General features: G+C 34.9%; 48 protein-coding genes, 1 pseudogene and 1 riboswitch. Of the genes and pseudogenes, 4 read left to right on the top strand and 45 right to left on the bottom strand.

What is annotated here, in order from left to right:
• Window positions 1-5 precede the first annotated feature (5 nt).
• The 8 genes from BMX09_RS00245 to BMX09_RS00210 form a co-directional block, all read right to left on the bottom strand.
• Complete coding sequence (locus BMX09_RS00245) at window positions 6-896, bottom strand: deoxyribonuclease IV (protein ID WP_089745448.1); 891 nt, start codon at window positions 894-896, stop codon at window positions 6-8.
• 136 nt (window positions 897-1,032) lie between these two features.
• Window positions 1,033-2,580, bottom strand: a complete 1,548-nt coding sequence (locus BMX09_RS00240; protein WP_089745446.1) for an N-acetylmuramoyl-L-alanine amidase — start codon at window positions 2,578-2,580, stop codon at window positions 1,033-1,035.
• A 76-nt stretch (window positions 2,581-2,656) separates the two neighbouring features.
• The gene (locus tag BMX09_RS00235; protein WP_177159469.1) at window positions 2,657-3,400 is read right to left on the bottom strand and encodes an HAD family hydrolase; all 744 of its coding nucleotides are present in this window, start codon (window positions 3,398-3,400) and stop codon (window positions 2,657-2,659) included.
• 80 nt (window positions 3,401-3,480) lie between these two features.
• On the bottom strand, window positions 3,481-4,524 hold the full coding sequence (recA, locus tag BMX09_RS00230) for a recombinase RecA (protein ID WP_089745442.1): 1,044 nt from the start codon (window positions 4,522-4,524) through the stop codon (window positions 3,481-3,483).
• Window positions 4,525-4,629: 105 nt separating this feature from the next.
• Entirely contained in the window at window positions 4,630-5,868 is a 1,239-nt protein-coding gene (locus BMX09_RS00225; protein WP_089745440.1) for a competence/damage-inducible protein A, read from the bottom strand.
• Window positions 5,869-6,017: 149 nt separating this feature from the next.
• A complete protein-coding gene (locus BMX09_RS00220) occupies window positions 6,018-7,520 on the bottom strand; it encodes a L,D-transpeptidase family protein (RefSeq protein ID WP_177159468.1) in 1,503 nt (500 codons plus the stop codon).
• A gap of 92 nt (window positions 7,521-7,612) precedes the next feature.
• Window positions 7,613-9,280, bottom strand: a complete 1,668-nt coding sequence (locus BMX09_RS00215; RefSeq protein WP_089745544.1) for a formate--tetrahydrofolate ligase — start codon at window positions 9,278-9,280, stop codon at window positions 7,613-7,615.
• 164 nt (window positions 9,281-9,444) lie between these two features.
• Window positions 9,445-11,643 carry a hypothetical protein gene (locus BMX09_RS00210; protein ID WP_089745437.1) on the bottom strand — a complete coding sequence of 733 codons (2,199 nt, stop codon included), beginning with the start codon at window positions 11,641-11,643 and terminating at the stop codon, window positions 9,445-9,447.
• A gap of 203 nt (window positions 11,644-11,846) precedes the next feature.
• A riboswitch (THF riboswitch) is annotated at window positions 11,847-11,958 on the top strand.
• A gap of 66 nt (window positions 11,959-12,024) precedes the next feature.
• Here BMX09_RS00210 and BMX09_RS00205 point away from each other — a divergent pair.
• Complete coding sequence (locus BMX09_RS00205; RefSeq protein WP_089745436.1) at window positions 12,025-12,537, top strand: folate family ECF transporter S component; 513 nt, start codon at window positions 12,025-12,027, stop codon at window positions 12,535-12,537.
• A gap of 211 nt (window positions 12,538-12,748) precedes the next feature.
• Complete coding sequence (locus BMX09_RS00200; RefSeq protein WP_089745434.1) at window positions 12,749-13,051, top strand: dTDP-glucose 4,6-dehydratase; 303 nt, start codon at window positions 12,749-12,751, stop codon at window positions 13,049-13,051.
• Between the two features lie 146 nt (window positions 13,052-13,197).
• On the opposite strand, the gene uvrC is transcribed toward BMX09_RS00200, so the two are convergent.
• From uvrC to BMX09_RS00170, 6 genes are all read right to left on the bottom strand, one after another.
• Window positions 13,198-14,985 (bottom strand): excinuclease ABC subunit UvrC, encoded by a 1,788-nt coding sequence (gene uvrC, locus BMX09_RS00195; RefSeq protein WP_089745431.1) that lies wholly within the window; start codon window positions 14,983-14,985, stop codon window positions 13,198-13,200.
• Window positions 14,986-15,000: 15 nt separating this feature from the next.
• Window positions 15,001-16,179, bottom strand: coding sequence for an iron-containing alcohol dehydrogenase (locus tag BMX09_RS00190; RefSeq protein ID WP_089745429.1), 1,179 nt, complete (start codon window positions 16,177-16,179; stop codon window positions 15,001-15,003).
• Between the two features lie 338 nt (window positions 16,180-16,517).
• Window positions 16,518-17,645 (bottom strand): N-acetylmuramoyl-L-alanine amidase family protein, encoded by a 1,128-nt coding sequence (locus tag BMX09_RS00185; RefSeq protein WP_089745427.1) that lies wholly within the window; start codon window positions 17,643-17,645, stop codon window positions 16,518-16,520.
• A 768-nt stretch (window positions 17,646-18,413) separates the two neighbouring features.
• Entirely contained in the window at window positions 18,414-19,664 is a 1,251-nt protein-coding gene (locus BMX09_RS00180; RefSeq protein WP_177159467.1) for an N-acetylmuramoyl-L-alanine amidase family protein, read from the bottom strand.
• 754 nt (window positions 19,665-20,418) lie between these two features.
• Window positions 20,419-21,369 carry a hypothetical protein gene (locus tag BMX09_RS00175; protein WP_089745424.1) on the bottom strand — a complete coding sequence of 317 codons (951 nt, stop codon included), beginning with the start codon at window positions 21,367-21,369 and terminating at the stop codon, window positions 20,419-20,421.
• Window positions 21,370-21,383: 14 nt separating this feature from the next.
• On the bottom strand, window positions 21,384-21,971 hold the full coding sequence (locus BMX09_RS00170; protein WP_089745422.1) for an immunity protein Imm33 domain-containing protein: 588 nt from the start codon (window positions 21,969-21,971) through the stop codon (window positions 21,384-21,386).
• A gap of 94 nt (window positions 21,972-22,065) precedes the next feature.
• Between BMX09_RS00170 and BMX09_RS00165 the strand changes: the two genes are divergently transcribed.
• Window positions 22,066-23,391 carry a hydroxymethylglutaryl-CoA reductase, degradative gene (locus BMX09_RS00165; protein WP_089745420.1) on the top strand — a complete coding sequence of 442 codons (1,326 nt, stop codon included), beginning with the start codon at window positions 22,066-22,068 and terminating at the stop codon, window positions 23,389-23,391.
• 53 nt (window positions 23,392-23,444) lie between these two features.
• Here BMX09_RS00165 and BMX09_RS00160 read toward each other — a convergent pair whose 3' ends face one another.
• From BMX09_RS00160 to BMX09_RS00010, 31 genes and pseudogenes are all read right to left on the bottom strand, one after another.
• Window positions 23,445-24,122: a class I SAM-dependent methyltransferase gene (locus BMX09_RS00160; RefSeq protein ID WP_089745418.1), complete on the bottom strand. Its 678-nt coding sequence runs from the start codon at window positions 24,120-24,122 to the stop codon at window positions 23,445-23,447.
• Between the two features lie 140 nt (window positions 24,123-24,262).
• Entirely contained in the window at window positions 24,263-24,790 is a 528-nt protein-coding gene (locus tag BMX09_RS00155) for an adenine phosphoribosyltransferase (RefSeq protein ID WP_089745416.1), read from the bottom strand.
• Window positions 24,791-24,803: 13 nt separating this feature from the next.
• Window positions 24,804-27,116: a single-stranded-DNA-specific exonuclease RecJ gene (recJ, locus tag BMX09_RS00150; protein WP_089745415.1), complete on the bottom strand. Its 2,313-nt coding sequence runs from the start codon at window positions 27,114-27,116 to the stop codon at window positions 24,804-24,806.
• A 15-nt stretch (window positions 27,117-27,131) separates the two neighbouring features.
• Window positions 27,132-27,500, bottom strand: a complete 369-nt coding sequence (locus BMX09_RS00145) for a lipopolysaccharide assembly protein LapA domain-containing protein (protein ID WP_089745413.1) — start codon at window positions 27,498-27,500, stop codon at window positions 27,132-27,134.
• A gap of 14 nt (window positions 27,501-27,514) precedes the next feature.
• Entirely contained in the window at window positions 27,515-28,306 is a 792-nt protein-coding gene (locus BMX09_RS00140) for an SDR family NAD(P)-dependent oxidoreductase (RefSeq protein WP_089745411.1), read from the bottom strand.
• Between the two features lie 16 nt (window positions 28,307-28,322).
• Entirely contained in the window at window positions 28,323-29,249 is a 927-nt protein-coding gene (rnz, locus tag BMX09_RS00135) for a ribonuclease Z (RefSeq protein WP_089745409.1), read from the bottom strand.
• A 13-nt stretch (window positions 29,250-29,262) separates the two neighbouring features.
• Window positions 29,263-31,128: an acyltransferase family protein gene (locus BMX09_RS00130; protein ID WP_089745407.1), complete on the bottom strand. Its 1,866-nt coding sequence runs from the start codon at window positions 31,126-31,128 to the stop codon at window positions 29,263-29,265.
• A 12-nt stretch (window positions 31,129-31,140) separates the two neighbouring features.
• Window positions 31,141-32,451, bottom strand: a complete 1,311-nt coding sequence (obgE, locus tag BMX09_RS00125; RefSeq protein WP_089745405.1) for a GTPase ObgE — start codon at window positions 32,449-32,451, stop codon at window positions 31,141-31,143.
• A gap of 87 nt (window positions 32,452-32,538) precedes the next feature.
• Window positions 32,539-34,626 carry a glycine--tRNA ligase subunit beta gene (glyS, locus tag BMX09_RS00120; RefSeq protein ID WP_089745403.1) on the bottom strand — a complete coding sequence of 696 codons (2,088 nt, stop codon included), beginning with the start codon at window positions 34,624-34,626 and terminating at the stop codon, window positions 32,539-32,541.
• Between the two features lie 12 nt (window positions 34,627-34,638).
• Window positions 34,639-35,529 carry a glycine--tRNA ligase subunit alpha gene (gene glyQ / locus BMX09_RS00115; RefSeq protein WP_089745401.1) on the bottom strand — a complete coding sequence of 297 codons (891 nt, stop codon included), beginning with the start codon at window positions 35,527-35,529 and terminating at the stop codon, window positions 34,639-34,641.
• Window positions 35,530-35,563: 34 nt separating this feature from the next.
• Window positions 35,564-35,806 (bottom strand): hypothetical protein, encoded by a 243-nt coding sequence (locus tag BMX09_RS00110; RefSeq protein ID WP_089745399.1) that lies wholly within the window; start codon window positions 35,804-35,806, stop codon window positions 35,564-35,566.
• Between the two features lie 328 nt (window positions 35,807-36,134).
• Window positions 36,135-37,355 carry a GTPase HflX gene (gene hflX / locus BMX09_RS00105; protein ID WP_089745393.1) on the bottom strand — a complete coding sequence of 407 codons (1,221 nt, stop codon included), beginning with the start codon at window positions 37,353-37,355 and terminating at the stop codon, window positions 36,135-36,137.
• 9 nt (window positions 37,356-37,364) lie between these two features.
• Window positions 37,365-38,288: a tRNA (adenosine(37)-N6)-dimethylallyltransferase MiaA gene (gene miaA, locus BMX09_RS00100; protein ID WP_089745392.1), complete on the bottom strand. Its 924-nt coding sequence runs from the start codon at window positions 38,286-38,288 to the stop codon at window positions 37,365-37,367.
• An 11-nt stretch (window positions 38,289-38,299) separates the two neighbouring features.
• On the bottom strand, window positions 38,300-39,025 hold the full coding sequence (locus tag BMX09_RS00095; protein ID WP_089745391.1) for a glycerophosphodiester phosphodiesterase: 726 nt from the start codon (window positions 39,023-39,025) through the stop codon (window positions 38,300-38,302).
• Window positions 39,022-40,737 carry a DNA repair protein RecN gene (gene recN, locus BMX09_RS00090; protein ID WP_089745390.1) on the bottom strand — a complete coding sequence of 572 codons (1,716 nt, stop codon included), beginning with the start codon at window positions 40,735-40,737 and terminating at the stop codon, window positions 39,022-39,024. Before recN ends, BMX09_RS00095 begins: the two co-directional genes overlap by 4 nt.
• A 23-nt stretch (window positions 40,738-40,760) precedes the next feature.
• A complete protein-coding gene (locus BMX09_RS00085) occupies window positions 40,761-41,603 on the bottom strand; it encodes a TlyA family RNA methyltransferase (RefSeq protein WP_089745388.1) in 843 nt (280 codons plus the stop codon).
• 9 nt (window positions 41,604-41,612) lie between these two features.
• Entirely contained in the window at window positions 41,613-42,506 is an 894-nt protein-coding gene (locus BMX09_RS00080) for a polyprenyl synthetase family protein (RefSeq protein ID WP_089745387.1), read from the bottom strand.
• Between the two features lie 4 nt (window positions 42,507-42,510).
• A complete protein-coding gene (locus tag BMX09_RS00075; RefSeq protein WP_089745386.1) occupies window positions 42,511-42,720 on the bottom strand; it encodes an exodeoxyribonuclease VII small subunit in 210 nt (69 codons plus the stop codon).
• Between the two features lie 2 nt (window positions 42,721-42,722).
• The gene (xseA, locus tag BMX09_RS00070) at window positions 42,723-44,075 is read right to left on the bottom strand and encodes an exodeoxyribonuclease VII large subunit (RefSeq protein ID WP_177159466.1); all 1,353 of its coding nucleotides are present in this window, start codon (window positions 44,073-44,075) and stop codon (window positions 42,723-42,725) included.
• A 20-nt stretch (window positions 44,076-44,095) separates the two neighbouring features.
• Window positions 44,096-44,956 carry a bifunctional methylenetetrahydrofolate dehydrogenase/methenyltetrahydrofolate cyclohydrolase FolD gene (folD, locus tag BMX09_RS00065; protein WP_089745384.1) on the bottom strand — a complete coding sequence of 287 codons (861 nt, stop codon included), beginning with the start codon at window positions 44,954-44,956 and terminating at the stop codon, window positions 44,096-44,098.
• A 68-nt stretch (window positions 44,957-45,024) separates the two neighbouring features.
• Window positions 45,025-45,480: a transcription antitermination factor NusB gene (gene nusB / locus BMX09_RS00060; RefSeq protein WP_089745383.1), complete on the bottom strand. Its 456-nt coding sequence runs from the start codon at window positions 45,478-45,480 to the stop codon at window positions 45,025-45,027.
• Window positions 45,477-45,872 carry an Asp23/Gls24 family envelope stress response protein gene (locus BMX09_RS00055; protein ID WP_089745382.1) on the bottom strand — a complete coding sequence of 132 codons (396 nt, stop codon included), beginning with the start codon at window positions 45,870-45,872 and terminating at the stop codon, window positions 45,477-45,479. Before BMX09_RS00055 ends, nusB begins: the two co-directional genes overlap by 4 nt.
• A gap of 238 nt (window positions 45,873-46,110) precedes the next feature.
• Window positions 46,111-46,527, bottom strand: coding sequence for a gamma-glutamylcyclotransferase family protein (locus BMX09_RS00050; RefSeq protein ID WP_089745381.1), 417 nt, complete (start codon window positions 46,525-46,527; stop codon window positions 46,111-46,113).
• 221 nt (window positions 46,528-46,748) lie between these two features.
• Window positions 46,749-47,492 (bottom strand): hypothetical protein, encoded by a 744-nt coding sequence (locus tag BMX09_RS00045; RefSeq protein WP_089745379.1) that lies wholly within the window; start codon window positions 47,490-47,492, stop codon window positions 46,749-46,751.
• A 9-nt stretch (window positions 47,493-47,501) separates the two neighbouring features.
• Window positions 47,502-47,705 carry a helix-turn-helix transcriptional regulator gene (locus tag BMX09_RS00040; RefSeq protein ID WP_089745377.1) on the bottom strand — a complete coding sequence of 68 codons (204 nt, stop codon included), beginning with the start codon at window positions 47,703-47,705 and terminating at the stop codon, window positions 47,502-47,504.
• 527 nt (window positions 47,706-48,232) lie between these two features.
• Window positions 48,233-51,364: a type I restriction endonuclease subunit R gene (locus tag BMX09_RS00035; protein WP_089745374.1), complete on the bottom strand. Its 3,132-nt coding sequence runs from the start codon at window positions 51,362-51,364 to the stop codon at window positions 48,233-48,235.
• A gap of 35 nt (window positions 51,365-51,399) precedes the next feature.
• Window positions 51,400-52,005 carry a protein adenylyltransferase Fic gene (fic, locus tag BMX09_RS00030; protein ID WP_089745372.1) on the bottom strand — a complete coding sequence of 202 codons (606 nt, stop codon included), beginning with the start codon at window positions 52,003-52,005 and terminating at the stop codon, window positions 51,400-51,402.
• A gap of 21 nt (window positions 52,006-52,026) precedes the next feature.
• Window positions 52,027-53,253: a restriction endonuclease subunit S gene (locus tag BMX09_RS00025; protein ID WP_089745369.1), complete on the bottom strand. Its 1,227-nt coding sequence runs from the start codon at window positions 53,251-53,253 to the stop codon at window positions 52,027-52,029.
• Between the two features lies 1 nt (window position 53,254).
• Window positions 53,255-55,888, bottom strand: coding sequence for a type I restriction-modification system subunit M (locus BMX09_RS00020; RefSeq protein ID WP_245711092.1), 2,634 nt, complete (start codon window positions 55,886-55,888; stop codon window positions 53,255-53,257).
• Window positions 55,889-56,043: 155 nt separating this feature from the next.
• Complete coding sequence (locus tag BMX09_RS00015) at window positions 56,044-56,613, bottom strand: restriction endonuclease subunit S (protein ID WP_245711095.1); 570 nt, start codon at window positions 56,611-56,613, stop codon at window positions 56,044-56,046.
• A gap of 66 nt (window positions 56,614-56,679) precedes the next feature.
• Window positions 56,680-57,174, bottom strand: a pseudogene (locus BMX09_RS00010) (restriction endonuclease subunit S); the annotation flags it as partial.
• 189 nt (window positions 57,175-57,363) lie between these two features.
• Between BMX09_RS00010 and BMX09_RS00005 the strand changes: the two are divergent.
• Window positions 57,364-57,671 (top strand): phage integrase SAM-like domain-containing protein (locus BMX09_RS00005; RefSeq protein ID WP_177159465.1); only part of this gene is annotated, 308 nt, incomplete at its 3' end.

The raw sequence follows: 57,671 nt of genomic DNA, 5'->3' as shown, positions 1-57,671 counted from the left end.
TAACATTATTGAGCCATTAGTTTTTCTAGCATCATTGGATCAAATTGATTTTTTCTAATCATGTCAATTTCACGTTGGTATGGAGCTACTTGATTCTTTTTATCTTCTCCTACCCAAGGTGTTTCTAAGATTTTTGGAATATCTTTAAATATCGGTTCATTAACCACTTGCATTAACGCTTCAAAACCAATTTCACCAAAGCCAAAGTTAGCATGGCGGTCTTTTTTAGCTCCACAAATATTTTTAGAATCATTGACATGCAATACTTGTAAACGATCCAAACCGATAATCTTATCGAATTTTGTTAGTACTCCTGATAAATCTTCTTTGATATTATAACCTGCATCATGCACATGGCAAGTATCGAATGTGATTGATAACTTTTCATTATAGTGAACCCCATCAATAATCGTTGCTAATTCTTCGAAAGTACGACCTAATTCAGTTCCTTTACCAGCCATAGTCTCTAAAGCAATAGAAAGCTTTTGTTCACGATCAATCACTTCATTCAATCCTTTAATAATTTGCGCTAAACCGGCTTCTGTCCCAGCTTTAACATGTGCTCCTGGATGTAAGACTAGTTGCTTAGCTCCAACTGCTTCAGCACGCTTAATCTCTTCTCGTAAAAAATCAATCGCAAAATCCAAGTAGCCTGGCTTAATCGTATTGCCTAAATTAATAATGTATGGCGCATGAACAACGACTTCTTCTAAGCCATGTTCTTCCATATAATTTTGTCCTGCTTGAATATTCATCTCTTCGATTGGTTTTCTTTTAGTATTTTGTGGTGCACCTGTGTAAACCATTAACACATTAGCTTGATAACTATTGGCTTCTTTTGCTGAGCCTAAAAGCATTTCCTTGCCTTTCATTGATACATGTGATCCAATTAACATCTTATTCCCCCTAAGTTTCTATACTATTCTATTTTACGTTACTTTTAGCTAGTCTTCAAGTCTTCTGATTGTTAGTCATTATCCAAAAAATAAAGCCCTATCACCTGTTTAAGCGATAAGACTCTATTATTTAACTTTATTGGAAATATTCTTCTAAAGCCGCTACAATGGCATCTGCTACTAATTCTTGATAATCTTTTGAATTAACAACAGCATTATCAGAATGATTATTTAAATAGCCTAATTCAATTAATAAAGCAGGTTGATTATTCTCACGGGTTACGGCATAATTTTCGAAATATGCGCCATTATTTGGAAGTGGTAATTTTGCTTTTAAATAACGCGCAACCGTTTCTGCTAGAGATTGATCATTAGCACTATAATAATAAACAGTAGTACCCGAAACAGTATCAACTACGGTAGAATCATAATGCAAACTCAAGAATATATCGGCATTATTCTTATTACTAATCTCTGCACGCTCAACTAAACCAACCGATGAATCATCTTCACGAGTTAAAATCACTTGCGCTCCTTTTTGTTCAAGAGCTGCTTTCACCGCTTGAGCTGTTGGTAATGTTAAGTCCGCTTCATGTACCGGACTAAAATCAACGACCGCCCCCGGATCAACTCCACCATGTCCTGGATCCAAAACAATTGTTGCTTCTGCTAATGATGTTGGGATAGTAGCATCGCTTTCAATTGGCGCAAAATTAGTAATCACTAACCAATAAGGAATATAGCCTACTTGTCCAGAAGTTAGCGTGATTTTGTAGTAGTCACCATCACGATCCTCATAATCCAATTGTGTTCCAGCACTAATGGTTGTTAGCACTTGGCCTTCTCCGTTAGGTTCAGCAACAATTGGGGTTTCATTTAATTTGGTCACTAATATTTTTTTATTTGTTGGGACTTGTTCTGCATGTGTCTGATCGCGCAATAAATCTCTCAAGACACCAATTGCATCTGTTACTTTATTCCCTTCGATATATCCTGTGTACTGTTGATATTTTACTTTTATAAACTTAGGATATTCTTCTAATACTTGTAAAGCTACTCCTGGGCCTGGCGTTACAATAACATTGGCACTAGTATTTGGCTTATCATAAATAACAGCTTCCGGACTATCGATTGTAGTCGCAATTTTATTAATGGCATTGTCTTTTGTCTCTACCCAACCAACCTGGCCATTATATTGAACTTGCGCCCAACCATCACCAAAATCATGTAACAATAACAAATGCGCATACCGAGCTACTTCACCCATACGCATTGATTGAACTGATGCTTGTGTATAGACAATTCCTTGTTCTTGTTCAATTGTCACTACTTGATAGGTAGGATTATTCACTGTGGTCTTTTCCTCAGCTTTTTTATCTAAACTAGCCTTAGAAATCCAACCTTCAATACCTTCTTCATCCTTAATCTTTAACCAATCACCACGCGTCTCTAATATCTTGACTTTACTTCCTTTAGAAATCATTTTCAGTGTCTTTTCATTATTCCCTTCTCCATCATATTTTGTATACAATTCCGTCTCATTCATAATCGTTACATCCTTTAATCCATCTGCTATTTCACCGATTAAAGGCTTTGCTATAAAAATAATTGCAATTGATATCATACAGAATATAATAAAGCGTTGGACATTTTTCTTTTTAAAAAATTGTATTACTATATCCATCTTGGCACCCCTAATTAATACTATATTTATTTGATTATAGCAATATTAGGCACTTTTGTATAGGACACTTTCATAATTAATCGCATTCTATTAATGATAATAAATCCATCACTGACCCAATTTGTACCTGACTAGATGCGATTAAAGCCGCTTGACTTGATGGATGATTCATAACCGCAATTGATGCTAAAGTGTGTTGACCATATGCCATATCACCTAATGAATCTCCGACATAGACGACTTCTTCGGGTTTACATTGGAATTGTTCACAAAAAGCATCTAAAGACACTCGTGAAGGCTTTTCAGGAAACTCATTCGGCGTTGCCACAAAACTAAAAAAGTCTTTAATCTCTAGCTTCTCTAATATTAAATGAGTCGTCTGTAAGCTATCATTTGTAACTAAACCAATTAAAAGATTTGCCGTCTTTAATCTCTCAAATAAATACGCTAAATCACCAAGCGGCTTAATTCTTTCAGGGTATTGTTCAATATACTTACAAAAATAAGCTAAGGCTTCCTGATAGAGCTCTTTGCCATCCATTATAGAGTAATCTGCTAAAAAATTAGCAAAATCCTTCATACTACCAGCCGTCGCCAAACTATCAGGCAGTAATTCATCCCCTTTTATCCCCGCATGTAAAAATATCTCTTCTTTTTCTTTTGAATGATAAGTTTTATTGGGAAAATCATTTACTATTCGGTTCATAAAACCAATCGTTGGTTCTGTCCAAAAATCACCTAATTCCGTTATCGTACCATCCTTATCAAATAAAATAGCTTTAATCGGATAATGCTGATTTTTAATGATGATATTCGCCATAAAAACACCTCCACTTTTTAGCTCTATCATAATAAAAAAGACTTGCTAATACAATAGATTAGCGAGCCTTTATTAATGGATTATTCAGCTGATTCTACTTGTTCGGCTTGTTCTTCGCCTTCAACTTCTTCACCCATATTATAGTGTTGACGAACACGTTTTTCGACTTCTTCACGCATTTCTGGATGTTCTTTTAAGTAATTCTTAGCATTCTCACGTCCTTGACCAATGCGATCTTCCCCATATGAATACCATGAACCACTTTTCTTAATAATATCTAATTCACTAGCCATATCGATTAATTCACCGACTTGTGAGATTCCTTCACCATACATAATATCCACTTCTGCAATACGGAATGGTGGAGCTACTTTATTCTTAACAACTTTAATCTTAGTTCTATTACCAATAATTTCCGTACCATTTTTAATTTGTTCAGCACGACGCACTTCTAAACGAACTGTTGAATAGAATTTTAAGGCACGCCCACCAGGTGTTGTTTCAGGATTACCAAACATTACTCCAACTTTTTCACGGATTTGGTTAATAAAGATTGTAATTGTCTTCGTCTTATTGATTGAGCCTGACAATTTACGTAGAGCTTGAGACATTAAACGAGCCTGTAACCCAACGTGGGCATCCCCCATATCACCATCAATCTCAGCACGTGGCACTAAAGCGGCAACTGAATCGACAACAACAATATCAATTGCTCCTGAAGATACTAAAGCATCCGCAATCCCTAAGCCTTGTTCACCTGTATCTGGTTGAGATAATAATAATTCATCAATATTAACGCCTAATGCAGTCGCATATTCTGGATCTAGCGCATGTTCAGCATCGATAAAAGCTGCTACACCACCAGCTTTTTGTACTTCAGCAATAGCGTGTAATGCCACTGTTGTCTTACCTGATGATTCTGGTCCATAAACTTCAATAATACGTCCTCTAGGAAATCCGCCTACTCCTAAAGCAACGTCTAAAGCTAATGAGCCTGAGGGAATTGTTTTAATTCGGGTATCCACCTTTTCACCAAGCTTCATTACTGCTCCTTTACCATAGTCACGCTCAATTTTTTTTAATGCATCTTGCAATGCTTTTTCGCGATGATCATTTGCTACCATTCTTATTCCTCCATATTCTATTCACTTAGAATCTTTCTTCACTTATGTATACTACACACTTTTTTAGTAAAGTGCAAGTAAAAAGCGAATACTTGTTCGGTTTTTTTATTTTTCTAATGTTCTTCTTAATAAATCTAAGCCATATTGGACAGCTAATTCACGATTCCCTGTACGCCCATGAGGTAGATGCAATGCTAAACAATGACTCTCACTTGCACTGGCAATAGCTACAAAGACTGTGCCAACTGGTTTATCTTCTTGCATAGAAGGTCCTGCCACGCCAGTAAAGCCCATTCCGATATCACTAGTAAACTTTTGACGAACTTTTTCAGCCATCTCAAGCGCAACTTCTTGACTAACAACACCGAATTCTTCAACCAGTTCTTGGCTGACTCCTAATTGTTCGACTTTACTTTCTGTGCTATAAGTAACCATACCACCTAAAAAGCTTGCAGAAATCCCTGCTTGATCACCTAATGTCGCTTGAAATAATCCAGCTGTTAAACTTTCTGCAACTGCAATTGTCTGACCACTTGCCAATAAGCTTTCCGTTGCTACTTTTGCTAGTGAGTTATCTCTTCCATATCCATAAAAATACGAACCACTAATTGCTTGGATCTTATCTTCTAATTGATCTAACCTTTCAATGCATTCTGCTTCTGATTCTCCATTTGCTGTTAAACGAAGGACTACTTCATAACTCCCAGCATAAGGTGCGATTGTTGGATTTTCTTGCGTATCAATGAATTCTTTTAAATCTGTGACCAACTGCGATTCTCCAATACCAAAGAAACGCAAAAATCGTGAACTAAAGACAAGATTTGATTGACTGACATTCTTTAAATATGGCACAACCCCCTTTTGAAACATATTCATTAATTCACTTGGAGGGCCTGGTAATAATACGTAATGTGTATCTTCTTGACAAATAATGGCACCTGTAGCTAACCCTACTGAATTCTGCAATGTTTCACCCTTTGTAAATGACAAAGCTTGCAAACGATTATTAGGCGCCATATGACGATGTGCTTGCTTATGATAATGAATGATTCTATCAAGCGCTTGTTGATTTTCTACCAATTCTTCTTGTAAAAATAAGGCTACGGTTTGCTTAGTCAAATCATCAGTTGTCGGACCTAAACCACCTGTTAAAATAATAATATCACTTCTTGAGCGAGCTAGTGTTAATGCTTCTAAAAGCCTTTTTTGATTATCGCCGACCGTTTGTTGAAAATAGACCGAAATATGTAGTTCTGCTAATTGATTTGCTAGATAAGCACTATTCGTATTAACGATTTGCCCCATTAATAATTCTGTACCAACAGAAATAATTTCCGCATTCATTAATTTCCCTCCTACTTTATCTTACGAATTTTTTTAATGATTTTTTTATTTTTTTGATAATTTTATTTTACCACGTTTAGAACCTAAAAAAAGAGATATACCATTTTAAGTATATCCCTTCTATAAGTTTTATTCTGATTAAATTCTAATTAATAGATAATAACTGGCATGCCAACATAAGTTTTTGAGTAAACTTGCCCCATTTGAGAAGGTTTAACATTTACACAACCTTTAGAGCCCATTGTTTTAAATGAACTTGCGCTATTAAAGACATATGATGGTTGCCATGATGCATCGTGAATTCCATATAAATTACCAATAAATGGAATCCAGTAACTTACAGGAGAAGCATAACCTGCTCCAACTAAAACTGTTGGAGATTGTTTATTTTGAATAGAGAATTTACCTCTTGGAGTATCATGTACATGTTGTAATCCTGTAACAACATTTAAATTCGTTACAATATCACCATTACGTACAATCCATAATTTTTGTTGATCAATACTAATAACTACTAAATCTGAGCCCACATTTTTATATTCTTTTCCAGAACGTGATTTCCAAGTACCATTCACAACAGACCAATCAGTACCCATATAATTTTTGTCATATGCACCATTTGCTCCAACATAATATGTACCAATCCATTCATTACGAGCGTATCTACCATCTTCTTTGATAAAGAACCAATTGCTATAGTTATTATCATAAATCCATTCATTATGCGCCATATAGCCCCATTGTTTAATGTAGTAAGCACCTACCCAACGATTTTGAACATAAGTACCATCTGGATTAAAATAGTGCCAACCAGTATCTGGACTCCAAGCCCAACCATCTTTAGCCATTTCGCCCCATTGTGTTAAGAAATATGAACCTTTCCATGTATAACGAGCATATGAACCATCTTCATTGATAAAGAACCAATTGTTGTAGTCTTTATCCCAGATCCATTCGTTAGACGCCATATAACCCCATTGTTTAATGTAATAAGCACCTATCCATTTGTTTTGAACATAAGTACCATCTGTATTGAAGTAGTGCCAACCAGTATCTGGACTCCAAGCCCAACCGTCTTTAGCCATTTGACCCCATTGTGTTAAGAAATATGAACCTTTCCATGTATAACGAGCATAAGTACCATCTTCATTAATAAAGAACCAATTGTCATAATCTTTATCAAAGATCCATTCGTTAGACGCCATTTGACCATTGTCTTTTAGGTAGTATGAACCTTTCCAAGAATTTGTTACATATTGACCATTTTCATCAAAGAAGTACCAATATGTTTTTGTTTCATTATCTTTGGCATCTTTAGCTGTAACTTCTAACCATTTATCTGTTACTTTTTCGCCATCTATATAATAAGAGGCGCCATCCCAACCTGTTTTGATGGCTGGTTCAACTGGTTTTTCTGGATCCGGAGTTGGGTCAACTACTTCACCATTATTATCTGGTGTTTCTGTGTCTGGTTTATTATCAACTGCTGATTGAGAATCATTTACTACATTCCCATCATTGTTTTCAACCGTACCAACTTGTGCTGTTGGATTTTCTTGTTTAGTATTATCTTCTGCAAAAGTCATTGGTGATGAGATTGCACCAACTACTAACATGCTTGTTAATAACATTAATTTTTTCTTTAGTTTCAATTCCATTCCTCCTTAATGATTCAATCACCTTTATTATATCTAAATCCTTAAGATATAGCAACAATTCTGTCTATTTCCTTTCATATTTTCGTCTAGAAAAGTCCAGAAATATTCCCGTTTTCATCAATATCAATCTCTAAAGCTGCTGGTTCTTTTGTTAAACCTGGCATTGTCATCACATTACCAGTTAAAGCCACAATAAATCCTGCACCAATCTTTGGTACAAATTCACGAATATGAATCGCAAAATCAGTTGGTCTACCTAATAATTTAGGATTATCCGATAATGAGTATTGTGTTTTAGCCATACAAATAGGCAATTCTCCCCAACCTAATTCTTGATATTGTTTGATTTGTGTTAATGCTTTGGCACTATATTCAATCGTTGTTGCCCCATAAGTATTCTTAGCGATTAACGCAATTTTTTCTTGCATACTTGTACCTTCTGGAATTAATGGCGTATAGTCATTTGTATTTGTTTGAATGGCATCTACGACTGTTTTTGCTAATTCTAAACCACCTTTTGAACCGTTCGCCCAAATGGATGTCTCTACACAAGGAATAGCTTGCTTATCACACATTTCTTTAACGGCTTCTAATTCAGATTTAGTATCCGTTGTGAATTCATTTAACGATACAATGACTGGGACATGATAGGCTTTTAAGCTATCAATATGTTTGGCTAAATTACTAAAACCATCTCTAATAGCTGGAATATTTTCTCCCTTAGCTAAATCAGCTAATGATACGCCACCATGCATTTTTAAGGAGCGGATAGTTGCAACAATAACAATAGCATCAGGAGCCTTCTCTAATTGTGGCACTTTAATATCTAAGAACTTTTCAGCACCTAAATCTGCCCCAAATCCAGCTTCTGTAATCACATAATCTGCATGTTGTAAAGCTATTTTGGTCGCAATAATACTATTACACCCATGAGCAATATTGGCAAAGGGGCCCCCATGTACAATCGCTGGTGTGTGTTCTAGTGTTTGAACTAGATTTGGTTTGATGGCATCTTTTAGTAAAGCTGTAATAACCCCTTCAACTTTTAAATCTTTCACGCTAATGGGTTCTTTATCATAAGTATAACCAATCACAATCTGACTAATGCGTTCTTTTAAGTCTTTCAGATCTTTGGCTAAACAAAGAATCGCCATAATCTCACTAGCTACCGTAATATCAAAGCCATCTTCACGTGGAACGCCTTGGATTGGCCCACCTAAGCCAACAACCACATGACGTAAGGCGCGATCATTTAAATCAACAACCCGTTTCCAAGTAATGCGTCGCGGATCAATTTGTAATTCATTGCCTTGATAAATATGATTATCAATTAAGGCTGAGAGAGCATTATTGGCTGTTGAAATGGCATGAATATCACCAGTAAAGTGTAGATTGATATCTTCCATTGGGACAATTTGTGCCTGTCCACCACCTGTTGCTCCACCTTTAATGCCTAGTGTTGGTCCTAATGATGGTTCACGTAATGCCACCACCGTTTGATAGCCACTAGCATTCATCGCATCAGCAAGACCGATACTGACAGTTGATTTGCCTTCTCCAGCCGGTGTTGGATTAATAGCTGTTACTAGTACCATTTTCCCTTGTTCGATTGATTCTGTGTGCTTTTCTAAAGTTATTTTAGCTTTATAATTCCCATATAATTCTAAATCATCGGGAGTTAAGTTCATTTTTTTAGCAATTGTTACAATCTTTTCTTTTTCAATTGCACGAGCGATTTCGATATCTTTTTTCAATCCCATTCCCCCATCTTCTACTTCTTATTATTCTTTTATATTTTAATTGAAATGTGATAGCGTTTCAACTAGTCTTATGAGATTCTCGAAAAAATAATTTTAAATTCCAAACAAAAAAAGCAGAGTGTCAACACTCCGCCTTTCCCAATAGTGATCTTTTAGTTTTAGAGAAATGCAATTCCCATATGCTCGCTTTCGAATTTTCTCCACTCTTTATAAGTGTCTAATGCTTTCATATATTCTTCTAGAGTAAATTCCCATGTAGTAAAACCATCAGTCCAATAACCATCAGCATCTTTTTCTCTATTATCCCAGCATTTTATCATGTCTTCCTTCTTATGCTCAATATATAAAAATTCTCTATCAGCGTCTATTAACTGTAAACGACCTTCTTCATTCATTGCAACTTCTTTTAAGTAAAATCCAAAATATTTAGGTGTAAGGCTTTCCCTATCAACCATCCTTATTTGTGAATCGCATGCTATCCATTTTCCTTCATCTGCTAAATACACACGATTCCACTGATGCGCCCATTGATCTTCATTGACAATTTCTACTTTTAAGCCTGCGTATTTTCCTAATAATTTGAAAGCTCGCACATAACCACTACAAGCAGCTTTATGATTTTTGAACACTGCCCATGATGTATCAGCATGTGTTTTTTTATAGATTTCTGTTCCTTGATTATCATCTTTATAGGTATTACCAAAAATCCATGCTGTAATGACTTTACATTTTTCTCGATCAGACATTTCGCTAGTAATAATTTTATTACTAATTCTTCTTGCTTCAGCATCTGTATACGCCACTTGGTCTGAAGTTAAATTCCAACCGAACAATGATTTATCATAATTATCCCCATAATGGTTTTTATTAATCCATTTACCATCTCCATCAACTTGATAGCCATCTGGAGTTGTTGTATTAGTAAGCATTTGACCATAATTACCCAAATAATAACCTGCTTGCCATTGGTTTCTTGCGTAGGTTCCGTCAACTTTTATGTAGTACCAATTCCCTTTATCTTTAATCCATTCCTGTTTGGCCATATGCCCCCATTGTTTTAGGTAGTATGAGCCCTTCCAAGTATCATGAGCATACGTTCCATCTGCATTGATAAAGAACCAATTTTTAGCGTTTTTATCATATACCCATTCGTTTTTAGCCATATGTCCCCATTGTTTTAGGTAGTATGAGCCCTTCCAAGTATCATGAGCATACGTTCCATCTGCATTGATAAAGAACCAATTTTTAGCGTTTTTATCATATACCCATTCGTTTTTAGCCATATGTCCCCATTGTTTTAGGTAGTATGAGCCTTTCCAAGTATCATGAGCATACGTTCCATCTGCATTGATAAAGAACCAATTTTTAGCGTTTTTATCATATACCCATTCGTTTTTAGCCATATGTCCCCATTGTTTTAGGTAGTATGAGCCTTTCCAAGTATCATGAGCATACGTTCCATCTGCATTGATAAAGAACCAATTTTTAGCGTTTTTATCATATACCCATTCGTTTTTAGCCATATGTCCCCATTGTTTTAGGTAGTATGAGCCTTTCCAAGTATCATGAGCATACGTTCCATCTGCATTGATAAAGAACCAATTTTTAGAATTTTCATCATAAACCCATTCGTTTTTAGCCATTGCACCATATTGTTTTAAATAATATGAGCCGACCCATTGATTACGAGCGTACTTACCATCTGCATTGAAATAATACCAACTTTGATAATTTTCATCGTAAAGCCATTTTGATGTTAATGGTGTGCCATCTTTATAATAATAATCACCATTCCAGCCCTTTTTATTAGTTGGGGTAAGTGGTTGACTAGCATTATCTTCTAGGGATAAGCCTTTTTCAAGTGTGTATACAGTACTAGCGAAATATTGACCTTCTATATATGCAGCCAATAAAACTTTTGTATCTTTTGGGGAATCTTCATTTGTTGTGTAGGAGAAACTTCCATCTGGATCGCTGGTTATTTGTCCCCATGTTAAAAACTCTTCTTCCCCCACTAGACCCGCATACTTATCAGGATCAACCTGAATCATAATAGGAACATTACCGGCAAATAGTTTACCACTGATTGTTCGACCATTTTCAGACCAATCTTTTACTGCATCTGACTTAAATGGATCCCATAAAAGATTTCCCCATTCAGGTTTCCAGTAATCAGCAACGTCACCACGTGCTGTAACATCGATTTCATCGGATCTCTTCTCAGCGTTCTTTCCAACTCCCCCCTCTGCTGATTCCGCTAATTGCTCATGATTACTTTTAGCAAAAGCGGTTGGTGTTGCGATAGCCCCGACTACTAAAATACTAGATAATAACATTAATCTTTTATTTACTTTCAATTGAAACTCCTCCTTTTTTATTATTTTTATTCACTTTAATTATATGCGAACAATCGCTGTGTTTCAATATCTCTGACGAAAAACATCTATTTTTCAGACTAACTACGACAATCTTTATTCAATAAAAATTACTTTTTAAATTCCAAACAAAAAGATTGCTTTTTCATTCTCCATTCAGTTACAATATATTAAAAATTTAAACATGCAGAGTAGGAATTGAAGCGTTAAGTGTTTGGTGAACAGGGAGTTGTCATCGAAACGAAAGAAGTAACTTATATCGTTATTTTTGCGATTTCTTTTCCGCATCCCGCTGCTACGTCAACATCCGCGTTTTTGGGCCTAGATGTAGTCGAAGGAAACTGCAAAGGAGGTCTTTTTATTATGTCAAAATTAAGAAATGTTCATGTGCTCTCAATTAGTGCCATGTTAACCGCTTTAGCAATTGTTGCTATCTTTTTTAAAGTGCCAATTGCGCCAAGTATTGAAGTTCGCTTCCAAGCCCTACCAATCGCTGTGGCTGGTGCTTTATTCGGTCCGGGAATTGGTGCAAGTGTAGCTGGGGTAAGTGATATAGTTGGTGTATTGATTCGTCCATCTGGTCCTTTTTTCCCTGGTTTTACTATTAGTGCCATGTTAACGGGGATGGTTTATGGATTATTTTTATACAAAAAGCCTAAAAGTATTAGTCGCATACTCTTATGTCAATTACTGATTTCATTAGTGATTAATCTGCTATTAAATACTTATTGGTTATCATTATTAATTGGTAAAGGTTACTGGGCTTTATTACCAGGGCGTGTCATTAAAGAAGTGATGATGTTTCCAATTTTAAGTATTTTACAGTATTTGATTTATAAAAAAGTTCCATTTAAGCGCTTCGAAGAGTTGTCATAGGGACTGATTCATATTGATGCTACCCTATTTACGAGGATACTTCATTTTATAGCGAGTATTTTTGCGGTGATAAAGAATTGATAGCACCCTTTTTGCAGATTGCTTAGTATTCACAGTGAGAAGTTTTCTATTAATAAGGCAAAATAAACTATCAACTATTACTGTAAGTTATGCTATACTTATTTTAAGAAATTGGATAGGAGGATAAAGAATGAATATACAAGAAGAACGTGTGTCAAAAATGCAACAATATCTACAAGAAGTAAAAGATACTGCAAAATCTGGTGATAAAGCAGACCACTTACAAGCTGTCACTGAATTATTTAATTATTACCATTCGGATTGGCATAATGACGCAATGTATTTTGCTGATAAGAACTTAGAACTTTTTGATGATGTTAAAATGCAAGATTTATTCAGTAGTTTTCATTCAAAACGCAAATCACCACGCACTATTATTAGAAAAGATAAACAAAGCCGTTACAAACGTCCTATGCGTCCCGGCGAAGACTAATCAACCAAAGAATTTCACAAGCGTATTAACCGGCTTCACAAAACCACAAATATATTTCACAAATAGCTGATTGAAATTCACAAACTTATACGAATACAAAAAGAAGCACAAAGACCGTTTTTTAGGAACTTGTGCTTCTTTTTAGTTTAGAGTGCTTTTAATATATTTTCTGCAATTTTTTGGTTAATACCAATAGCTGCAAAATCTTCTATAGTTGCCGCTTTGATTGCCGGAATGGTTTTAAAGTTTTTTAAGAGTTTGGCACGTGTCTTAGGCCCAACTCCTGGTATCGCATCTAATGTTGAAGCGAATGAATTCTTACTTCTAACTTGACGATGAAAAGTAATTGCAAATCGGTGAACTTCTTCTTGAATACGTTCTACTAAGCGAAAAGCCTGACTAGATGGATTCAATTCAATCTGACGAAATTCTTCTTGCTCTTGCTCATCAGTAAATACTAATAAATGCGATGTTTGGTGTTTGTCGTTTTTAACCATACCAACAATCGGGATACTGATACCTAATTCGTATTCCAAGACTTCTCTAGCGGCCTTCATCTGAACTTTTCCACCATCCATTAAAATCAGATTAGGCATCTGACTTCCCTCTTTTAATAGACGACTATACCGTCTACGAATAACTTCTTGAGTTGTCGCATATTCATTACTACCAATAACTGTTCTGATTTTATATTTACGATAATTTTTACGCTCAGGAATGCCATTGTGGTAGACAACCATCGCTGAAATTGGGTTTGTTCCTTGAATATTTGAATGGTCAAAACTTTCAATCACTTCTAACGATTCCATTCCTAAGACTTGTGCTAATTCTTCAATCGGCACAATGGTTCGGTTATATTTTTGATATTCGATACGGAACTTTTCTTTTAAAGCAATCTCACTATTTTGAGTCGCCAAATCAAGCATCCTTTTTTTGTTGCCACGCTTAGGAGTTGTGGTAGCTACACCAATTGTTTCTTCAATTAAAATATGGTCTACTGCTTCCGGCACCAATATTTCAGTTGGTAGAATATGATTAGGATCTTGATAGAATTGCGCAATAAATGAGGCTAACTCTTCACCCGGCTCTTCAAATAAACGAAACAAGGCTGCCTCACGCTTAATAATCGTTGCTTGACGCAATAAAAAGACTTGAATCGACATCCAACCTCGCTCACAATAAAAAGCAAAGACATCACGATTAACAAAATCATTCGACATAATATGCTGCTTTTCAACCGTTGTCTCAATATATTGGAGTTGATTGCGATACTCAATTGCCTGCTCAAAATCTAAACTATCTGAAGCCTTTTGCATTTTCTCCACTAACATCTTCTTAACAGACTTTACATCACCATTTAAAAATTGGTGAATCTTCTGAATTTGTTGTTCATATTCTAATGGTGAGACTTCATGATCACAACAACCAATGCATTGCCCCAAATGATAGTAAAAGCAAGCTCTTGTCTCATTTTTACCGCATTTACGTAAAGGATAAATCTTTTGAATAAATTCCTTCGTCTGATTGGCAGCATGCACATTGGGATATGGTCCATAATACTTGCCACCGTCACGTTCTACTGTACTTGTGATAACTAATTGCGGATTGCGTTCATTCGTAATCTTTAAGTAGGGATACATCGTGCCACGTTTTAATTTAATATTATATTTTGGTTGATATTTTTTTATTAGATTAATCTCAAGTAATAAGGATTCTTTATTAGTTTTTGTGACAATGAATTCAAAATGATGAATCTCACTAACTAACTTTTCCGTCTTTGTATCATGAGCACCACGAAAATAAGAACGTACACGATTTTTTAAATTTTTCGCTTTACCAATATAGATAATCTCATCTGCTTGATTTTTCATTAGATAACAACCCGGTAAATCTGGTAGAAACTTTAATTTATTTTCGATTAAGTCGCTTGCCACAGTCAACCACCCTTTTTATAAAGCTGTTTCGTATACTCTTCGTGCAACTACTAAATCAAAATCGCCACGTTCTGAGATATTGACTTTACCGTGACGTTCTAATCCTGCTAATAATTCATCGATACATTCTTCACCTAATTCAACATCAGCAAAGCAAGTTGGAGCACCTAAACTTTGGAAGAAGGCTTCTGTTTTTTCGATAGCTCCTTCAACGATATCTTCATCAGCTCCTGTTAAATTCCAGACACGACGGCCGTATTGAATTAATTTATCCCATTTTTGTTGTTTACGCACGCGCATCATTGCTGGTAAGATAATGGATAATGTACGACCATGATCAATTCCATGTACTAAAGTCATTTCATGTCCTAACATATGTGAAGCCCAGTCTTGTGGAACGCCTGGTGTTATAAAGCCATTCAATGCATTAGTTGCAGCCCACATAAAGTTTGCGCGTGCTGGATAGTCATGATTATGTTCATCAATAACAGTTGGTGCAATCTCGATTAATGTTTGTAAAATTCCTTCTGCATAACGGTCTTGAATTTTGGCATTAATTGGATACGTTAAGTAACATTCCATTGTATGTACAAAAGCATCAATAACCCCATTCACTAATTGACGTTTTGGTAATGTATAGGTTAATTCTGGTTCTAATACTGAAAATTGTGGGAAGCATAAAGGATTACCATAAGCAATTTTGGCTTTTTTCTCCACAAAAGTAATAACAAATCCATTATTCATTTCAGATGCTGTCGCTGGTAATGTTAAAACTGTTCCGAATGGCATTGCTTTTGAGACCGGTAATTGACGACCAACACCACCGCCCATAATATCAATTGGATCACCATCAAATACGGCTGCTAATGATACAAATTTCGTACCATCGATAACTGACCCGCCACCAATAGCCATTAAATACGTAAAGCCTTCTTGTTGAATTTTTTCAACTGCTTTCATTAATGTTTCATATGTCGGATTTGCTTCAATACCACCAAATTCATCCCATTCACGTTCGCCTAAAGCTTTAATAGTACGGTCAAATGCACCATTACGCTTAACGCTACCGCCGCCATACATTACTAATACTTTTGCATCTTTTGGGATTTCTGCATCAATATCTTTAATACGATCTTTCCCGAATAAAATTTTTGTTGGATTTTGAAAATTAAAATTTCGAATACCTTGATTCATCTTATTTCCCCCTTTAATATAATTAGTTTATTATAGTCCACATTTTGTCTTTATACTATTGATTAGCTCATGACTTAGTAAACTAACAATCTTTTAGCCTTACTAGAAACAGGATTTTTGCTAAAAATAACCATCACATGATTCTAATACATGTGTCTTTAATTATACCATGTACGTCAAAATTGGCAACGATATCATCCGTCGTTAATACTGTTTTTTTCATCAATTGGACGAACTGCTCAACTTAAGAGGAAAATTATATGGATCGTAAAGCATAAAAACACCCCCTCAAAGCTAGATTTGTATGTCTAACTTTAGGGGGATTCAATCATTTCTATTTAGATTCGTGTTAATTTTAAAATAATGATATATGTTGCTGCATCATCACAAGTTTGTAAACCTAAATCATAATCACCTGAAGATAAGTAATTTGAAAATGCTGTTGTATCGTAATAGGTAATACCTGTTTTGCGTTCTTTAACACGGTAATTTTTACCTTCAATTGTTACAGTATCCCCAACACGTAATGCGTGAACCGCTGCACCTGCTTTACTTAAACGTTCTGCTACATAATAGTTTGGAATTGGTGTGTATTCATAAACATAATTTTCACTTGAATAGGTAATTTCTGTAGTAGAAACTACTGGACTTGTTACGCCACCAATTGTTGCTGTACGGCCAATTTGTTTGGTACTAGTAATTGTGCCATTGCTACCAAATGTATATTCTGTTGAACCGTCAATAAAACTAGCATTGCGCATAACTTTACCATTACTAGCAATATAATACCAGTTACCATCTTGTTGTACCCATTTTGAAGTGACTACTTGACCATTTGAACCAACATACCAATCTCCTACAAAGGCATTATATACACAAGCTCCTGTTGCCCCAACATAATAATTACTTACCCAAGTATTACGTGCCATACGACCATCAGCACGCAAGTAATAATCACCAACCCAAGAATTCGCTAGATATCCCTTACCACTTATATAATACCAGTCACCTTGACGTTTTACCCAACCTGTTTGCACTGCACGTCCGCTACCATCTACATAAGTACCATCTTGCCAACCATTCACCATACATGCACCACTTTGATATAAGTAATACCAGCTAGTACCAATATATTGCCAACCTGTTTGCATATGGCCGTATTGATTAAAATAATACCAAAAACCGTCAATATATTGCCAATCTGTTTGCATATGACCATTTTGATTGAAATGATACCAATTACCTCCAATATATTGCCAATCTGTTTGCATTTGACCTTGATTATCAAAGTGATACCAACGTCCACCGATATATTCCCAAGTGTTTTTAACTGTTGAACCATCTTTTATATAAGTATACCCTACTTCATTTTGTGACCATCCATTAGATTGCGCATTCACTTCTTCTCCAGTAATTGCCGCTAATAAAGTTACTGCTACACCTATTGTTACTAATTTCTTTTTCATAATTATCGTCCCCTTACTCTTTTTAACCCTTTACATTTCACCCATTTTTACGACTGTTTCTATTCATTATATTTTTTATTTGTTTATATACTTGTTATATTAGAGATGTTTATAAACGATATATATTATTTGTGTTATTTTTCAATATATTATTTGTTTATTTATTGTCCCTTTCCACACTTTTATTATATCATTCTCCGAATATAAATAGGCATTTTCAGGCAAAACGTGATTAAACTTCTTATTCTTTGACGTTTATCCTATAAAAATAATCTTATTTTAGTCACAATATAATATATCCTTTGCAATATGTTGCAAAAGTCGCCATAAAGGTTGTAATAACTAGAACATTTTTTGATTTTTTTAGTCAATAATTGTCAGTTGAAAGGGCTTTTAGGCATGTTTTGCGCTATTCTCTTATTTACTCTTCCTTTCTCACTATTTAAAAAAAGTGCTCAAAAGATTATAGGTACGCTATTTACAAAGAGGATGCCTACTAGTTTAGTGCTTAGTCTTTTTGTATATATTAGACATATTAGCTAAGTTTAGACATATATTAAAAATAACGGTATTTTTGTAGGATTATTGTAATTGTGTATAAATTATTTTGTGCTGTTTCTCTGAAAATCCGGTTAAAAATGTGTTTTCTCTGCAAAATAAAAAAAGAAACTACCAAAACTGTTACTCTGTTGTCTCTCTTTTTATTACTCCATATTGATAAAGAGCACAAAAAAACTAGGACTCATTCGCCCTAGCTCTTAATGATGATTATTTAATTAAAGTTAATTTTAAAATAACGATATAAGTTGCTGCATCGTCACAAGTTTGTAAAGCAGCATCATATTGACTTGAATTTAAATAACTTACAAAACGATTTACATCATTATATGTTAATCCTGTTTTACGTTCTCTAACACGATAATTTTTACCATCAATTGTAACAGTATCACCAACACGTAATTTATGTACTTTTTGACCAACCGGACTTAAACGTTCAGCTGCATAATAATTTGGAATTGGTGTATATTCCCATAAAATATTATCATTTGGATAGGTTACACGATCAGATGCCACGATTGGACTTGATAAACCACCGATTGTTGATGTACGTCCAACTGTTTTTGTTGTTAAAATCTTACCATTACTACCAAAGACATATTCTGTTGTTCCTTCCACATAAGAATTATTACGTAAATAGTGACCATTGTGATCGATATAATACCAATCACCATCATATGTTACCCATTGGCCAAAGACTGCTTTACCATTTGAACCAACATACCATTCACCACAGAAGGCATTGTACATACACGCTCCTGTTGCCCCAACAAAATAATTATCCACCCATGTATTACGAGCCATACGTCCATCACCACGGAAATAATATTCGCCAACCCATCTGTTTTTAGCATATGAACCATTAATTAAGTAATACCAATATTGTTGACGTTTGATCCAACCTGTTTGAACGGCATGACCGCCTTCTTTTAAGTACCATCCATCTTGCCAACGATTAACTGCACAAGAACCATCTTGATTTAAATAGTACCAAGTGCTACCAATGTATTGCCAACCTGTTTGCATGTGACCATATTGATCAAAGTGATACCAGGTGCCATTAATATATTGCCAGCCTGTTTGCATATGACCGTATTGATCAAAATGATACCATGAGCCACCAATATATTGCCAAGATGATTGCATATGACCATATTGATCAAAATGATACCATGAGCCACCAATATATTGCCAAGATAATTGCATATGACCATATTGATCAAAGTGATACCAGCATCCGCCTATATATTGCCAACCTGTTTGCATATGGCCTTGGTTATCAAAGTGATACCAATGTCCACCAATATATTCCCATGTATTTTTGACTGTTGAGCCATTTTTTACATATGTATATCCTGCATTATTTTGTGCCCATCCATTAGATTGAGCATTTACTTCTTCTCCCGTTACTACTGTTAATAAAGCTACTGCTAATCCAACTTTAATTAATTTCTTTTTCATCATCATACCTCTTTTTCTATCTATTATTTCTTTTAATATGTTATTTTACTATTTTCATACTTTAACTATCTTATATTCATAATTTTGTAAACTTATGACCGATTACATTTTGATTATAGCATTTATCATTAGAAAAAATAGCATTTTAGGCAAAACGTGATTAAACTTCCTATTTTCCTACTTTTATACAATAAAATTAAGCTTAAATCCTCCACACTATGTAAAATATTAGCCACCATTTTATTTATATTAGTGTATTTTAGTTAGTATTCATGACATTTAAGGACACAATTAAGAAATATGTGTCATCTTTCTTTAGTGAGTATTCACAATTCAGTTTTCGATGATTTTGCAACTTTTTCATTCATTTTCATTTCCATTTAATAAAAATTGTTTTAAAAAACCAAAAAACCCTTTAGGTACGCTATTCTTACGCAAGTTTTATTGCTATAAAAGGTATTTTTTATTTTAGACATGTTATCTAATTTCTGACACATTTTACTTTGAGACATATTACCGCAATATAGATTCGTTTGATATTCAATATTTTTATATTTATAATGAAAGGTATTCTTTCTGTAGTCATTTATATCCTCTTTATAAACTATAAGACTAACTTATAGATAATAAACCTCTAAAATATAAATAACGCACTAATCCTCCCTCCATTACCAGACGTTTTTTTCTTTTTTATGGCCAAAAAAATAACGTTAATGGAAATAAATCCACTAACGCTACCCTCCATATTTTATCTCTAAAAAGCAATGGCTAATATAATAATAACCGCTATTGCAATATAATGATAATATGCTTCATAACGAAAACAATTCATCATTACTCGTAACTGCTTATCCATTTTTTCTGAATAAGCAGTTGTTGAGTCCGCTAAAATAATCGCAATATCCGCTTCTAAATTTACTTTTTTAGCTAATAAGCCTAGGCGCAAATAATCCTCCTCTGATGCAATGACAATCCCCTCATCAATCACATCCAAATCATATAATGCTTCCTTAGTCTCTTTTAATAGATCTTTAGCAGTACCATCATAATTCACTTCTACAATTGCCGTATTAGCACTAAATTCCTCTCTAGCATACGCTTCTAAATAATGACTCTTCTGAGATACCCCCAGCAAAATAATCGCTGTCTCATGATACAATTCATAAATTCCCTTAGCAATCGTGACACTCTTTACCGTATCATACAAATCACTAATCACAATATAAGAAGGAAACTCCCGAATAATATGCTGAGGATACACAAGTAAATGCAGTAAATAACTCCAAGCATTCCACACTAAATATAATAATATTCCACCTAATAGAACTTTAATCTCATGACTAGCTGACGGATTAAATATACCCGGGAAATATGCTACCAAAAGCAATACTAGCCAAATATAAAAACTAACTAATAAACAAATTTTTTGATAATTCGATTTTTCCTGATACTGACGAAACACATCTTTTTTCATAGCCATATACGTACAAAATACTGTTCCAATGAAAAAAACAATCATCGATACTATCACAAAACTATTAATAATATGAATTGACGGTACCGACCCTAAGCCCATAAAATAAGCAATAACAATATAAGTAGCTGCTACCGCTATTTTAGAACTCATCAATTGTCTTTTATCCAAAAAATATAATAAGATTGCAATCCAAAACATTAATAAACTGATTATTGGAAAAACTAACACAGGCTACCCCCTCATTATTTTAAGACATTCTCTCCTTCAATATCTAATACCGATAATACTTCACCATCTTTAATCATCGCAATGTAATCAGTGGGCAAGTGCATAATACCGTATAATTCTGGATGTTCATAAAAGACTTGATAAGCTTTAGCTCCCATTAATGGTTGTTGCTCTACAGATTGATCGATTGGTCCAATATACCAAGTATCATCTTCATAACGATGAGCATAAATTTCACTTTGATCAAAGACATCATTTGCTAAGACAACTGTACCTTGATATGTAAAGTTAATTAATTTCCCTAAAGTTTTTGTGCGTTTCGCCATTTTGAAAGTCGCTTCTATAATCGATAAGAAATACGTCAAATCAGTTACCTTCCCGTCAATATCCCCCTCCGCTAAATCAGGCGCATATACATGGAAAGCCTCTCCTTCTTTCACAAAGCCAATATAAGCATAATGAAAACTTACTAAAGCATCCTCATTAATCTCTTCCACAGCATCTTCTAAAAACGCTAAAACATCTAATGCTTCTTTTTCATATTGTTCATCAGCCGTTAAGACTACCAACTGATTATTAATCATTTTTTCAAATTTTTCCACAAGTCTCAATCCTCTCTTTTTTCATTCACTTTCTATATTACATTATTTTTCAGTAAATTACTTCTATTAATTGTATTTTTTTACAAGATTTTCTATGATATACTCAAAAAGACAAAAAAATCAGAGAAAAGGCGATAAAATACTTATGAAAAATCCATTCGAAAAATATTATAAAAAATCAAAAAATGAAAAATTAACAATCCTAGAAGAACAAAACTATCTTACTAGAAAAGAAATCAAGCAAATCACACAACAAGTTGGCTTAACAGAAGAAGTCGCTTCACATATGATCGAAAACCAAATCACACTCTATAACCTACCATTTGGGATTGCACCGAACTTTTTAATTAATGATAAAGAATACGTTATTCCGATGGTCACAGAAGAACCCTCAGTCATCGCAGCAGCTAGTAATGCCGCCAAACTTATTAAACAAGCTGGTGGATTCACAACTTTCCAACCAAAGCGCTATATGGTCGGTGAAGTCGCACTACAAAACTGCCCGAATCCAAAACAAGCAATTCAAGCTATAAAAAAAGAAGCCAACAAACTAGTTGAACTTGCAAACCTTGCCTATCCAAGCATCGTCAAACGTGGTGGAGGCGCGATTGAATTAAGTGTTAAAGAACTTAAAAACCAAGAAGACAACTTTATCGTGGTCTACCTAACTGTCGATACTTGTGAGGCAATGGGTGCCAATATGTTAAATACCATGCTTGAAGCTTTAGTCGTACCACTGGAAGAATTAACTGGCGGCCAACGCTTAATGGCTATCTTATCTAATTTTGCCGTTCAAAGCTTAGCAAGCGCTAAATGTCAGATTCCATGTGAGTTATTAGCTAAAGGAGCTATCACTGGTGAAGAAGTTCGTGATAATATCATTCAAGCGACCAACTTTGCCAAAATGGACATTTACCGTGCAACAACTCACAATAAAGGGATTATGAATGGGATTGATGCAATCGTAATAGCAACTGGTAATGATTGGCGTGCGATTGAAGCGGGTTGTCATGCTTATGCTAGCCATACAGGACAATACCAACCAATGACTAATTGGACTAAAGCTAAAAACGGTGATTTAGTTGGAACCATTACCCTACCTTTAGCAGTCGGTACAGTTGGCGGGTCAATTGGGATTCACCCCGGCGCACAATTAGCTCACTCATTATTAGACAAGCCATCTGCTAGCCAATTAGCGCAAATTATTGCCTGTGTTGGTTTAGGACAAAACTTAGCAGCTGTAAAAGCACTGGTAACAGATGGTATCCAAAAGGGGCATATGCAATTACAAGCCAAAAGTTTAGCCATTGCAGTCGGCGCAACTGGCGAAGAAATCAGCCAACTAACGAGTGCCCTATTAAAAGAAAAAGGCTTTAACCAAGCACTTGCAACACAAATTTTAAAAGACTTACGCAAATAAAGACCAAAAAAGACATCCTCAGCTAGTACTAAACTAAATGAGGATGTCTTTACTTATTTGGCACTAGCTTTTTGTGCTTTTATGACGATATATTTTCTTTCAACTAATTCGCCGACCTTACTAATTGTCTCTTCCGAAAAATGTTCTTCCGCAATAATCTTAAAATTAGCCTCTTCCAATAGTTGACGCACCTCTATTACGTCATAAAGCGAAAAGCCATACTGAATAAATGGCAAAGTCTCAATAAAATCCTTCGCTTGAAAAGTTAAGACAAATAGACCATCTACTGTTAACACCTGATAAATCTCCTTGAAAAACTGAAGCGGATCAGCCAAAAAGTATAATGTATTAACCGTAATGACCCGCTCAAACATCTCCCCTGCAAATGGCAAGCTTTCTGATTCACTTAAGAAAAATTGTACTTTACCTGATGCTATATATGCCGCTTGATTCTTTTGGGCTTCTTGATACATATCTTTAGACTTTTCTAAGCCAAAATAGCTGATATCTGGTTCTACATCAAAGAAGACATCCAAATGCTTACAACTGGCATGACCGATTTCTAAGATGCGGTGTTCGGCTTTTAACTCTAAAAATGGTAATGACTGGCGCAACATATCGGTATTCGTCTGATACATGCGAGTGGCCATGGCACGCCCTTTTTCACCATTCGGACAGCGTAATTGAGCAGCAAGTTCTTTTAAAGCTTCATCAGTAAATTTCTCTGACATAATTACTCCCCTTTTCTTTATTATTCATGATGTGATATTTTTCAAAATTATAACATGCTTCATCGTGAATTGCATTTCAAAAAAGTCTTTTCCATAAAAAAAACAAGCTAAAGTTACCTCTAGCTTGCCCTAAACAAATCTTATAATTCGTCTTCATGATATTCCATTAATGTTAAGATATCATACTCTTTAATCTTTTCGCGTCCTTTTAAGTCTAATAATTCAACTAAGAAGGCCATACCGACAACTTCTCCGCCTAATTTTTCAACTAATTTTGCACATGCAACCATTGTTCCACCTGTGGCTAATAAGTCATCACAGATTAATACTTTTTGACCTGGTTTGATAGCATCTTTATGTAAGTGTAATTCATCAGTACCATATTCTAAACCATATTGAACTGCGACTGTTTCACGAGGTAATTTACCTTTTTTACGAGCTGGTGTAAAACCAATTCCTAATTTGTATGCTACTGGACATCCAACGATAAATCCACGTGCTTCAGGTCCTACGATCATTTCAGCACCGACTTCTTTAGCGTAGTCAACGATTTTTTGTGTTGCGTATTGATAAGCTTCACCATCAGCCATTAAAGGTGAAATATCTCTAAATACGATTCCTTCTTTTGGAAAGTTTGGTACATTTGCAATATAATTTTTTAAATCCATTTCTATTCCCCCACTACTTATTCATCAGCCATTTCGTTAAATCAGCGAAATTACTGTAGATAAATACTTTTTCTAACCACATTTGTTCCTTACGCTGCGTCATAATTTCCAAGGTATCTAAGTCTAGTGTTTTAGAATTTTGGTTAACTATTAAACAGCCGTTCTCTATTGTAACAAATTTTGCCACAAAAAACACTCTTAAAATAAATTTTAATTGATTTATTGGTATTTTTAGAAATTCTGCGACTTCCGCCATTTGTTCTTTGGGCTTAATATTAGGATTTTGATATAAAAACAGGTAGACTTGTTTAATCTGTTCTCTTGTCGGCATGCCTAATAACATCACATTATCTCTAGCAATTGCAATCACATGAATATCCAATTGATTCTCATATTGTAATACTTCTTCTACACGAGTTCGGTTAATAGGACATTCAAGAATAACCATTGCTTGTTTATTTGTTGTTGTAAATGTATCTTCTTTTATTTCTTCCCAAGTCATGATTTCTGAAGTGGAACTAATTTTTATTGCTAAATAATCTCTTAACTTAGCTGAATTGACTAGATATAAAGCATTCTGAATCATTAGATGATCTTCACGTAATTTTGAAGCTCGTTTATCGAAGCAAGCTCTACTTGTTGTATCGATATCGATTAATTGCAATTGTGGTGACTTATTGCCCTGCCACTCATTAATCGCCAACTTACCAATCACATTCACAGGCAAATCAATCGTTAAGCGCTCAGCCCAATCCCCCTTACCAAATGAAATGGTATGAATCGTTGTCTCTTCATGAGAAAGACTTAATTTTAGATGACTTTTATCAGCACCAACTTGCTTGATATCAGAAATAGTTAATTTATCAATCTCAAATATTGGTTCTTCGTTGCCTGTTCCAAATGGTTTTAGTAGAGACATTTGGTCAATCATCTGGATTGTAACGTCTTTTAATGGGACTTTTCCTTGAACTCTTATTATTTTTGGTGCTTCAATCTTTGTCCTAAATTGCTCAGCATATTCGTTTATAGCTATTTTAAAATCTTCTAACTGAGCTAAGTCAATACTCATACCAGCTGCCATATGATGTCCGCCAAATTTATCTAGATAATCACCACACGCACTTAGAGCATTATATAGATTAAATGCTTCTATCGAACGCCCTGAACCTTTTGCGATACCTTTATCTGGTTGAATTGCTAAAATAATTGTTGGACGCTTCGTATGTTCTACAATCTTACTAGCAACAATTCCTAAAACACCTTCATGCCACCCCTCTAAAGCTAACACATTCACTAAGGGATTTCCTAAGTTGGTTACTTGTTCTAGCGCTTGAGCCGAAATTTCTTTTACGATATGTTGACGTTTTTCATTTTCTGACATCATTAGCTCAATGACTTCATCCGCTTCATCACTATCAAAAGTTGTTAATAATCGAACTCCAGGTGTTGCATCGGATAATCGTCCCAAAGCATTCAAGCGTGGTGCCAGCATAAAGCCAATCGTCATTTCATCTATCTCTTGTTTTTTTATATCTAATTTTTGTAGTAATTGCATTAAACCAACACGACTAGTATCTTGTAAGACTTTTAGGCCTTGCTTAACAATTGTACGGTTTTCATCACGCAACTCGACTAAATCAGCAACAGTACCAATTGCACAGGCATCTAGGGCTTCAATTGGCGCTTCCCCTAATAAAGCTGTTGCAACTTTAAAAGCCACACCAGCCCCACATAAATCGCCAAATGGATACTTACCTTCAGGGTGTCTTGGATGAATATTAGCATAAGACTTCGGTAGAACTTCTGGTATTTCGTGGTGATCGGTAACAATCACATCCACACCTTGCGCCATCGCAAATTCAACAGGTTCATGAGCGGCAATTCCACAGTCAACCGTAATAATTAATTCAATCCCTTTTTCGATATAATGCTTAAAGACAGGTACATTCGGGCCATATCCATCAACAAAACGGTCCGGTAAATAATAATCTACCACCGCCCCCATTGTCTCTAAAGCCTCATACATAATCGTTGTACTCGTAATTCCATCTGCATCGTAATCGCCATAAATTAAGATTGGTTGTGCTTTTTCAATTGCTTCAAAAATTCTTGTCACTGCTTTTTCCATATCATATAACAAATATGGATCGTGAAATAACATCGGACTAGGATTTAGAAATTCTTCAATCTCTTCCTTTGTTTTTAAGCCACGTTCAAGGCACAATTCTATTAATAAAGCAGGATAATCCAACTCCTTAGCCAATTCAACTACTACATCAGAATAATCTGTTTGTTGTAGTTGCCAATTCAATTGAGCAATCGTCATCTTTTTTCCTCTTTTCTATTCCATACTTTGATTTGGTATTTGTTGTTCATTGTTTACATTAGTAGCTTGTTCTTGTTCTAATTTATCTAATGTATCTTCTAGTTTGGCGATTTCTTCAATGGCAATTTGATAATCTTTTTGGGCATCATTAACGGCTTTTTTTAATTTTGAGATTTCCTTATTTTTTTGAATCATATTCGTTAATGACAACAAATAAGACAATAAGCCACCAATTAGTAATGCTAAGACTAAAATAATAATTAACGGCAATTCGACCGTTGTAAAAATAAAATTAATCGGCACATTCGCATTATTAATAATCGCAAATAATGAAATAATAACGACGATCATTAAGACAATGACTAACTTTAACTGATTTTTCATTATTACCTCCTAGTTTATTTTTTATTGAATAAATGTAATGTTACCCAATCACCAAAATGTGGGCATAATGTATAGACCTTACTACCAACATTCATTATTTTTGGAAGATTCACTTCACGCTTACCAGTCTCAATGGCACGTATCACTTTTTTAGCAACTTTTTCTGGCGATAATACAATTGCACCCACTGATTCCAAATACTTTCCACTAGCATCTGCCACATTAAAAAAGTTCGTCTCAATTGGTCCAGGATTCACACTTATCACATTAATCTTATCCTTTTTCAATTCTAAACGCAAAGCATTCGTAAATCCAAGTACAGCAAATTTAGTAGCAGAATAGATAGATGATTTATTGGTAGCCATTTTACCGGCTTGTGAAGCAATTTGAACAATTGTACCACCACCCCGTTCTTTCATTTGAGGTACTAAATTAATAGTTAAATCCATCAAAGCCGCCACATTCAATTCAAACATCACTCTAATCTCTTCTTCTGAAAAATCAACAGCTTCTTTAAATAACCCAAACCCTGCATTATTAATTAACACATCAATATCACCCATCTTCACTAACTCATCGATGACTTTTTTACGTTCGCAAGAATCCGTCAAATCACAAGAAAAAACAATAACTTTTCCATTAGTCATTGCTTTACATTTTTCTTTTATTCGTGTTAATTTTTCAAGATTACGAGCAATTAAGATGACGTTCATATTTTTTTGGGCAAGTTGGTAGGCGAATTGCTCGCCTAACCCACCACTTGCACCAGTAATGACTGCTGTTTTATTACTTAATTGTTTTCTCATAATTTTCTCTCCTTAATTACTTAAGTGGAATTACAAAATTATCAAAATCTTTCACAACTTTTGAATTCGGGAAAATTTCTCGTGCTTCTGCTTCTAACATTTTTAGGCTATTACCAACGTAACGTGAAGAAATATGTGTTAGGTATAATTGTTTGGCATGACATGATTTGGCAAGTCTTGCTGCATCATGAGTTGTCGAATGGAAATAACGACGAGCCATACGCCCTTCACCCGCTTCAAAAGTCGATTCATGGACAATCACATCTGCATCTTGCGCCAATATTTTCTCTGAAGGTGTCGCACGTGTATCACCAAAAATAGCCACTATACGACCCTTAACAGGATTTGAAATATAATCTTTTCCATTAATCTCTAAACCATTCTCCAGTTGAATTGTTTCACCACGCTTTAATTTACCAAATAAGGGACCATTTGGCACACCTAATTCACGTAATTTGTCTGCTTGTAATTCACCAGGTAAATCCTTTTCAACAACACGATAACCATATGACGTAATGCCATGGTCTAACTTTTCCGTATATACTTTAAATTTTTTATTTTCAAAAATTAATCCCGTTTCTTCAATCTCAACATACTTAATTGGGTATGATAGCTTTGATTGCGAAACTTTTAGAGATGTTTCAATAAATAACTTGATTCCTTTTGGTCCAAATACCATAACTTCATCTTCACCGCCTTGGAATGAGCGACTACTTAAAAATCCTGGCAAACCAAAAATATGATCACCATGTAAATGACTAATAAAAATCTTTTTAACTTTACGTGGACGAATGGTTGTTTCCAAAATTTGTTGTTGTGTTGCTTCACCACAATCAAACATCCACACTTCATTTAATTCGTCTAATAATTTTAAAGCAATTGATGAAACATTTCTCATTTTACTGGGAACACCTGCTCCAGTACCTAAAAATTGAATTTCCATATGTTCCTACTTTCTAATCTTTTTTCAATGTCTTATAAACTTCTTTTGCAATTAAAATGGACATTTCATTACTACCGACATCATTTGGTAATACTTGATTATCAAAGAACCATTCCGGATGATCTTTACTATAGGTATACCAATCAATCACATATACATTCGAATACTTATCTGCTAAACGATAAATAGTGTGATTGACTTGTTGTTGCCAAATTTTTGGAACGGTTGTAGTAATAAAGAAAATTTGCTTATCCATTCCTACTTTTTTAATGAACTCTTCTGCTTGTGAAAAAGTAAAAGCGCCATTGGTACCAAGTGAGACGATAACTGTACTATTCATTAATTTTTTATCAGTTAATTGTTTGATTTCAGGCATTGATTGATATAATTGACGCTCAATTCTAGCATCCACTACACCATTAGGATAGACCTTTTCTATATCCTTAAAAATTGATAATAATACTGAATCCCCAAACATCGTCGTCTTAGTCGTATTATTAAAGACAGTCTCTTCACGAGTTAAGCCTTCAATATTATTAATAGTTTTAAAGACTGTGCGGTTGGTATTCAATGTCTCATTAGCGGCTAGTTGATTTTGTTCAATGCGATTTTTCACTTCATCTACGGCTTGAGCCACTTCAGTAGTTGATTGGAAAAATCCCACTACCGCCAAAATCAATATTATACTAGCTAGTGCTGTCTTCGCTAGATAGAAATGATGTTCTTTTGGTTTTTTTATTGCTTTTGTTAGATGTTGTTGCCAATTAGTAAAACCACGACCGCTATCTTGATCTTTAGCAACCAAACGATTGCGCTTTTCAAATAATTGATACCAACCCTCACTAATGACCGCAATCATCACCACTTGAATGAAAACATGCATCCACGGCATCGCACTCATATCATGAAATGTTGCTTGATATAAAACAATCACCGGAAAATACCATAGATAATACGAATAACTACGCTTCCCTAACCAAGTGAATACTTTAAAGCGGAAGAAAAGAGATGTTAGAGCTGACGTATGCAAACCAGTCATAATCAATACAGCAATCGCCAAATCAAACACTAGCATTCCTCCACGATAGGTCCAAACCGATAGACTATTCATATAATGGACACCACACCAAACAATCACCATACTGCATACACTACCATAAAGAAACCGTTTCTTATCTTTTTGGGGAATCGGACTATCAAAATGATCAATTGGCCAGATTAAAGCTGTCATTGCACCAATTAAAAAGGTATAAAATCTAGTATCCGTACCATAAAATACTCGTGATGGATCCCCACCACTTCCATAACAAATCATCATCCACACAAAAGAAATCATCATTAAACTAGCGACTGCTTTTTTTATATCTGATAATTTAGTAAAGATGGTACTCACTAAAACAAATAAAATGGGCCAAACAATATACAATTGTAAACTCATCGATAAATACCATAAATGAGTAAATGGCGATTGACTAAAGACCCCTTCAAAATAAGATTGTCCCGCAAAAATTTGCCACCAATTATTAACAAATAATAATGATGATGCTAATGACGCTCGTAAATTAGCTAATAACTCTCTTTGAAACAGAGTAATATAACTAGTAACAATAGTACACATCCAAAATAAAGGCTTAATGATTCTAAGCAAACGTTCCGTTAAAAAACTTTTTAACGGAACTCTCGCTTTATTCATCAAACTTTGCATCATACTATTAGTGATTAGATAGCCAGAAAGAATCAATAAGACATTAATCCCCAAAAATCCCCCTGGAACTTCATAAGGAATTAATTGATATAAGATAATGAACAAGATTGCCAAGCCTCTTAGACCATCTAATCCTGGAACATATTTACGTTTTTCCATATCTATTCTATCCATTGTTAACTCACCTTAGTCAACGAACTCGAATTCAAAGCGCTTGATGCGGACGATATCGCCACTCTTAGCACCACGACTACGCAATTCTTCATCAATTCCCATACCTCGTAATTGACGAGCAAAACGCATAATTGATTCATCATGTTCAAAGTTAGTCATTACAAATAGTTTTTCAAGTTTTTCGCCACCTAAGTCCCAAGTGCCATCAGAAGCTCTTGATACTGTAAATGGTTTTTCTTCTTCCTCTACGCCATAAGTTACATGAGTCTCTGGAACTTCCTCTTCTTCTAATGGGAAGAATTCAGTTACTTCTAATAAATCAGCCGTTCTAGCTAATAAGGCTTGTAAACCATCTTTACGATAAGCAGAAATCGGGAAAATCTCTGGCATTTCTTCGCCATCTTTTAAATTAGCTTGTAAATCTTTTTTGAATTTCTCTAAGTTTTCTTCTGCTTGAGGTTGATCCATTTTATTAGCGACGATAATCATTGGACGTTCTAATAAACGTAAGTGATATGAGCCTAATTCATTTTGAATTGTTTGGAAATCTTCATATGGATCACGACCTTCCATCGCTGCCATATCAATAACGTGTAAAATAACTTTTGTACGTTCAATGTGTTTTAAGAAGTGAATTCCTAAACCAACCCCCTCATGCGCACCTTGGATAATCCCTGGTAAATCAGCTACAACAAATTGTTCACCATTTGGAGCTTGTGTCATTCCTAATTGAGGAGTTAATGTTGTAAAGTGATAATCTCCAATTTTTGGTTTAGCACTTGAAATAACTGAAAGGATTGTAGATTTACCTACAGATGGGAACCCTACTAAGCCAACATCAGCTAATACTTTTAATTCTAATTCTAATTCAAACTCTTCCCCAGGTTCGCCATTTTCTGCAACGTCTGGAGCTGGATTTTTGTGTGTAGCAAAACGAATATTACCTCGTCCACCACGTCCACCCTTAGCCACCACAAATTCTTGTCCTGGTTCAACTAAGTCAGCGATAAATTCTTTTGTTTGGGCATTACGAATAATGGTACCGGCTGGAACTTTCACATATAAATCTTCTGCTCCACGTCCGTACATACTTTTACTCATTCCATTTTCACCATTCTTGGCTCTAAAATGACGGTTAAAACGGAAATCTAGTAAAGTTCTAAGGCCTTCATCGACTTTAAAAATGACACTACCGCCTTTACCACCATCACCACCAGCTGGTCCACCATCTGGAACGTACTTTTCACGACGGAATGCTACCATCCCGTTACCACCATTACCTGCTTTTACAATTATCTTTGCTTGATCAAAAAATACTGCCATATTCTTATGTACCTCCAAATGTCTTTTTTATTTTCATACATGCTTTTTTTAAACTTGAACATTTAAATATACACGAATGTAACGGAATTATTTTACAACTAATAGATTGAAATCTGCAATTGATGTAATGAAGACTGCTAAGCGTCTTAACATTGTAATTCTGTTTGATTTAATGGCTTTATCATCAACCATAACCATATTCTCGTTAAAGAAATTAGTAATTGATGGTACCATTGCTTCTAATTCTTGATATTTTTCTGTTAATGTTTTGTTATTGTCTGTGATATTTAAGTTGTTGATTGCTGCAAAAAGTGCTTTTTCACTATCTGTTTGGAATAATGATTCGTCAATTGTTGCAGTTAAGCTAGCTGTTAAATCTTCTCTTGTAGCGTCTTTCATGCTGATATTCACAACACGATTCAAGCCTTCAACAGTTGCTTTAAAGTCTTTGTTGTCATGTTTTTCATCTAAGACAGTTGCTAGGGCCATTAATTGTGCTACTACACGATTGCCACTTCCTAATACTGCTTCGATTACGTCATGACGTTTTGTTACTGATTGTAATTTTTGACTAATACGGTCACGTAAGAAAGTATCAACTGATGTCATAACTTCTGCTTCTGGTTTAGTCATAAATGCGCTATAGTTAGCTACTAATAATTCATTGAATAATTCTGATAATGAAATATTCCAATTATTATTATCCATAATTTGAACCACACCCATCACTTGACGACGTAATGCATATGGGTCATTTGAACCAGTTGGCACTAAACCGACTGACATGAAACTTAAGAAGCTATCGATTTTATCCGCTACAGCTAATAATGCACCAGCAGTTGTTTGTGGTAATTCACCATCTGCTGAAGTTGGCATATAGTGTTCACGAATGGCTGCGGCTACTTCTTTTGTTTCACCTTGTTCTAGGGCATAGATTTCACCCATGATACCTTGTAATTCTGGGAATTCACCGACCATGTTTGTTACTAAGTCAAATTTGTATACCTCAGCAGCACGCATAGCAGTTCTTTTCACGTCTTCGCCTAATGCTAATGTATCGGCTAATTGCTCTACTAAAGCTTTCACACGATCCATTTTTTCAGTCATCGAACCGATTTTAGCATGGAAGTTTAATGTTTGTAATTTTTGGATTGAATCTGCCATCGGAACTTTTTGGTCTTCTTGATAGAAGAATAAGCCATCTTCTAAACGAGCTGTTAATACTTTTTGGTTCCCTTTAATAACATTTTCAATGGCGTGGCTATCACCATTACGAGCTGAAATGAAGTGTGGTAATAATTCGCCTTCTTGATTGAACACTACGAAATAACGTTGGTGCTCTTTCATTGAAGTTACTAATACTGGAGTTGGCACTTCTAAATATTTTTCATCGAAGTCCCCAACAAATACTGTTGGATATTCTAAGATTGAGCTAACTTCTTCTAATAAGTCTTCATCAATTGGAATGACCCAGTTGTTTTTAGCTGCCATTGCTTCGATTTGTTCGCGGACCATTGCCTTACGTTCGTCTTGGTTAACGATAACAAATTGTTCTTTTAACTCTGCTTCATAAGTTTCTGGTGAAGTAATGTCAACTTCTTGTCCTAAGAAACGGTGACCTTTTGTTTTGCGGTCAGCTACTACATTCAATACTTTCACATCTGATAAAACTTCACCACCAAATAAAGCGATAATCCAGTGAATTGGACGTAAATATTCAAATGAGTGGTTGCTCCAACGCATTGTTACTGGGAATTTCATATCAGTGATAACACTTGCTAAGTTGGCTAAGACTGCTTTTGCTTCTTGTCCGATAAATTCTTTTTTAACGTGAATATACTCTACGCCTGACACTTCTTCTACGTAAATATCATCAACAGTTAAACCTTTACCACGAACAAATCCTTCTGCAGCTTTTGTCCATTCGCCATCTTTTTTAGCAATTGCAAGAGATGGGCCTTTGAATACTTCTACTTTATCTTCTTGTTTATCTTGAATATCTTGTACACGTACTGCCAAACGACGAGGAGTTGCGAAAACTTCTACTTCACCATGTCCTAACTTTGCATCGTCTAAAAATTTAGCTACACGTTCTCCTAATTGTTTTGCACTTGAGCGTACGTATTTTGCTGGTAATTCTTCTAATCCGATTTCTAATAATAATGATTCAGTCATGTGTCTTGTCTCCTATTCGCTATCTTTTTTCAATAATGGGAATCCTAATGCTTCACGTTCTGCTACAAATGATTTTGCGATAGCACGTGCCATTTTACGGATTCGTCCTAGGTATCCTGCGCGGTCTGTTGCAGAAACAATTCCGCGAGCATCCATTAAGTTAAAGCTGTGTGAGCATTTTAATACATAATCATATGCAGGGTGAACTAATTGTTGTTCGATTAAACGAGTTGCTTCTTCTTCATATTGATCGAATAATCCGATTAACATTTCGGCATTACTTTCTTCAAAAGCGTATTTTGAATGTTCATATTCTGGTTGTGTGAAGATTTCACCATATTTCACAGAATCAGTCCATTGTAAATCATAAACACTATCTACTTCTTGAATATATGAAGCTAAACGTTCTAAACCATATGTTAATTCACTTGTAACAGGATTACATTCTAAGCCACCCACTTGTTGGAAATAAGTGAATTGTGTCACTTCCATCCCATCTAACCATACTTCCCAACCTAAACCAGCACAGCCTAATGATGGGTTTTCCCAGTTATCTTCAACGAAACGAATATCGTGTTCTAAGGGATCAATTCCTAAAGCAACTAAGCTACCTAAATATAATTCTTGAATATTTTCAGGTGATGGCTTCATAACCACTTGGAATTGGTGGTGTTGGAATAAACGGTTTGGATTTTCACCATAACGACCATCTGCAGGACGACGTGAAGGTTCAACGTATGCCGCATTCCATGGTTCTGGTCCAATTGCACGTAAGAAAGTATACGGGCTCATTGTACCGGCTCCTTTTTCAGTATCATATGCTTGTAATAATAAACAACCTTGGTTTGACCAATATTGTTGTAAAGTTAAAATAATTTCTTGAACAGTTAATGCTTTTGCCATGATAAACTCCTTTTAATAAATGTCTTTTAATTTTTTAGATTGCTTGAACAACCGGATGAAATTCATAAACCATACCTGGAATAACATCACAAATGACTTCTTTTATGTCTTCTTTTGCCGTTTGAAAGGTGTAATAGTTATTGGTAGATTCTGTTTGGAACTGTTCTACTACTTGACCATCATGATTATAAACTGTCACTTCGATTGGAACTAAAGATAATACTTTTAACTGATATTCTTTAAATTCGCTAACTGGAATTGTTGTCTTAAATTGCATACTCTCGCCACCTTTCTATATAAACATAAAAAACACCCCTATGTATACCGACTAATTACTAGTCTATACACATAGGGGCGATTAGATTCGCGGTTCCACCCTAATTTCCTTAGATTGCTCTAAGCTTCATTATTGACTATGAAAGCTCCAATGCGCCAATCGTATCATTCTTGTTATCTGGCTTTCACCGTCCCAAACTCGCTATAAACTTCCCTGATAGACCTTCATCTTCTTCGCTTTTTACTCTACTCTAAATGATACTTTTTTTATAGATGAAAGTCAAGTAAAACCAAACCCAAATCAGATGAATACGTTATTATCAGCTAGCTTAGTTTTTTTCAAAACCTTTCACCAAATACTTATTCGTTTCTTCATCATAAACAAGCGACTCGACAATCGTTTGTTGTTGTAGTCGAATCATTTCTGCTTGCTCGTATGGCTCCAATGCATAATGATAAGGCGTCATACATTGCTTCATCTCAGTTAATAAAAATTCTTTTAAGCGTTCGATATCGGCAGGATTTTTAGCACTAATTTGTAAATTAGGATATGCGCTTGCTTGGAAACGTGGTAAGGCTTGATCCATTTTATTGTAAATCGTTACAATCGGAATCTCCTTCATCTCTAATTCATCCAATAAAGCTAACACCGTCTTCTCATGCGTTAAAAAGTTCTCCGCTGAGGCATCCACCACATGAATTAGTAAATCAACATTTTTACTTTCTTCTAAAGTTGATTCAAATGCATGAATTAAGGTTGTTGGTAAATCTTGAATAAATCCTACTGTATCAGTCAATGTAATTTCGTATTGACCGGGGTAATCGATTTTTCTTGTTAATGGATCTAAGGTTGCGAATAATTGATTTTCTTCGTAAGTCCCAGCATCGGTTAAAGCATTTAGGATAGTTGATTTACCAGCATTCGTATAGCCAATCAAACCCATTTGGAATGAGCGGCTATTTTTACGCTTCATACGAGAACGCTCACGATGTTTTTTAGTCTCTTCTAATTGACGCTCAATATCACGAATTTGCTTGCGAATCACACGACGATCGACTTCTAATTGTGTCTCACCAGGGCCACGTGTACCAATCCCACCACCTAAACGAGAAAGCGATGAACCTTGACCACTTAGACGAGGCAATAAATAATTCATTTGCGCTAATTGCACTTGTAATTTACCTTCTTTAGAACGAGCACGCATCGCAAAAATATCTAAAATTAATTGCGTACGGTCAATAATACGGGCATTAATCTGTTCTTGCAGATTTTTAGCCATTGAACCAGTTAAGGATTGGTAAAATACTACGATGTCGGCTGCTAAATCATCCACCATCATAGCAATCTCTTCCACTTTCCCTTTACCAACCATCGTACGACCACTATAGGCTTCACGTTTTTGGGTAATGACTGCCACAACTTCACCTTGAGCTGTCTCTACTAGGCGCTTCATCTCTTCAATACTATATTCAAAAGCCTCATCTAACTCTTCCTTTTGTACGGCCACTAAGATAACTTTTTCTTTATTTTTATTTTCTATTTGTTGCATTTACTCACGTCATTTCATAAATTTTTGGCAATCCTCAATAACTGCTGCGATTGAATCTTTGGCTAATAAATCATACCACACTAAACCGTCAATTCGATTTCTAAACCAAGTTAATTGGCGTTTGGCATAACGTCTTGAATTTTGCTTTAAGGTTTCAATACATTCTTCTTGTGTCTTATCGCCCTTAAACATTGGAAACCATTCTTTATACCCAATACCACGAACAGATTGCACGCTACTATCAAAGTTCTTATCAAATAACATCCTAGCTTCCGTTAAAATTCCTTTATCTAGCATCATATCCACTCGCTGATTAATACGCTCATACAAGACACCTCGATCCGTATTCAACCCAATCACATATGCATCATAAACCGGTGTCTTTTGATTAGCATCATTTTCCGAGAAAGGCTTGCCACTTGCATAGGTTACTTCCAAGGCACGAATCACTCGGCGCGTATTATTTGGATGAATGGTTTGGGCAGCTTTAGGGTCAACGGCTTTTAATTGTTGCCACATTTGTTCTGGGCCAATCTCTGTTAATTCTTGTTCTTTTTGTTGGCGGTACAAAGGGGCATTTGACTGTTCGCCACTATAATGGAAATCATATAACAATCCTTCCACATATAGCCCTGTTCCTCCAACGACAATCGGTACTTTGCCACGAGCAATAATATCTTTTATCGCTTGGCTGGCTTTCTCTTTAAAGTCACTTGCCGAAAATTCTTCCTCCACTTCACAAATATCTAGTACATGATGCGGAATCCCTTGCGCTTCTTCAGCAGTAACTTTTGCCGTACCAATATCTAACTGTTTATATACTTGCATTGAATCACCATTCACGACTTCACCATTCAAAGCCTTAGCCAGTTCAATACTTAGTGCGGTCTTTCCTACAGCGGTCGGACCAACAATTACGATAATTTTATCCATAAATCTCCTCTTTATTTCTTAACATCTCTTAACGCTAAAGCTGTCTTAGGATCATCCGTAAAAATCGCCTCCACTTGACGGTTAAAACAATCTTGTAAATGTTGTTGTTCATTAACCGTCCACACACGCAATGGTAAGCCAGTTGGATTGAATTCTTCAACTTGTTCTAATAATTCATACCCGGGATGATACGTTAAAATCTCCACATCACCAAAATTAAAGCCAAACATCTCTTCCTTTTCTAATAAAAAGGCTAATTGTTGATTTTGATCTAGTTGATGCATTTCAATTAAGCTTGTCGGATTAAAACTTGAATACACAATCTCAAAAGGTAACTGATAAGCTAATTGTAAGGCTAAAGCTTTGGCAACTAGTCCTGCATATTCCTTTTGATCCGTCTTTAATTCAATATTTAATTGACCAGTAAAGTTCTCTTTCATTAATAATTCAAATACTTCTTTTAATGTCGGGATTCTTTCTTGCTTGAAACTCTCATCAAACCAAGAACCGGCATCAAAGTTTTGTAATTCGGCTAAAGTATAATCTTCTACCTGTCCTGTGCCATTCGTTGTGCGGTCAATCGTCTCATCATGAATCACAACGATTTCACCATCTTTCGTCAAATGGATATCCAATTCAATCCCATCTGCTTTGACCTCAATAGCTTTTTTAAAAGCACTTAATGTATTCTCTGGGCAGTCGACTTTACTACCACGGTGAGCGAATATTTTTGTCATAGTTTAAATCCTCGTAATTTTAATTGATTATTTTTTTGACGACTATTTTCAGCAATCGTTAATAACTCTCTTGCATGTTCCATACTTAATTCCGTAATCACTTCACCTGAAGACATGCGCGCTAATTCTGCTACACGTTCTTCTGGTGATAATAAAACTAATTTCGTTCTTGTACGGCCATCTTGTTCTTCTTTTTGAATGCGGTACTGATGATTAGCCATTGATGACACTTGCGGTAAATGGGTAATACATAATACTTGGGCAAATTCAGAAACATATTGCATCTTCTCAGCAATTGCCTGCGCCACACGACCACTAACTCCCGTATCAATCTCATCAAAAATCACCGTTGACACCACTTGTTCCTTCACAAAAATGGTCTTCAACGCTAAAGTAATACGTGATAATTCCCCACCACTAGCAATTTTGGCTAAGGGTTTTAATGGTTCACCAGTATTGGTTGATAAATAAAATTCAATCTGATTTAAGCCATGTTCGCCTAATTCTTTTAACGCTTCAAAATTCACTTCAAACTTAGCATGCGGCATATACAAATCTTTTAATTGATGTTCCACCATTTGCGCTAAAATCCCTGCATACTTCTTACGGATAACTGCTAATTCCTCCGCCAAAGAGACTGCCTCATCATGCTTTTTAGCGACATCATTTGTTAACTGGGCAATATAATCATCCCTATGCTCTACTTGATCTAATTCCAATTGAATCTCTTCTAAATAGGCTAAAATCGCTTCAGCATCAACACCATATTTGCGTTTTAGGTGATAATAAATATCCAAACGCTCCTCAATTTCTTTAAAGCGCTCTTCATCAAATGAGGCATTATCCATATCAGCATGCACACTTGAGATAACATCTTGCAATTGATAATAAGCATCTTGTAATTGCTGTGAAATCGCCTGATATTCCTCATCAATTGATTCAATCGACTGCATGGCATTCATCGCTTGGGCAACTTGGTCTAATACCCCAGCTTCCTCACCCTCTAAAATCGCACTCGTTAACTGTAAGGCTTGTTGAATCTTTTGATAATGAGTAAAGTAATTCTTCTCTTCACTCAACTTCTCTTCCTCGCCAAGTTCAAGATTCGCTTGTTGAATTTCATCAATTTGGAATTTCAATAAATCAAGACGCTGCATCTCTTGTTGACCAGCCGATAATTGATGCTGTAATTCCCTTTGCAATGAGCGATAACTTTGATAGACTTCTTCATATTGTTCCTTAAGCGGATTAATCTCTTTAAACGCAAATAAATCAATCAAGTCAACATGCTTTTGCGGATTCAATAAGAGAAAATGCTCATTTTGACCATGAATATCAACCATTTGATTCATCACTTGTTTTAAAATCGAAACCGTACATAATTGACCATTCACACGACAACTAGACTTCCCATTACGATACAGTTCACGCTGCACTAATAATTGACGGTCCGGCACATCAATCCCAAATGACGCTAAATTAGGCTTCAAAGACTCATCCTTAAATAAGAACAACCCTTGAATAACCGCCTTATCTTCACCAAAACGAATCATATCAATCGAGGCACGCTCCCCTAATAACAAACCAACCGCATCAATAATAATTGACTTACCGGCACCTGTTTCCCCAGTTAAAACGGTCATGCCATCATCGAATTGACAATGAATCTCTTCAATAATTGCAAAGTTTTTAATATATAATTCTTGAATCATTTAGACACCTACTCTAATTTAGATTAAATCGTTTTATTTTTTAATTCATAATGAGCCGTCTTAACAGCTTCATCAATATTTTCTAACCATTCTTTTGATAATTCTGGTTCAATTTGATCAACTGGTTGTAAGCTTAAATGAGCTAAAAATTCAATATTCCCTGTCCCTCCAGTAATTGGCGAGAACGTTAATTCTTCAATCGTATACCCTAATTGTTGGGCAAATTCTAATGTTTCCACTAATACATCACGATGGACTTTCGGATCACTTACGATTCCTTTTTTACCTACACGCTCACGACCCGCTTCGAATTGCGGCTTAATTAAGGCTACAACATCGCCTCCAGAACGTAAAATCGTTTTTAAAGTCGGTAAAATCAATTGCAATGAAATAAACGATACGTCGATTGAAGCAATATCCGGTAACCCTTCCGTGAAATCTTCCGGCTTACTATATCGGAAATTCTGACGCTCCATCACCATCACACGCTTATCTTGACGTAATTTGTAATCTAATTGATTGTAACCAACATCTAATGCATAAGACATGGTTGCCCCATTTTGTAAAGCCGCATCAGTAAAACCACCCGTTGATGAACCAATATCTAATAAAATCTTGTCTTCAACAGTAACGTCGAATTCATTTAAAGCTTTTTCTAATTTCAAACCGCCACGTGAAACATATTTTAACGGTTCACCTTTTAATAATAATTGTGTCTCATCACTAACTTTTTCACCTGGTTTGTCATAACGATTATGATTAACGGCATTAACGATTTGACCAGCCATTACTAAACGTTTAGCTTTCTCACGCGAAGATGCTAATCCTTGTTGTACTACTAATGTATCTATTCTCTCTTTTCCCATGTATTCTCCTTAGATTGTTAAATATTGTAAACTATCAGCTAAAAACTGCGCTGCTTCTAGTTGTTCATCTGACGTTAATGGTAATTGTTCAATTGATTTTTGGCAAGCCATCACTTCTTCTTCTAAAGCTAATTTTGCTCCAGCAATCCCCATTAAACTTGGGTAAGTATTCTTTTCTAAAGCTTGATCTTTTCCCGTCTCTTTACCAGTCTTTTGACTATCCCACAAAACATCTTGTAAATCATTTTGAATTTGGAAAGCAAGACCATAATGTGTGGCAAAATCCTCTAAAGCTTCTTTTGTACTATTACTTGGATTACCCGCTAAACAACCAATTTGCATCGCAACTTGAATTAATTTCCCCGTCTTTTCTTGGTGGATTTGCTTTAATTCCTCTAAAGTTAAGCTTTGTTCTTCAGAAGCAATATCAAGCATTTGACCAGCAATCATCCCTCTTGCGCCACTCGCTTTGCTTAAAGCTTGCACCATTTGAACGAGATTTTTAGCTTCGACTTCTTTTGTCTGACAAATCGCTTCAAAAGCTATCGTTAAAAAAGCATCTCCCGATAAAATAGCCGTCGCTTCGTCATACAAAACATGAATCGTTGGCTTACCACGACGCATACTATCATCATCCATCCCCGGCAAATCATCGTGAATCAACGAATAAGTATGAATCATCTCCAAAGCACAAGCAGCCGGCAGCACATCTTTAGGCTTAGCACCACAAACCTGAGCACTCGCTAAGACTAGCATCGGACGAATGCGCTTGCCACCACCAACAACCACATGCTTCATAGCTGACTGTAACTTTTCTTGGTGACTCGGTAAACCGTCAATCATACTTACTAAATACTGTTCAATTTCCTCTAGCCACTTCTTCATAAATTGATTATTCTTCATTGAGCTATTCACCTTTTTCGGAATCTTTAATCATCATTTTTGATACAGTCTCCTCAGCCTTCACCAAAATCTCATTACAATGCGCGCTGATTTCAATACCTTCTTTAAACTTATTCAAAGCATCTTCTAAAGGCACATCACCTTGTTCTAACTGCTTCACAATCACTTCTAACGCTTGCAATGATTCTTCAAAGCTTTTTTCTTGTTTAGTCATCATTATTCTCCTTTATCTCGTTGTACTTCTTGTTTTGAAATAACATTGGCATTAATCATACCATCTGTTAATGTAATCGTAATCTCTTCATCTAAAGCCACATCCGCAACCGAACGAATCACCTTTTCACCAGTCTCCACAATGCCATAACCACGCTGCATAATCTTCAATGGACTTAATAAATCTAATTGCTCCATTAAAGAAGACAAATCTTTTTGCTTATTTGCTAATAAGGTCGTTTGTGCTTTTTCTAGTCGCTCCGTCAAATACGCTAAAGTCTGCTGTTCTTTCGTAATTTTTGAGGCTGGACTTTGTAATAATAACTGTTGCTGCTGCTTGGTTAACGCTTGACGCTTCCCTTGTAATAACCGCTCTGCTTGTAAATTCAAAGTCGTCGCCAAATGATCCAACCGTTGCACATAAGCTTCATACAAACGCTCAGGCTGTTGGAAAATAGGAGTCTTCGCCAAACGCTCTAACTGCTCACGCTTAAATTGCAACACAACACCCATCGCACGAATTAATTGCTGCTCTAATTGTAATAATTGCTCCTTAATCTCCACCAAAACAGGTGTGGCAATCTCAGCCGCTGCAGTTGGTGTCGCTGCACGAACATCTGCCACTAAATCCGTTAAAGTCGTATCCGTCTCATGACCCACACTAGAAATCAATGGCGTCTGCATCGTCGCAATCTGGCGCACAACCCGCTCATCATTGAACGACCACAAATCTTCAATCGAACCACCACCACGGCCAATAATCACCGTATCATACGTACCATTCGCTTCAACTTCTTTTAACGCTTTTAACAAACTAGGCACCGAATGCTCACCTTGAACCACTGCTGGATACAAGACTAATTGCACAATCGGATACCGTCTTTGAACCGTCGTCTTAATATCCTCAATTACCGCACCACTCTGACTAGTAATAATGGCAATCTTCTTTGGAAAACGTGGAATCGCCTTCTTCGGCAATTGAAACAAACCCTCAGCCGTCAACTTTTTCTTCAACTGCTCATAAGCTTGATATAAAGCCCCAACACCATCCGGTTCCATATGTTCAATATAAATTTGATAATTACCAGACTTCTCAAACAAAGACACACGACCAACCACAAGAACCTTCATCCCCTCTTCAGGCTGGAACTTAATCTTTTGAAAAGCCCCCTTAAACATCACCGCCGAAATCACCGCACCATCATCTTTCAAGCTAAAATATTGATGAGTATTTGGACGCATACGAAAGTTCGAAATCTCCCCCGTCAAATAAACACGCCCCAAATGCGGATCACAATCAAATTTACGCTTTAAATACTTAGTTAAAGCCGTAACCGTTAAATATTCCTGACTCAAACGAGACCCTCCTTTCATCATTAGTAATCTATATTATGTAATTTCATTGTATTTTCTAACGTTTGCTCTAATAAAGAAGCAATCGTCATCGGACCAACACCACCTGGAACTGGCGTAATCGCAGAAGCTAATGGCAGAACCTCAGAATAACAAACATCCCCCTTAAGCGAACCATCCGAATCACGCACCATCCCAACATCAATCACTACCGCTCCTGGTTTCAGATGTTCTTTCGTAATCAACCCCAAAACCCCGGTCGCCGAAATCAACACATCCGCCTGCTTGGTTTCTGCTGCTAAATCCTTCGTATGAATATGACACACCGTAACCGTTGCCCCACGATTCAAACACATCAAAGCCATGGGACGCCCAACAATCAGACTCTCACCAACAACCACTACTTTTTTGCCCATTACATCAATTTGATAATGATCCAATAAAGTAATAATCCCTTTAGGCGTACAAGGCACTAATGTCTCATCTTTTTGCACCAAATTCCCCAAATTCATCGCATGAAAGCCATCAACATCCTTCTTAGGCTCAACCGCTCTTAAGACGATATCCGTATCAATCTGCTGAGGCAATGGTAATTGCACTAAAATCGCATCAATCGCTTGGTCATTGTTCAAATCACGAATAACCGCTAACACTTCCTCCTGAGAAACCGACTCATCCAAACGCCTCACCACCGAATGAAAACCAACCTCTTTAGCATGACGCTCCTTTAACTTCACATACGTTTGACTAGCCGGATCATCTCCCACTAACACCACCGCTAAACCAGGAGTAACCCCTGCCTTATCAATCAATTGACGCGTTTTTGTAGCAACCACTTGACGAATTTCCTTAGCAAGCTGTTTGCCATCTAAGATAGTTGTCATCTAACTCCCCCTTTATTTTGAAAAAGAGCCTGAACCAATTCGGATCCAGACTCTTTTGATTCGTTAAATTATACTAAATTTGATAATACACCATTAATGAATTTCGCTGACTTATCATCACTATACATTTTTGCAATCTCAATCGCTTCATTTAATACGACTGGTTTTGGAACTTCTTCATCTAAATAATTCATTTCAAAAATTGCTAATTGCATAATCAATAAATCGGTATTGACGATACGATCGAATGTCCATGTTGTAGCATATTTTGCAATTGATTCATTAATCTCTGCTTGATTAGCCTTAACGCCTTCAATAATCTTGATTGAATATGCTAATTGTGGATATTCTTCTAATAATTCTTCTAGTGAATCAATCTCAACTTCTTGGTCTTCCTCCATATGTGTTGATAATGATCCTGTTAATGCTTCTACTAATGTCACTTCTTCATTATGTTGCATTTGAAATAATGATTGAAACGCAATTACGCGCAATGTGTGACGTGTTAATTTTGTACGACTCACTCGTCATCCCCCAATTCAAATAAGTCTGTCTCCATTGATTTTGCTGGAATAATTTGTACAATATGCACATTCACTTCAGCAATCTCTAATTCACAGCTAAATAATAATTGTTCTTTAATTTTCTCTTGTAATGCTAATGCTAATTTAGGAACTGATTGACCATAATCAACCGCACCATAAACATCGACTACATAGCCCTCTTCTGTCTCAGTTAATTTAGTACTTTGCGCAACAACTTCACGCTTCACTAAATTATTGATACCTGCCATAAAGTTCCCTTGCGCCAAGTGAAAACCTTCAACATCTGAAGCAGAAATACTAGCGATTGTTTCAATTACTTCTGGAGCAATCTCGATAATCCCTAATGGAATTGATTTATTTATTGTTTCCATCTGTATACCTCCATTCGATAATTCACCGATTGGCTACTACTTTTATCATAATAAACCGCACGACAAATCAAGACATGTATTTACTCTTACATAGTGTACCACGATTCAACAAGATTATCTATCAAAATTCATGATTATTCCGATTAAATCATCACTTACCAAACAATAGCGATATCATTTTGACAAAAGTAGAAACCACCAATATGATTTCTAGTTCACTTATCTTTGAATCTGCTTCTTAATTCGACAAAGCTTCTTTCAAAATATCCGTATCAAACCCTTGCACTTTATACGCCACTTCAATCATCTCATAGTACTCTTTTTGAGGCTGGCCTTTAGGAAAATCTCGCATAATATAGACCATCACTTCAATCATCTGACCGTCGACTTCAATCGGTAAATATTCCTTATCATACAAATCCGGATAATCTTCATACTCATCTAAACGCAATTCATCCGCCTGATCAACTTGCCAAATTACTACCGGCACAAAACTACCTTCCTTTTTAAAAATTGTCGCATAAGCCGTATCACGCCCACGAAATGCTAGCTCATACCCTTCTAAAGTAGTCTTTGCAACAAACTGTGCCGCCTGACAACACTCCGCCATCCATAGAAGATTCATATTGCTGCCGTATGCTAAATAGTATGTCATTTTATTTCTCCAATCTTTATTTTTGTTGTGCTATTATTTTGATTGTAACACATCTGATATCATCTTTATCATACCATTCTTTTTCCTTGTGACAAATAGAATTGGTGGGGACTATAGTGGGAAAATGAATAATCCAAAAAAAGAAACCACGCAATTTGTGTATTACGTGATTTCTAGAAAATCTTCATCTATATTGTCACTAACATCCAACTTTTTTATCTTTACTTATTACACTTATTCAATTCTCTATTATATATTTTAAGTTTAATTTCATAGAATATTACATTGAAAATGAATGATAAAACTATAAGTGCCATTAGATTTAAGAAAATAGCCATTAACGGATTTGTATTTGAAATCATGTCAAATACTGATTTACCGTTTGTTTTATAGTACATAATTAAATCTAATATGATAAAACCTAATGCAGCAATAAATGATTCTCTTAAATAAATTATAGAACGATATTTAAAATCTTTACTTTCGTTATAAATATTTCCTTTTTTATCAGCTAAAATACTTAAATTGTATTCTTTATTATTTATATTAAATACACAACTAACACCGCAAGGAATAAAAATAGCAGATAATGAAAAAATAACTATTAATAATCCATTTCCACTAAGCAAATAATAATAAGCTTCAGTAATATAAATTATTATCATCAAAATAAATGTAACTGCAGCAGAAAATTTTCTTATTTCATCTATTAGTTCATCTTTAGATAATAATAATGATTTTACACTATACCTATCCATCTTAAATTTAATTTTATTTATTATAAATAAACTCAAAATGTATATTAAAACCAAAAGACCCACATTTATAATACTAATTAAAATTGTATTATTTTTGATTAATATTTTATATATTATCTCAATTAAATTCATAAATATCATAGCTACCAAAGCTGCACTTACTGAGCGACCAGCAATAGATAATTGTCTTTCATCTAGTTTATACATTTTTTCCTCCTATTCATCTGTGTAGGTGAAGATTTTTTCAATAGGAACACTGAAAACTTTAGCAATATCAAATGCCAATTTTAAGGAAGGATTGTATTCTCCTCTTTCTAAATGTCCTATAGTTTCTCTTCTAACATTAACTAATTCTGCCAACTCTTGCTGACTTAATCCTTTTAATACACGAAATTCTTTAAGCTTTACCTGTAACATTATCTCCTTCCTTTCATCTCACCGACACTTAAAATGTTATAAATAAGTATCTTTATGTTATAAATATATATCTTCCAAAAGCGAATATCAAGTATTTTATAAATATAAACCACCTACAAGCTAAAAAGTTCTTATAATTTGATATAAGACTTAATTTTATTAGATTTTGTTAGTGGCAATATAAAAGTAACCATTTTTGTCAATTTAATTTCACCACTTTTGGTAATTTAATGCGAAAAAAAGAAACCACGCAATTTATACATTACGTGATTTCTAGAAAATCTTCATGTCTCTAAATCAAATCATTCATTATAGCAACTAATTTATTGACGTTGGTTATCCTTATGATATAATTTACTCGACAGAACCTCTCCACGCTTAAGTATAGACTTTCTATCTGCGGACCACGGAGAGGGCTTTTTTTATAGTTTATAAACACTAGCCACCGTTTGAAATGCTTCACTAATCCCTTTTGCAATATAAAAAAGATGTGCCACTAATCCATGAATTAGCGACGCATCTTTTGGGATTTATAATTTTCGTTCTTCAATATCAAATCCATTTTCTAGAATGTATTCTTTTAATAGATTCGAAATTTTTGCATTTATTAAGAAAATAGGAACATTCTTTTCTTCAATCTTATCAAAGAATTCTTTTGCTTTTTTCTTATCTGCTGATTCAACTAGGTTATCAAAGCGACCGTATTCGTTTAAAGTCTCTTCAATAACGTCTGTATTCATCATATCTGATAATAATTTTTCATCGACACCTAAATAATCAACCACTTTTCGCATATCTTGGTTTTGTGAGCGAACTTGATATTCAACAATATATTCTTGAATCGATTTGCCTTCTTCAATTTGAATATCGCCTGTTTGGATATCGTGTAAAAAGATATTGGCGTATTTTTGTTCATCTTGGCTTAATGTCGCAAATGTTTTATGCAATTCATCCAATGATTTTTGCAAATCTTCTTCATTAATATACTCTTGCTTCAATTCTTTCATATACTTTTTAAATTTTGAGTTCATATATTCAGAATCAATCTTACCAGTATCAATCTCCGTTAAATAACCTTCAATATCGAAAGGAAATGATTCATCCATCTTCATCCCACTTGGAATTTTAGCTAATTCTTTATACCGTTGTACTAATGTTAAGTAAGTTGTTTCTGTTAATAAGACATCAATCTCTTCTCCGTCAATATCATAGTGTAACTGTTCAAAGACGAATCCTTGAATTTGCGCGGACTCTAAGGCTTTTGATAATTTGTAGAATAATGATCCGAACTTACCTTGTGCAGCCATTTTTTCAGGTAGCTTTTCAAAATCATCAATCTTTTCAGATGCAAATAAGTCAGAAATCTCTTCAAATATTTGATTCATTTTCATTAAGTTCTTTGGTAACTTATCAACGAACAAATCAAACGGCTTTTCTCCAGAATATAACTTCATGGCATTTTTTACATTTTCTGCCATTGTGTGCGGATAACGATAGTAACGAATTGTACCGAATGGCTTTTCGGGTCCAAATAAACGGTTGGTACGTGAAAATGCTTGAATTAAGTTTTCGTATTGTAATACCTTGTCTAAATATAAAGTATTTACCCATTTTGAGTCGAATCCTGTTAACATTTGATCAACAACGATTAAAATATCGATACGTTTTTCTGGCTCTTGTTCAATAAATTTATATGGTGCTTTATGTGCCAAACGAGCAGCAACATCCTTTTTAAATTTACTATGAGTTGCCAGGTCAAAGTTTCTGTCGTAATTTTTATTATAATCTCGAATAACCTCGATTAAGCCACCCTCTTTAAAAGCACTACGCCCATTATTATCAATATTCGGGTCAAATAATGCAGTAACTTTTAATTGTGGTGCTTTTTCTTTAAACAAACGATAATACTCAATCGCTTCACGAATTGAGCTCGTTGCAAAAATAGCATGGAACTTCGAATTCAAGCTCAAACGACGCCAATTTGAGACAATGTTTTCTAATACTTTCTCTTGGTGGACACTTGTTTCATATTGTACTCTTGGTATGTAGCTCTCAATCCCTCTAATCTCTTTACCATCTGCATCATAAGTTGTCGCCATTAGCATTTCAGATAGATATTTATTATATTCCTTAATTTTTTTAGGATCTTGATAGATTTCATCTTCTGAAGTGACATGAAGACATTCAAAAGCAACTTGTTGACGCAAATCTATGTCTTGATAGGTTAGGATTTTATACGGGTCAAAGCCTAGTACATTGCCATCTCTTATCCCATCAGCAATGCTATAACGGTGCAATTCATCACCAAATACATTAGCTGTCGTATGTTCTTTTTTCTTATTTTCATCATGAATCGGTGTACCTGTAAAGCCAAAGAATATCGCATTAGGGAACGTGCGCTTAATGGTCACTAACATCTCACCAAATGTACTTCGATGCGCTTCATCTACAATGATGACCATACGTTTAGACTGCATTAACTCTAATTCATAATCATTAAAACCACCATCAACTTCTTTAATATTACTCATCTTTTGAATAGAAGTCACAATCAATGTATCAGATGGACTATTGCTCGTTAATTTATTAATTAAAACACGTGTATCTTCGGTCGATTGCACCTCATCAGTATCCTCCGCAAAAGCACGATATTCACGCAACGATTGAGTACCTAACTCAATTCTATCCATTAAGAAAATAACCTTATCGGCATCTTTAGAATTCGCAATCAATTGAGCTGACTTAAAACTAGTCATCGTCTTACCAGAACCTGTCGTATGCCAGATATGTCCACCCAATAAATGACGGTCTTCCCAATTAATTTTAGATACTTTATCCGAAATCTTGTTAGCTGCATAATATTGATAACTTCTCATCACTTTTAATACACCATCCGAAGCATCCGCAATCGTATAAAAACCAATTAACTGATGCGCCATCGGAATTGATAACAATGAACGAGCAATCTCTTTCCAATTATTAATCGGCTCATTATAGAAATCCGCCCAATGGAAATAAAAACTCTTATTAAACTTACCATCAGGACCAGGATTAGCAAAATACACAGCCTCCTCTGGTTCCATAGCCACAAAAACTTGGATTAGTGAATACAATCCAGTAAAGACACCTTCACGAGAATACTTTTCAATTTGGTGGTATGCCTGACTAACAGGAACACCACTTCTTTTTAACTCAATATGTATCAGCGGCATCCCATTAATTAATAACATCACATCTCCACGACGATCATTCATAATAGGATCAACTGTTGGAAATTTTGGTTGTTGAACAATTTGATAACGACTTTGCCCAGCCGCAATCTCTTTGCGATCATAAATCTTCAAGCTAACCTCTTTACCTAAATGAAGCTGGTCATCAGGATTATCACGCTTAATACAAACAGACTTCCCATTAATAAAGCCATTCAAAGCCACTGGAGTTCTTAAACTAATAATTTGTTCCAAAATTTGTTCCATTTCCGTATCTGTCAACGGCACATGATTCAAGCGATCAATTCCGCAATTATTATGAAATAAAATATTCTTCCAGTTATTGATTAAATCTTTTTCAGTCGGATTCTTTAACACTTCATCTTCCCAACCTTTTTGCTTTAAGGTCTTAATTAAAGCCTCTTCAAAATCAGCTTCTCTAGCAAATTTCATAAATCGAACTCCTTTCAACAGTATTTGTATTGATATTACAATTCATCGGCTTTATACACATTATAGCCTTCATAATCATAACTAGCATCAATACCTTTCATATATATTTCACGATTATTAATATCATCAGTTAAGGCTTCTTTTAGTAGATACTTAATTTCCAAATCTTTAATCGGACTTCTTTCCATCGCCATTAAATAATTAGCCTTATCGATTTTAGCCCAATCAACAACATATCCTAATTCTTGCTTTAAGATATTATCCAACCAAATACGCATACTACGCCCATTACCTTCTCTAAAAGGATGAGCCACATTCATTTCAACATACTTCTCAACAATCTCATCAAAAGTCGCTTGCGGCATCTGATCAATCGCTTGTAACGCTTGACTCAAATAAACTACCGGAGCAAAACGGAAATTACCTTTAGCAATATTAACCGTTCTAAGCTCCCCAGCAAACTCATAAATATCTTGAAATAAATAGTGATGAATAGCCTTCAACCCTTGAAAAGTACCTACTTCAAAAGAGGTAATCTTATCTTTATCAAATAATTCAACAGCTTTTTTCTTAGTTATTTTTTCTTCTTGATGCGCTAAATCTACAGAATTTGTAATATTTAACTTATTTTCAAGAACCATTCGACCCACCTCTTTCTTAATTTAAACGAACATATTTTCAAGCATTGATTTCTTCACTTTTTCCAGTTTTTCTAGTTTACGTTGATGAAGAGTGATGAGGTGATCTAGGTCGGTTAAATATTCACCTATTTTTTTCTGCTCATCATATTTAGGTAGAGAAATTATTAAATTTTTCACAATACTTCCAGATAAATTTCCTTGTCCACCTTGAAGATAAGTTTTAATAATCTTATTTTTATTTTTATTAAGCCAATACATTAAAAATTCTGCATTAGTTTCTTGAATAGGTATAATTGCTAATATAGCTTGGTTTATAGCACCATTAATTTTAGAAATCCCTACTTCACCACTTGTTGCACCGTATAATGCATATAAAATATTACCTTTTTCTACCAATCTTGCTGAAGAATTTTTTAAAGCTAACTCTGAAATAAATAATTCTGTAACGTTTGCATTTATTTCTGCAGATCTTATAAAAGGAATATTTCCATTATAATATTCTTTTACACCTACTGAAGGTGTCCCTCCAGAAAATGTTGTAGCTAATTCCCCCAACTTCCGTTGTTCCCAAGCGTCAGTGTAACCAGCGAATCTAATTTCTGGATATTGACTACCTTCAGCTGGAAACATTTTCAAAAGCATAGATTTTTTAGTGTTTTTTAGCTGTTCAAGCTTACGCTGATGAAGAGTGATTAGGTGGTCTAGCTCAGAAAAGAACGAGCCGATTTGGGATTGTTCTTGTAAAGAATTTGGAACATATAATTTATACGTTGCATACTCTGTTGCATTAATTCCTGGTTGACCTGATCGTTGAGATGTAATAGTAACAAAATTTTTATAATTTTTTGTCATAGTATTTTGGAAAACAAAACTTACATCTGTATTTGATAAAACAGAACCTTTTATTAAAAATCCAGCATAATATACCTTTCCGTCTGTATTTCTATACATGTATGTTTTCCCAACACTTGCGCCAGTTCTTGCAAAAAGTAAATCACCTTCTGTTAATAAATAATTATCACAATTAGATAAATCAATATTTGGAGTAGTAACATTATTCTGATTAAATTGATTACTTTGTTCATCTATATCTGTAATTCTTAAATATTTATTAATACCATCATATTCTTTTGCTGCAGCATTTAAACCATATGAAAAATCATTTATTAATTCTCCTAACTTCCGTTGTTCCCAAGCGTCAGTGTAGCCTTTAAATCTTATTTTTGGTTTTTTATTCATTTCCGACATTTTAGCTCTCTCCTAACAATTCTTTTAGTAAGTTAATCCCCATCATGTCTTCTTCATCAGCTACTAAATCATCTAATAGACTGCTTAGTTTTTGTTCTGTTTCATGAATTTCTTTATCAATATCACTTAATGTTGTTGCATATTTTCCAATGATATTTTTAATTCCTGTATGTAATTCATCAATTTTATGTGTTGGGAATTGATTGATATTCGTTAATAGTTCAGCAAACCATTTTACTTCTAGTAATTCTGTAATTTGCTCTGGTGTTAATGATTCTGTGGTTGCTTTTGTTAAGACATGCAATTCATCTTCTTTTTCTTTAACCGTTTTCTTCAATTCTGCTTCTGTATCTGCTAAATCTTTTGAGTGAATACATTTATATTCAATTGAATCTTCATCATAGTCTGATTTTCTTTGTGCTTTTAGTAATTCTTTAACAAATTTATTTAAGTCACCTTTTGTAAAGTTTGTTTTATTGGCATTTAAGATATCTTCAAGCTCTTCAAAGTCTTCTTCTGACAATGATTCAAAAATTTCTTGTTTTTCAGCAATGATTTGATTTAAGCGGTCTTGATTAGTTGCTAATGCTGTTGTTTGTTCTGTTAATAACACTTTTGCTACTAAATCAAATGGTAGGATTGTTCCTTTCCAGCCTTCTTGAACTTCAACTTTTTTGTTTGATTTTGTTTTTTCAACCATGTTTGGTTCAACTTGAGTGATAATTGCTTGACCATTTTGTTTAATTAGTTCGATATCACCTGAGATTACTTTCCAAGCGTCTGCTAAGACTTGGTATACTTGGTATTTATCAACTAATGGAATGTTATTTAAGCGTTTAAACATTTCTGCGACAACTTGTTCTTCTGCAGTTGCGATATTTAATTCCTCAATATTCGTTAATAATGTTTCTGATAAATAAGCTTTAAAGCTATCAAATTCTTGATGTGCTTGTTGTTTATAGTTTTTAATTTCTTGATTATTACTAAAGATACTTGTTAAATCTTCACTAATAAGTTCAACATGTTTTTCTGTTTTTGGAACAAACAATTCATTTCTTAATGATGGGAAAGCCGTCCAATAGTCATTAAATTGTTCTAATTCAACAATCGGAATACCTCCAGCCATAGTTGCATAAATGTCCCAAGTATCTGTATCGTCCGCTGAAGATACATAACGTGGAATATTTAAGTTATAGTCATTTTCACGAATTTCTTCACGACTTACGACACGAGCAAAGTTTTCAATATCTTTGCGCTCTTTAATTGCATCGACAATACGCTTGATATCTGATGAACGTAATTTATTATTAGTACCTTCTTTAATATAATTTTCAGAAGCATCAATAATTAATGTGTCGTTTTCATCACGAGTACGTTTTAAAACCATCACAATTGTTGGAATACCTGTACCAAAGAAAATGTTAGCTGGTAAACCAATAATTGCATCGATATGATTTTTCTCAATTAAGTTTCGTCTGATTTTGCCCTCTTCTCCACCACGGAATAGTACTCCATGAGGTAAAACAATCGTCATAATACCACCATCTTCAACGTGGTATAAATCATGTAATAAGAAAGCAAAGTCAGCTTTACTAGTTGGTGCCATACCAAATTCATCATAACGTGGATCATTTTCATCTATTTCTTCATGATTCCATTTTTGTGAATATGGTGGGTTAGATACTACCGCATCAACACGTAATTGCTTACGGAATTCATTCGGATTAGCATTTTCTAACGGCCAGTCTTCCACTAATGTATCGGCATTTCTGGTAATAATATTTGATGGATTAATGCCACGCATGACTAAGTTCATACGAGTTAAGTTATAAGTGCTTGATTTTAATTCTTGCGCATAATATTGGATAGAGTCACGGTTACCATTATGTTTTGTAACACTTTGACCGATATTAATTAATAACGAACCAGATCCAGATGTTGGGTCATAGATTTTGATTTCTTCTTTATCTTTTAAGTGTTCCGCCACAATATCACTCATTAACACTGATACTTCATGTGGTGTATAGAATTCCCCTGCTTTTTTACCTGCATTGGCCGCAAACATTGAAATTAAATACTCATATACAAATCCCAAGACATCATAATCATGATTCGCATCCATTGGAATTTCTTTAATTAATTTGATAATTTCTAAAACAGCTTTCGTTTGTTTACCTGCTGTAGAACCTAAATTGGATAAACCTGTATCTAAAGTGTTGAAAATCCCTTCAAAAACATCTTTATGATTTTTACCGATTAAACGGTTAAAAGCAGATAAAGCTTCACGAACATCTGCAATATCAAAATCTTTCCCTTTTTCTAACCATGTTGAAAATAAATTGTCATATGAAATAAAATAGCCAATCTTATCTTGTAAATACTCAACCATTTCGCTATTACCTTCAACTAAGTACTCTTTCATATCTTGACGTGTTGCGCCATCTTCAGTTAAAACTTCTTCTTCTTTTTCAGAAATATATTTGTAAAACATAAATCCTAAAATATAATCTTTATATTCATTTGCTTCGATTTTTGAACGCATTTGGTTAGCAGCATTCCAAATTTTAGCAGCTAATTGTTGTTTCGTTAATTGCATTGATTTTATACCCCTTTTAATTTTGATTGTCTTCTTCATTATAGCATATTACCTCACGCTCTTACGCAGTTACCATTAAAATAATTTAGGTAAGCTGGTTAAAAATTTGACTTTTTTCTTAGAACGCAAAATTATTTTCATTATCGTCTTCTTATTTACTATAATTTATGAAAATAATGCTTTCAAATACCATTTTATGTGTATTTGAGACTATTTTCTGGCATTCGTTGATGAAGAGTGATTAGGTGATCTAGCTCAGAAAAGAACGATCCGATGCGGGATTGTTCGTTTATATTTTTTGTAACGGCATAATTCACATTAATAAGTTGCGATACTTTGATACTTGGTTGAACAGCTCCCATTACAATTCTCTCAGCTTTCTTCTTGTTTATTTCAGTAGAAAACATAGCGTATAAAAAATTTGATACATAACTTTTTTTAGCACGAAAAGCAACTATATTTTGGGCGATAGCAGCTTCTTCATGCGAATCCATAAGGCTAACAAGACCTATACTTCCTACTGTAGAGAATAAAATATCCCCTTCTTTTATATAATCCCGTAAATTATTTTCAAAGGATTTATCATTTAAAAACTTTTCAATTTTACTGTAATCTGGAGCTCCTTTCCCTAGTGATGCTACCTCAATTAATGGATGCGTTCCAGTTTTATCTAGTGGTGGGGTCTTCCCTCTATTATCTACAGCTTTTTCTGCAAATTCCCCTAACTTCCGTTGTTCCCAAGTGTTTGTGTATACTTCAAAAATATTTGATGAAACTGAAGTTTCACATTTTGAAAAAATTTCAAAATATTATATTTTCATAAATTGAAATTAACCTAACTTTCGTTGATGAAGAGTGATGAGGTGATCTAGGTCGGTTAAATATTCACCTATTTTTTTCTGCTCATCATATTTAGGTAGAGAAATTATTAAATTTTTCACAATACTTCCAGATAAATTTCCTTGTCCACCTTGAAGATAAGTTTTAATAATCTTATTTTTATTTTTATTAAGCCAATACATTAAAAATTCTGCATTAGTTTCTTGAATAGGTATAATTGCTAATATAGCTTGGTTTATAGCACCATTAATTTTAGAAATCCCTACTTCACCACTTGTTGCACCGTATAATGCATATAAAATATTACCTTTTTCTACCAATCTTGCTGAAGAATTTTTTAAAGCTAACTCTGAAATAAATAATTCTGTAACGTTTGCATTTATTTCTGCAGATCTTATAAAAGGAATATTTCCATTATAATATTCTTTTACACCTACTGAAGGTGTCCCTCCAGAAAATGTTGTAGCTAATTCCCCCAACTTCCGTTGTTCCCAAGAGTTTGTTTATTTTTCAAATTGCTCTTTTCATAAATTATTTTCATTTATAATAAGTATACATTTAATAATAAATTTTTTTGCTATAAATTACGTATATTTAGATAGATTAATGGCCATCACTCGTCACCATCGTAAGCCTGTTTTAGTGATTTTTACTATTTTATGGAGGGATTTTATATGGCTATTCATGAAGGTGCAAATGAATTATTTTATCAATATTACAAGCGTTGGATTACGATTTATAAGGAAGGTGCGATTCGGGATGTGACGATGCAGAAGTATCGTATGACTTATGTGTGGGTGAGAAAGTTGGCGCCTGAGTTGAAGGTGTGTGATTTGAATCGGATTTCTTATCAGCAATTATTAAATGATTATGCCCAAGAACATGAGCGTCAGACTACGATGGATTTTCATCATCAGTTGAAGGCGGCGGTGTTGGATGCGGTTGATGAGGGGTATATTAAGCGTGATCCTACGAGAAAGGC

Origin of the sequence: Granulicatella balaenopterae (assembly GCF_900111135.1) — a bacterium.
Classification (GTDB): domain Bacteria; phylum Bacillota; class Bacilli; order Lactobacillales; family Aerococcaceae; genus Granulicatella; species Granulicatella balaenopterae.
This window is presented reverse-complemented; position numbering and strand designations above follow the sequence as displayed.

What these genes read in the sequence shown, in the direction of transcription:
- BMX09_RS00130 (WP_089745407.1), bottom strand. Translation starts at nt 31,128, where the DNA reads ATGGATAGAATAGATATGGAAAAACGTAAATATGTTCCAGGATTAGAT.
- BMX09_RS00180 (WP_177159467.1), bottom strand. Translation starts at nt 19,664, where the DNA reads ATGAAAAAGAAATTAATTAAAGTTGGATTAGCAGTAGCTTTATTAACA.
- miaA (WP_089745392.1), bottom strand. Translation starts at nt 38,288, where the DNA reads ATGGATAAAATTATCGTAATTGTTGGTCCGACCGCTGTAGGAAAGACC.
- BMX09_RS00055 (WP_089745382.1), bottom strand. Translation starts at nt 45,872, where the DNA reads ATGGAAACAATAAATAAATCAATTCCATTAGGGATTATCGAGATTGCT.
- glyQ (WP_089745401.1), bottom strand. Translation starts at nt 35,529, where the DNA reads ATGGCAAAAGCATTAACTGTTCAAGAAATTATTTTAACTTTACAACAA.
- glyS (WP_089745403.1), bottom strand. Translation starts at nt 34,626, where the DNA reads ATGACTGAATCATTATTATTAGAAATCGGATTAGAAGAATTACCAGCA.
- BMX09_RS00185 (WP_089745427.1), bottom strand. Translation starts at nt 17,645, where the DNA reads ATGAAAAAGAAATTAGTAACAATAGGTGTAGCAGTAACTTTATTAGCG.
- fic (WP_089745372.1), bottom strand. Translation starts at nt 52,005, where the DNA reads ATGGTTCTTGAAAATAAGTTAAATATTACAAATTCTGTAGATTTAGCG.
- BMX09_RS00200 (WP_089745434.1), top strand. Translation starts at nt 12,749, where the DNA reads ATGAATATACAAGAAGAACGTGTGTCAAAAATGCAACAATATCTACAA.
- BMX09_RS00050 (WP_089745381.1), bottom strand. Translation starts at nt 46,527, where the DNA reads ATGACATACTATTTAGCATACGGCAGCAATATGAATCTTCTATGGATG.
- BMX09_RS00155 (WP_089745416.1), bottom strand. Translation starts at nt 24,790, where the DNA reads ATGGATTTAAAAAATTATATTGCAAATGTACCAAACTTTCCAAAAGAA.
- BMX09_RS00205 (WP_089745436.1), top strand. Translation starts at nt 12,025, where the DNA reads ATGTCAAAATTAAGAAATGTTCATGTGCTCTCAATTAGTGCCATGTTA.
- BMX09_RS00095 (WP_089745391.1), bottom strand. Translation starts at nt 39,025, where the DNA reads ATGACAAAAATATTCGCTCACCGTGGTAGTAAAGTCGACTGCCCAGAG.
- BMX09_RS00160 (WP_089745418.1), bottom strand. Translation starts at nt 24,122, where the DNA reads ATGTCAGAGAAATTTACTGATGAAGCTTTAAAAGAACTTGCTGCTCAA.
- BMX09_RS00025 (WP_089745369.1), bottom strand. Translation starts at nt 53,253, where the DNA reads ATGTCGGAAATGAATAAAAAACCAAAAATAAGATTTAAAGGCTACACT.
- BMX09_RS00110 (WP_089745399.1), bottom strand. Translation starts at nt 35,806, where the DNA reads ATGCAATTTAAGACAACAATTCCAGTTAGCGAATTTAAAGAATATCAG.
- recJ (WP_089745415.1), bottom strand. Translation starts at nt 27,116, where the DNA reads ATGACGATTGCTCAATTGAATTGGCAACTACAACAAACAGATTATTCT.
- folD (WP_089745384.1), bottom strand. Translation starts at nt 44,956, where the DNA reads ATGACAACTATCTTAGATGGCAAACAGCTTGCTAAGGAAATTCGTCAA.
- BMX09_RS00045 (WP_089745379.1), bottom strand. Translation starts at nt 47,492, where the DNA reads ATGTATAAACTAGATGAAAGACAATTATCTATTGCTGGTCGCTCAGTA.
- BMX09_RS00085 (WP_089745388.1), bottom strand. Translation starts at nt 41,603, where the DNA reads ATGGGAAAAGAGAGAATAGATACATTAGTAGTACAACAAGGATTAGCA.
- recN (WP_089745390.1), bottom strand. Translation starts at nt 40,737, where the DNA reads ATGATTCAAGAATTATATATTAAAAACTTTGCAATTATTGAAGAGATT.
- obgE (WP_089745405.1), bottom strand. Translation starts at nt 32,451, where the DNA reads ATGGCAGTATTTTTTGATCAAGCAAAGATAATTGTAAAAGCAGGTAAT.
- BMX09_RS00035 (WP_089745374.1), bottom strand. Translation starts at nt 51,364, where the DNA reads ATGAAATTTGCTAGAGAAGCTGATTTTGAAGAGGCTTTAATTAAGACC.
- BMX09_RS00165 (WP_089745420.1), top strand. Translation starts at nt 22,066, where the DNA reads ATGATATACTCAAAAAGACAAAAAAATCAGAGAAAAGGCGATAAAATA.
- recA (WP_089745442.1), bottom strand. Translation starts at nt 4,524, where the DNA reads ATGGTAGCAAATGATCATCGCGAAAAAGCATTGCAAGATGCATTAAAA.
- BMX09_RS00245 (WP_089745448.1), bottom strand. Translation starts at nt 896, where the DNA reads ATGTTAATTGGATCACATGTATCAATGAAAGGCAAGGAAATGCTTTTA.
- BMX09_RS00145 (WP_089745413.1), bottom strand. Translation starts at nt 27,500, where the DNA reads ATGAAAAATCAGTTAAAGTTAGTCATTGTCTTAATGATCGTCGTTATT.
- BMX09_RS00190 (WP_089745429.1), bottom strand. Translation starts at nt 16,179, where the DNA reads ATGAATCAAGGTATTCGAAATTTTAATTTTCAAAATCCAACAAAAATT.
- BMX09_RS00235 (WP_177159469.1), bottom strand. Translation starts at nt 3,400, where the DNA reads ATGGCGAATATCATCATTAAAAATCAGCATTATCCGATTAAAGCTATT.
- BMX09_RS00080 (WP_089745387.1), bottom strand. Translation starts at nt 42,506, where the DNA reads ATGAAGAATAATCAATTTATGAAGAAGTGGCTAGAGGAAATTGAACAG.
- rnz (WP_089745409.1), bottom strand. Translation starts at nt 29,249, where the DNA reads ATGGAAATTCAATTTTTAGGTACTGGAGCAGGTGTTCCCAGTAAAATG.
- hflX (WP_089745393.1), bottom strand. Translation starts at nt 37,355, where the DNA reads ATGCAACAAATAGAAAATAAAAATAAAGAAAAAGTTATCTTAGTGGCC.
- BMX09_RS00075 (WP_089745386.1), bottom strand. Translation starts at nt 42,720, where the DNA reads ATGACTAAACAAGAAAAAAGCTTTGAAGAATCATTGCAAGCGTTAGAA.
- BMX09_RS00020 (WP_245711092.1), bottom strand. Translation starts at nt 55,888, where the DNA reads ATGAAGAAGACAATCAAAATTAAAAGGGGTATAAAATCAATGCAATTA.
- BMX09_RS00140 (WP_089745411.1), bottom strand. Translation starts at nt 28,306, where the DNA reads ATGAGAAAACAATTAAGTAATAAAACAGCAGTCATTACTGGTGCAAGT.
- BMX09_RS00240 (WP_089745446.1), bottom strand. Translation starts at nt 2,580, where the DNA reads ATGGATATAGTAATACAATTTTTTAAAAAGAAAAATGTCCAACGCTTT.
- BMX09_RS00225 (WP_089745440.1), bottom strand. Translation starts at nt 5,868, where the DNA reads ATGAATGCGGAAATTATTTCTGTTGGTACAGAATTATTAATGGGGCAA.